The sequence below is a fragment of the Prolixibacteraceae bacterium genome (genome assembly GCA_019720755.1).
GTDB lineage: Bacteria > Bacteroidota > Bacteroidia > Bacteroidales > Prolixibacteraceae > Halosquirtibacter > Halosquirtibacter laminarini.
Map to the genome: position 1 here is coordinate 4,133,187 of CP081303.1, position 57,671 is coordinate 4,190,857.

At 36.1% G+C, this 57,671-nt stretch carries 41 protein-coding genes and 1 riboswitch (1 of these 42 only partly in view); of the genes, 15 read left to right on the forward strand and 26 right to left on the reverse strand.

The window, feature by feature from the left end:
• From radA to panC, 3 genes are all read right to left on the reverse strand, one after another.
• A protein-coding gene (gene radA / locus K4L44_16400) for a DNA repair protein RadA (GenBank protein QZE14088.1) crosses the window boundary here: on the reverse strand, positions 1-1,283 show its 5' portion. 91 nt of this gene lie to the left of the window's left edge; only the first 1,283 of its 1,374 coding nucleotides appear in the window; the start codon lies at positions 1,281-1,283; the stop codon falls past the left edge of the window.
• A 107-nt stretch (positions 1,284-1,390) separates the two neighbouring features.
• The gene (locus K4L44_16405) at positions 1,391-1,741 is read right to left on the reverse strand and encodes an aspartate 1-decarboxylase (GenBank protein ID QZE14089.1); all 351 of its coding nucleotides are present in this window, start codon (positions 1,739-1,741) and stop codon (positions 1,391-1,393) included.
• A 24-nt stretch (positions 1,742-1,765) separates the two neighbouring features.
• Positions 1,766-2,605: a pantoate--beta-alanine ligase gene (gene panC, locus K4L44_16410; protein QZE14090.1), complete on the reverse strand. Its 840-nt coding sequence runs from the start codon at positions 2,603-2,605 to the stop codon at positions 1,766-1,768.
• 213 nt (positions 2,606-2,818) lie between these two features.
• Here panC and K4L44_16415 point away from each other — a divergent pair, with 213 nt between their 5' ends.
• The 3 genes from K4L44_16415 to glmS all read left to right on the forward strand — a co-directional run bounded on the left by K4L44_16415 (position 2,819) and on the right by glmS (position 7,125).
• Positions 2,819-3,637, forward strand: coding sequence for a glycogen/starch synthase (locus K4L44_16415; protein ID QZE14091.1), 819 nt, complete (start codon positions 2,819-2,821; stop codon positions 3,635-3,637).
• Positions 3,638-3,658: 21 nt separating this feature from the next.
• Entirely contained in the window at positions 3,659-5,137 is a 1,479-nt protein-coding gene (locus K4L44_16420; GenBank protein QZE14092.1) for a DUF4270 domain-containing protein, read from the forward strand.
• A 149-nt stretch (positions 5,138-5,286) separates the two neighbouring features.
• Positions 5,287-7,125 carry a glutamine--fructose-6-phosphate transaminase (isomerizing) gene (gene glmS / locus K4L44_16425; GenBank protein QZE14093.1) on the forward strand — a complete coding sequence of 613 codons (1,839 nt, stop codon included), beginning with the start codon at positions 5,287-5,289 and terminating at the stop codon, positions 7,123-7,125.
• A gap of 52 nt (positions 7,126-7,177) precedes the next feature.
• Here glmS and K4L44_16430 read toward each other — a convergent pair whose 3' ends face one another.
• Together K4L44_16430 and K4L44_16435 are read right to left on the reverse strand one after the other, a co-directional pair.
• On the reverse strand, positions 7,178-8,260 hold the full coding sequence (locus K4L44_16430; protein QZE14094.1) for a hypothetical protein: 1,083 nt from the start codon (positions 8,258-8,260) through the stop codon (positions 7,178-7,180).
• A gap of 180 nt (positions 8,261-8,440) precedes the next feature.
• Positions 8,441-9,388, reverse strand: a complete 948-nt coding sequence (locus tag K4L44_16435) for a hypothetical protein (protein QZE14095.1) — start codon at positions 9,386-9,388, stop codon at positions 8,441-8,443.
• Between the two features lie 382 nt (positions 9,389-9,770).
• On the opposite strand from K4L44_16435, the gene K4L44_16440 reads away from it, so the two are divergent.
• On the forward strand, positions 9,771-10,700 hold the full coding sequence (locus K4L44_16440) for an ISAzo13 family transposase (GenBank protein QZE14096.1): 930 nt from the start codon (positions 9,771-9,773) through the stop codon (positions 10,698-10,700).
• A 111-nt stretch (positions 10,701-10,811) separates the two neighbouring features.
• Here the strand turns inward: K4L44_16440 and K4L44_16445 are convergent, their stop codons facing one another.
• Together K4L44_16445 and K4L44_16450 are read right to left on the reverse strand one after the other, a co-directional pair.
• Positions 10,812-11,276, reverse strand: a complete 465-nt coding sequence (locus K4L44_16445) for a DUF4249 domain-containing protein (protein ID QZE14097.1) — start codon at positions 11,274-11,276, stop codon at positions 10,812-10,814.
• 448 nt (positions 11,277-11,724) lie between these two features.
• Positions 11,725-11,934, reverse strand: a riboswitch (cobalamin riboswitch).
• A gap of 90 nt (positions 11,935-12,024) precedes the next feature.
• The gene (locus tag K4L44_16450; GenBank protein QZE14098.1) at positions 12,025-14,388 is read right to left on the reverse strand and encodes a transglycosylase domain-containing protein; all 2,364 of its coding nucleotides are present in this window, start codon (positions 14,386-14,388) and stop codon (positions 12,025-12,027) included.
• 193 nt (positions 14,389-14,581) lie between these two features.
• Here K4L44_16450 and topA point away from each other — a divergent pair, with 193 nt between their 5' ends.
• The 7 genes from topA to gldN all read left to right on the forward strand — a co-directional run bounded on the left by topA (position 14,582) and on the right by gldN (position 25,302).
• Entirely contained in the window at positions 14,582-17,038 is a 2,457-nt protein-coding gene (topA, locus tag K4L44_16455; protein ID QZE14099.1) for a type I DNA topoisomerase, read from the forward strand.
• Between the two features lie 939 nt (positions 17,039-17,977).
• Positions 17,978-19,126 (forward strand): arginase family protein, encoded by a 1,149-nt coding sequence (locus K4L44_16460; protein ID QZE14100.1) that lies wholly within the window; start codon positions 17,978-17,980, stop codon positions 19,124-19,126.
• Between the two features lie 50 nt (positions 19,127-19,176).
• A complete protein-coding gene (locus tag K4L44_16465; GenBank protein ID QZE14101.1) occupies positions 19,177-20,133 on the forward strand; it encodes a type IX secretion system membrane protein PorP/SprF in 957 nt (318 codons plus the stop codon).
• Between the two features lie 38 nt (positions 20,134-20,171).
• Positions 20,172-21,512 (forward strand): SUMF1/EgtB/PvdO family nonheme iron enzyme, encoded by a 1,341-nt coding sequence (locus tag K4L44_16470; GenBank protein QZE14102.1) that lies wholly within the window; start codon positions 20,172-20,174, stop codon positions 21,510-21,512.
• A gap of 426 nt (positions 21,513-21,938) precedes the next feature.
• Entirely contained in the window at positions 21,939-22,856 is a 918-nt protein-coding gene (gene gldL, locus K4L44_16475) for a gliding motility protein GldL (protein QZE14103.1), read from the forward strand.
• 3 nt (positions 22,857-22,859) lie between these two features.
• A complete protein-coding gene (gldM, locus tag K4L44_16480; GenBank protein QZE14104.1) occupies positions 22,860-24,404 on the forward strand; it encodes a gliding motility protein GldM in 1,545 nt (514 codons plus the stop codon).
• 91 nt (positions 24,405-24,495) lie between these two features.
• The gene (gene gldN / locus K4L44_16485; protein QZE14105.1) at positions 24,496-25,302 is read left to right on the forward strand and encodes a gliding motility protein GldN; all 807 of its coding nucleotides are present in this window, start codon (positions 24,496-24,498) and stop codon (positions 25,300-25,302) included.
• Positions 25,303-25,379: 77 nt separating this feature from the next.
• On the opposite strand, the gene K4L44_16490 is transcribed toward gldN, so the two are convergent.
• Positions 25,380-26,480 carry a mannose-1-phosphate guanylyltransferase gene (locus tag K4L44_16490; protein ID QZE14106.1) on the reverse strand — a complete coding sequence of 367 codons (1,101 nt, stop codon included), beginning with the start codon at positions 26,478-26,480 and terminating at the stop codon, positions 25,380-25,382.
• 184 nt (positions 26,481-26,664) lie between these two features.
• Here K4L44_16490 and K4L44_16495 point away from each other — a divergent pair, with 184 nt between their 5' ends.
• Positions 26,665-27,405 (forward strand): ABC transporter permease, encoded by a 741-nt coding sequence (locus K4L44_16495; protein QZE14107.1) that lies wholly within the window; start codon positions 26,665-26,667, stop codon positions 27,403-27,405.
• Positions 27,402-28,163, forward strand: a complete 762-nt coding sequence (locus tag K4L44_16500) for an ATP-binding cassette domain-containing protein (GenBank protein QZE14108.1) — start codon at positions 27,402-27,404, stop codon at positions 28,161-28,163. The genes K4L44_16495 and K4L44_16500 overlap by 4 nt, the downstream gene beginning before the upstream one ends.
• A gap of 48 nt (positions 28,164-28,211) precedes the next feature.
• Here K4L44_16500 and K4L44_16505 read toward each other — a convergent pair whose 3' ends face one another.
• From K4L44_16505 to K4L44_16540, 8 genes are all read right to left on the reverse strand, one after another.
• Positions 28,212-28,400: a hypothetical protein gene (locus tag K4L44_16505; protein ID QZE14109.1), complete on the reverse strand. Its 189-nt coding sequence runs from the start codon at positions 28,398-28,400 to the stop codon at positions 28,212-28,214.
• A 55-nt stretch (positions 28,401-28,455) separates the two neighbouring features.
• Complete coding sequence (trpA, locus tag K4L44_16510; GenBank protein QZE14110.1) at positions 28,456-29,256, reverse strand: tryptophan synthase subunit alpha; 801 nt, start codon at positions 29,254-29,256, stop codon at positions 28,456-28,458.
• Positions 29,257-29,259: 3 nt separating this feature from the next.
• On the reverse strand, positions 29,260-30,447 hold the full coding sequence (gene trpB / locus K4L44_16515; GenBank protein QZE14111.1) for a tryptophan synthase subunit beta: 1,188 nt from the start codon (positions 30,445-30,447) through the stop codon (positions 29,260-29,262).
• 246 nt (positions 30,448-30,693) lie between these two features.
• The gene (locus tag K4L44_16520; protein ID QZE14112.1) at positions 30,694-31,329 is read right to left on the reverse strand and encodes a phosphoribosylanthranilate isomerase; all 636 of its coding nucleotides are present in this window, start codon (positions 31,327-31,329) and stop codon (positions 30,694-30,696) included.
• Positions 31,330-31,334: 5 nt separating this feature from the next.
• Entirely contained in the window at positions 31,335-32,114 is a 780-nt protein-coding gene (gene trpC, locus K4L44_16525; protein ID QZE14113.1) for an indole-3-glycerol phosphate synthase TrpC, read from the reverse strand.
• A 12-nt stretch (positions 32,115-32,126) separates the two neighbouring features.
• Positions 32,127-33,116 carry an anthranilate phosphoribosyltransferase gene (gene trpD, locus K4L44_16530; protein QZE14114.1) on the reverse strand — a complete coding sequence of 330 codons (990 nt, stop codon included), beginning with the start codon at positions 33,114-33,116 and terminating at the stop codon, positions 32,127-32,129.
• A gap of 8 nt (positions 33,117-33,124) precedes the next feature.
• Positions 33,125-33,691, reverse strand: a complete 567-nt coding sequence (locus K4L44_16535; protein ID QZE14115.1) for an aminodeoxychorismate/anthranilate synthase component II — start codon at positions 33,689-33,691, stop codon at positions 33,125-33,127.
• Positions 33,688-35,094: a chorismate-binding protein gene (locus K4L44_16540; GenBank protein QZE14116.1), complete on the reverse strand. Its 1,407-nt coding sequence runs from the start codon at positions 35,092-35,094 to the stop codon at positions 33,688-33,690. The genes K4L44_16535 and K4L44_16540 overlap by 4 nt, the downstream gene beginning before the upstream one ends.
• Positions 35,095-35,476: 382 nt before the next feature.
• Here K4L44_16540 and K4L44_16545 point away from each other — a divergent pair, with 382 nt between their 5' ends.
• Positions 35,477-36,052 carry a hypothetical protein gene (locus K4L44_16545; protein ID QZE14117.1) on the forward strand — a complete coding sequence of 192 codons (576 nt, stop codon included), beginning with the start codon at positions 35,477-35,479 and terminating at the stop codon, positions 36,050-36,052.
• A 228-nt stretch (positions 36,053-36,280) separates the two neighbouring features.
• Here K4L44_16545 and K4L44_16550 read toward each other — a convergent pair whose 3' ends face one another.
• Together K4L44_16550 and gltX are read right to left on the reverse strand one after the other, a co-directional pair.
• Entirely contained in the window at positions 36,281-37,879 is a 1,599-nt protein-coding gene (locus K4L44_16550; GenBank protein ID QZE14118.1) for a metallophosphoesterase, read from the reverse strand.
• A gap of 835 nt (positions 37,880-38,714) precedes the next feature.
• On the reverse strand, positions 38,715-40,244 hold the full coding sequence (gene gltX, locus K4L44_16555; GenBank protein ID QZE14119.1) for a glutamate--tRNA ligase: 1,530 nt from the start codon (positions 40,242-40,244) through the stop codon (positions 38,715-38,717).
• Between the two features lie 448 nt (positions 40,245-40,692).
• Here gltX and kbl point away from each other — a divergent pair, with 448 nt between their 5' ends.
• On the forward strand, positions 40,693-41,883 hold the full coding sequence (gene kbl / locus K4L44_16560) for a glycine C-acetyltransferase (GenBank protein ID QZE14120.1): 1,191 nt from the start codon (positions 40,693-40,695) through the stop codon (positions 41,881-41,883).
• Between the two features lie 65 nt (positions 41,884-41,948).
• Here kbl and K4L44_16565 read toward each other — a convergent pair whose 3' ends face one another.
• From K4L44_16565 to K4L44_16600, 8 genes are all read right to left on the reverse strand, one after another.
• A complete protein-coding gene (locus K4L44_16565; GenBank protein ID QZE16025.1) occupies positions 41,949-42,629 on the reverse strand; it encodes an ABC transporter ATP-binding protein in 681 nt (226 codons plus the stop codon).
• A gap of 9 nt (positions 42,630-42,638) precedes the next feature.
• A complete protein-coding gene (locus tag K4L44_16570; protein ID QZE14121.1) occupies positions 42,639-44,123 on the reverse strand; it encodes a TolC family protein in 1,485 nt (494 codons plus the stop codon).
• Complete coding sequence (locus tag K4L44_16575) at positions 44,116-45,453, reverse strand: ABC transporter permease (GenBank protein ID QZE14122.1); 1,338 nt, start codon at positions 45,451-45,453, stop codon at positions 44,116-44,118. Before K4L44_16575 ends, K4L44_16570 begins: the two co-directional genes overlap by 8 nt.
• A gap of 24 nt (positions 45,454-45,477) precedes the next feature.
• On the reverse strand, positions 45,478-46,719 hold the full coding sequence (locus tag K4L44_16580; protein QZE14123.1) for an efflux RND transporter periplasmic adaptor subunit: 1,242 nt from the start codon (positions 46,717-46,719) through the stop codon (positions 45,478-45,480).
• Between the two features lie 121 nt (positions 46,720-46,840).
• Positions 46,841-54,157 (reverse strand): cell surface protein SprA, encoded by a 7,317-nt coding sequence (sprA, locus tag K4L44_16585; GenBank protein QZE14124.1) that lies wholly within the window; start codon positions 54,155-54,157, stop codon positions 46,841-46,843.
• Between the two features lie 143 nt (positions 54,158-54,300).
• Positions 54,301-54,882 carry a Holliday junction branch migration protein RuvA gene (ruvA, locus tag K4L44_16590; protein QZE14125.1) on the reverse strand — a complete coding sequence of 194 codons (582 nt, stop codon included), beginning with the start codon at positions 54,880-54,882 and terminating at the stop codon, positions 54,301-54,303.
• Positions 54,883-54,937: 55 nt separating this feature from the next.
• Positions 54,938-56,014, reverse strand: a complete 1,077-nt coding sequence (gene pdxA / locus K4L44_16595; GenBank protein ID QZE14126.1) for a 4-hydroxythreonine-4-phosphate dehydrogenase PdxA — start codon at positions 56,012-56,014, stop codon at positions 54,938-54,940.
• A 181-nt stretch (positions 56,015-56,195) separates the two neighbouring features.
• Positions 56,196-57,626 carry a hypothetical protein gene (locus K4L44_16600; GenBank protein QZE14127.1) on the reverse strand — a complete coding sequence of 477 codons (1,431 nt, stop codon included), beginning with the start codon at positions 57,624-57,626 and terminating at the stop codon, positions 56,196-56,198.
• Positions 57,627-57,671 lie beyond the last annotated feature (45 nt).

The following is a 57,671-nucleotide window of genomic DNA, read 5'->3' on the forward strand; positions in this document are numbered from 1 at the left end:
TTGGATACAGCAAGATATATTCGTCTAAACCCTAATTTGTCGGCTTCTATAATTCGTTGTTCTATTCGGTTCACAGGGCGAATTTCTCCTGTAAGCCCTACCTCTCCAGCAAAACAACAACGGGTGTCGATTGCAAGATCAAAATTAGAGGAAAGGATCGAGGTGATTACACCGAGATCCATTGCAGGATCTTGTATTTTAATTCCCCCTGCTATATTCAAAAAGACATCCTTTGCCATGAGACGAAAGCCAGCTCTCTTTTCTAATACAGCAAGAAGCATGTTTAATCGGCGAATATCAAAACCTGTAGACGAACGTTGCGGGGTACCATATGCTGCGGATGAAACAAGTGCTTGTACTTCAATCATAAAAGAACGCATTCCATCCTGAACACAGGATATGGAGGTGCCACTTAGTTGCATGTCATGATTAGAAAGAAGAAGTTCTGAAGGATTGATGACCTCTCTAAGACCGGTCTGTTCCATTTCGAAGATACCAAGCTCAGAAGTGGAACCGAAACGATTCTTAGAACTTCTTAGGATACGAAAAAGATGGTTTCGATCTCCTTCGAATTGAAGAACAGTGTCTACAATATGTTCTAGTATCTTTGGGCCAGCAAGGGACCCCTCTTTATTAATATGACCGATAAGAAGTGTTGGGGTCTGAAGAGGTTTTACTGTTTTGAGAATAAGATTAGCACACTCTCGGATCTGTCCTACACTTCCTGCTGCCGTTTCAAGGTGTTCGGTTACTACGGTTTGAATGGAATCAATAATTAAAAGGTCGGGTTTCTCCTTTTCTACGTGAAAAAGTATCTTTTCCATACTTGTCTCACTTAAGAAGACGCAATTTTCATTCTCTTTATTGATTCTTAAGGCGCGTAGCTTTAATTGTTGAAGGCTCTCCTCTCCTGAAACATAAAGAACTTTCTTGTCGTTTAGACTCAAGGCAACTTGTAGTACAAGTGTTGATTTCCCGATACCCGGTTCGCCACCAAGAAGTGTAATCCCTCCTGGGACAAAACCTCCGCCGAGAACCCTGTTTAGCTCTCCGTTATTCGTGTCGAGTCTATCAGACTCTTTTATACTAATTTCTGATAGCCTAAAAGGTCTTGCCTCTACATGACCGATAGAGGAAATAGAGGCATTATTCTTGGTGTCCTTACTTGAAACAACTTCTTCTACGAAAGTATTCCAATCACCACAAGAGTTACAACGTCCTACCCATTTTGCAGAGGTAACACCACAACTTTGGCAAACAAAGGTATGTTTAATCTTAGCCATAAAAGCGTCTATTTTATATATTTCAGTGAGAATAGATATAAAAATAGCGAATACTTTTGATGGTATTCGCTATGATCTGTATTAAAATATCTTTTAAACTCTAATAATTATACCAGAGCATTCGTCGTCTCATCAGGAAAAACTAAAGAAGGTTCCCATGATTTTGCCTCCTCAAAGTCCATTCGTGCATAGGAGATGATAATGATAATATCTCCCATTGCTACTTTTCTTGCAGCAGGTCCGTTTAAACATATTTCACCTGAACCTCTTTCGCCTCGGATACAGTAAGTCTCTAGACGTTCTCCATTATTGACATTTACAATTTGAACTTTCTCGTTTTCGATTAAGTTCGCTGCATCCATCAGATCTTCATCGATAGTAATACTACCAACATAATTAAGATCTGCGTTGGTTACTTTTGCTCGGTGAATTTTAGATTTACATACTTCTATTTGCATCACTATTAATACTTAAGTCTCGCGTTAGTTAAAAACAATATTATCAATCAAACGTACAGCTCCTGCTTGTACAGCAATACAACCAACAGCTCTCTCTGCATCTTCCCATTTGTTCATTGGCTGAAGTGTACGATCATTTACAATAGAGAAATACTCCACCTCTAATAAAGTGTTTTTGTTTATCTCTGCTATTGTTCTTTGAATGGTTTTTTCAACAGTCAATGCTTTGTCTAAAGCTACAGACTCTTTCAATACTTTGTATATTGTGGGGGCTGCCAATCTATGATTTTCAGTAAGAAGTAAGTTGCGACTACTTTTAGCTAATCCATCTTCTTCTCTAATAATATCACAAGGTACTATCTCCACATTCAAATTAAGTAACTCCACCAGTCTTTGGATGATTGCTACTTGTTGAAAATCTTTCATTCCGAAATAGGCATGATCTGGACGAACATAGTCGAATAGTTTGCTTACAATTTGGCCTACTCCATTAAAATGACCTGGTCGCATTTCTCCTTCCATTACTGTCTCTAGTGTGCCAAAATCAAAAGTACGATGGTCCGGTTCTGGATACATCTCCTTTACTGAAGGTGCAAAAACCATGTCACATCCAGCTTCTTTAAGTAATTCGACGTCTGCTTCGAGAGTACGTGGATAAGTGCTAAGATCTTCAGGGTTATTAAATTGTGTAGGGTTTACAAAGACTGATACCACAGTATAGTCATTTTCATTCACAGAGCGTTGCACTAGCGACAAATGTCCTTCATGCAATGCTCCCATGGTAGGAACAAATCCAATAGTTCCTTCTTGACGCTTTTCATCTAAGATAGCGTTCATGGATAGCTTGGTCTTCTCGATCCTCATTTTGTATAGTTAAAAAACGATCTTTCAAAAATCACGCTTCTTGTTTGTTGTTGATAATGAGCTTTCAAGGAGCGTGAATATTTGAGCTGACAAAGTAACAAAAATTATTACATCGAAAAAAGCATCGAACGTTTCAAATAACGATGGTTAACAAGAAAACATTGATTGCTTGTCATTTTTTGCTTATATTTGCACCATAAATTTGACATTGAAATGGAAAAGAAAAAAGTTCTATTTATCTCTCAGGAAATAACACCATACTTGCCTGAAACGGAAATATCTAAGATCGGAAGAAACTTACCTCAAGGTATCCAAGAACAAGGGAAAGAAATTCGTACTTTCATGCCACGATTTGGATGTATTAATGAAAGAAGAAATCAGTTGCATGAGGTGATTCGTCTTTCTGGAATGAACTTGGTAGTGAATGATGCAGACCATCCACTTATCATTAAAGTTGCATCGATTCAAGCAGCTAGAATGCAGGTGTATTTTATCGATAATGAGGACTATTTTCAAAGAAAAGCAACCTTGGTTGATAAAGAAGGAAATGAATATAGTGATAATGATGAAAGAGCTATTTTCTTTGCAAGAGGAGTTCTTGAAACGGTTATCAAACTAAGATGGGCACCAGATGTGATCCACTGTCAAGGTTGGTTTACTGGTCTTGTTGCAGTGTTCTTGAAGCACATGTACAAAGACAATCCACTTCTTGCTGATACTAAGATTGTATATTCTCCTTATGCTTCAGAGTTCGAAACACCTCTTGATAGTGAATTGAAGAAAAAGCTAATGGATGATGAAATTCCAGCAGACGCTTTATCACAAATTGATGAACCTACTTACGTTAATTTCAATAAGATGGTGGTTGATCATGTCGATGGTGTCATTAAAGGTAGTGAAACTATCAATGCTGAGTTAGAAAAATATATCGAAGAGTCAGGAAAGCCATTCTTACCGTTTCAAGATGAGGATAAATATGTCGAGGAGTTTAACCAATTTTATGACAAATTTTTACTAAATTCCGCCGAATAAACTTTTTAAACGGAAATAGCTTTGATGATTATAGATAAACTTAAAAGCAAAAATCAAATCCTGTTATTATTGTTTATAGCAGGATTTGCTTTTGTATCCTGTCAAGAGAAGAACAATAATCTCGGATTGGAACTTATCCCTGATGACCAAATGTTACAGGTGGTAACACTAAAGGATAATAATACTTCAGACTCATTCTATGAGCGAGATAGTCCAATTCGTGTGGATGAACCTAGTGCATGTATTTTTGGAGTATTAAACGACCCATTACTAGGTCAAACGAAAGGTTCGATTGCAACACAAATGAGACTGACTCATAAACCAGAGATTAATGCAACTTCTGTTTTGGATTCGGCAGTGATCCTTTTAAGTTATCGATCGTTTACAGGAGATACTTTAACTCCACAAAATATTGTTGTAAAAGAGCTTTCTGGAAGTCTGGATAAAGACAAAGCTTATATGTCTTCTTTCGATGTTACCTCATTGGTTTCGGACAAGGTTATTGGTAATGGAACTTTTACACCACACCAACAAATGTCTGGTGCAGATACGCTTACTCAAATTGCTCGTATAGTGGTTACAAAAGAGTATGCAAAACATATTATCTCTCTTTGGGATAAGACAGATGAGAGTGGCAACCTAATCTATGAAAATGGGGATGCTTTTGTGAAAGAGGTAAAAGGTATATATCTCGAACCTCAGAATGTTCCAAGTAATAGAACGGGTGCATTGATCACCACTAATGGTTCTTATTCTATTTCAAAAGGAATGAGTACCTATCCAGTGGATCTTCGTATCAGAATGCATATTTATACAACGACGACAGTGCCTGATGAGTCTACGGATGATGAGAACGACACAAAAGATGTTCAGAAAGTTATCTCGTTATACTCTACCAAATATTCTGCTACAGTGCCTAAAATGGAGCATAACTATACTGGTACCGCTGTTGCTGATGAATTAGGTAATGAGAGAGGCTCTTCTAAATATCTATATGTTCAGCCTAACGAAGGATTAAGATCCGTTGTTAAGCTTAATATTCTTAGTGAACTCAAAGATAGATGGACTGTTCAAAGTGACTCTATCGATGTAGATGCTCCAGATGATAATCTTTATGGAAATGATAAGATTTTTATAAACAAAGCAACTTTAAAGATTCATGTTGATACACTTGCTTCTGAATATAGGACAATGGGTGTTCCTCGAGTAATGACACTTCGTTATATTCCTAAGGATTCAGAAGATGGAGATCTACGTGATAATGAGAATGGGGCTTATATCGCAGGAAGCTTCAGTAGCTCATCGTCTTCTTATGTGTTTGATATGACCAAACATGTAATCAAATACCTTCATGATAAAGTAGAGAATTCTAAAATGTATCTTATTCCTTTTAACAGAGTCGCTAGTACACAAAGAGCGGTACTATTTAGTAATAAAAGTGAACAAGGGATAGAGTTCGAATTGATCTATGTTAAGAAAGGTATCTCTGAGAGAAATTAATGATTAATATAAGATGAAAAACCCTATGTACTCCAACTATAAGAATGAGTAATAGGGTTTTTTTTATATCATATATACACACAACTATTGATATCACCACCTCATTACGGAAGTAGAAAATTATTTACCCCAACCTAGTTTATTTGCGTATGTGTGGAATTGTTGGTTATATAGGTAAAAAGAATGCCTATAACATCTTAATTAATGGTTTAAAGAGATTAGAGTATAGAGGTTATGATTCATCTGGAATCGCCTTATCAAATGGAACAACCCGAATTTATAAGAAGCAAGGAAAGATCTCCAATCTTGAAGATTTTGTTGCTGATAAAAGGGTGGATGGAAATATTGGTATTGCTCATACCCGATGGGCTACCCATGGAGAACCTAGTGACGAGAATGCTCATCCCCATCAGTCACAGAATGGTAAAATTACGTTAGTACATAATGGCATTATCGAAAACTATGCTATCTTGAAAGAACGTCTTGAAGAGAAAGGTTATACTTTTCAGTCTCAGACAGACACAGAAGTTCTGGCGAATCTTATTGAGTATGTATATAATAAGATTGATAATCGATCTCTAGAAGAGGCTGTAAGACTCTCTTTAGAGAAGGTTGTTGGAGCCTATGGTATAATTGTAATGTGTGATGATGAGCCCAAAAGACTTGTCGCTTCTCGTAAAGGTAGTCCTCTAGTAATAGGGGTTGGTGATAATGAATACTATATTGGTTCGGATGCGACTCCTTTGGTGGAATACACCAATCAAATGATCTACCTTCAGGATTTTAATATTGCGATTATTGAAGAGAATAGTTTTACACTTAAAACTATCCAAAACAACCCTGTTACACCAGAAATAAAAAGAGTAGATATTCAAGTAGATCAACTAGACAAGGGTGGTTATGAACACTATATGTTGAAAGAGATCTACGAACAGCCTACGACTATCGAGCAATCATTCAAAGGAAGAATTGCCGTTGATGGAAAATCTATAGTACTTGGTGGTTTGATTGATGTGATGCCACAGTTGGTGAAGGCTCCAAGGATTATTATTCTTGGATGTGGTACCTCTTGGCATGCCGGATTGGTTGCCGAATATCTAATTGAAACATATTGTCGTATCCCTGTTGAGGTTGAGTATGCTTCAGAATTTCGTTATCGTACCCCAGTTATCAACAAAGGAGATGTTATTATTGCTGTTTCTCAAAGTGGAGAGACAGCCGATACTTTAGCTGCTATAAAGAAGGCAAAAGAGGATGGTGCTATTATTATTGGCGTTTGTAACGTCGTTGGTTCTAGTATTCCGAGAGAGACTCATGCAGGGGTATATACTCATGCTGGAGTAGAGATCGGTGTGGCATCTACAAAGGCATTTACTGCACAAGTAACGGTACTTACTCTAATGGCAATTCAGATAGCAAAAGAGAAGGGGTCTATAGATCAAAGTGAGTATGAGATTTTGATTCAAGAGATCCTTGAAGTACCGAATAAAGTTCGTGTTGCTCTTTCGAAAGAGGATAAAATAAAATCTATATCTGACAAATATAGCGATGCTGTTAATGCATTGTATTTAGGACGTGGATATCTATTCCCTGTTGCATTAGAGGGTGCTTTGAAGTTGAAAGAGGTCTCCTATATTCATGCAGAAGGTTATGCTGCAGGAGAGATGAAACATGGTCCTATAGCATTGGTCGATGATAATTTACCTGTAGTGGCAGTTGCTCCTAAGGATCATTATTATGAAAAAGTGGTGAGTAACATTCAAGAAGTAAAAGCTCGTAAAGGAAATGTTATTGCAGTTTTAAATGAAGGGGATCTGAATCTTAAAGAGATGGTGAATGATTTCATCGAGATACCAAGTTGTCATCCTGCAATCTCCCCATTAGTTGCTGTGATACCTTTACAGTTACTTGCATATCACATTGCTTTAAACAGAGGATGTGATGTCGATCAACCTCGTAATCTTGCGAAGTCGGTGACAGTAGAGTAATACAGTTGCATAGATATAAGAGCAGAGGATGATTCCTTTGCTCTTATATTTTTCAATTCCCTCCCAAAAATTCATTCTGTTCTTGAAATATCTTTTCCGCTTTTTCCCAAGCTAACGTAGGATCCGTTCTATCCAAACGATGTATGTTTTGATAGATGATCTCTGCGATTTCATCTGTCTCATCTCCATATCGATAGTAGTAGTTTTTCATCAGGGATCTTGAGCTATTAACCTCTTTGTACATATCGTATTTACGATCACATATAGCAATAGTGTCTCTCAGAGACGGTACTATTTCATGAAGTTTTAGGCATTCATTTTTTAGACCTTTGGTCCATTCAAAAAGATTGTCTAGAGGGAATGATTCTCCAAAGATCATCTGGTCAAAAACCTTCGTTTTATTTTCTATTATGGATAGATTGTCCAAGTGTCTTGAAGTAAATATCTTCGGACTAAGAGATTCAAGTATCTCTCTCTCATAGGGTGCGATAGATCCCACGACTCTAATCTCTACCTTTTTGTTTCTACATGGTAGAACAAAGACAGTTGCCTCTTTTAGTTGAATATATAGAGGGGAAGGCACTTCACACTTGTCTACGAATAATCTTTCGCCAATTTCTTTTGCATATGCCTCTTTTAATGACTTTTTATCCTCTTTTTCAACCGAAACTACAGCTCCTAATTCTTGAAGTTGACGTATCATTAAAATGATCATACGACTCCAATCTAATCGATATTCAGTAGAAAGTGTAGCATAAGGAAACGCATCAAAGTGGAATTGATCGTAACCTTCTAGTTTTTCAACAGGAATACTATAGGACTCTTCATCGTCTGTTTCGCTAAGAAAAACTTGAAAACTAGAAGAGGATAGTTTAGACTTGAATGCCGAATGGTGTATGGTCACAACACGTTGAGGGAGTATAAGGTGTGGTGCCAATCTTCGGTATTTACGAATCTCCTTTATTGCAGTTCTACTTGATGCAATATTACCAATAGCATGAGGAAATAGATTGCTATAGTAATAGTGTGATTCTCTAACAAGTCCATAGGGTTGAGAAATCTCTACCCTCTCTCCTTCTGCAATCTTTTGCAGTGTCTCAAGATAGTCTGTGATCCTAAAATCCGTAATATTCATCGTATAAAAAGTTCCAATTTTTGTAGTTCAAATGTACGATAAAAAAGCATGGATAGTAAATATTTCACATTGAGATCTAGGAGCCCCATTAATAGATTTGGCTCTCTCTTTTATAGATGCATAGAACAATCCTCATAGGATTATCTGTTTTATTTTTGTATAATTCAATGATGGCCTTTGTTATTTTTGATAGTCCCATCTCCATACAAAGCCTAAGTAAAAGGTTCGTAATGTATAGTAATTATTATATTTTGAGTCGAAGTCTTGATCATAGTAAAAAGAGGAGATGTTATGGTTATTTAGGAGATTGTTTACGGAAGCAAAAGCGACCAACGAATGATTCTTATATGCAATGTATTTGCTTATCATTACGTCTAATCGATTATAGTGATTGTAACGATTATTATTGTATTGGTTATCGTAAACTGGAATCTTATATTGATTAAATGTTCTTGTGCTTACAATAGGTGTATATAAAGCTCCTTGTCGTGATTGAAATGATAAAGTCGCAGAGAGACCGTTGCTATTCTTGTATTGCAGAGAACTCTTTATGAAATAGTCCATATCTCGATCACCTACGTAAGAGTGTTGGTCTATACTCATCTTACTATCTATCCATGTATTGGCAATTTCGAACATCCATTGGTCTCCAATAGCCTGTCGATACATCAATTCTACTCCCTTAACCTTTTGACTATCTATCTCTTTATTGTAGTGGACATAGTTCCCTCCTTTCTCTTGTTTCATAAAGAATGCAATCCCCAAAGATGTTTTGTATGAAGTGTAGTTGTAGTCTACTGCAAACTGTTGGCTTTGTTGAAGAGTGAAATCATGATGATAGAAATTACTTGGTAAAGTATTAAAATATTGGCCAGCACTCATGATTAAAGAACTCTTCGAGGAGAAATCAAAGTTTAATGCCGTTTGATATGCGACATAGTTCTCTTCAAAGTTTACTAGTGTTCGTACTCCGCAGCTTAAATTCATATTGTGCCTTAATGAAACATTTACGAATCCATATAGTTCTATCTTTTTATTCACAGTGGTTATCTCTGAGATCTCCGTACTATTGGTATTCCAAAGCATATCTATGATCGATCTACCATGAGAATCTTCTTTGTGAAGCAATTTCTATAAACTATACCAGTTAAGTAGACCAAAATTTGTTCATTTTATGTAATTTTACATATTATGTTGAATTAAAATAAGACTACAAATTGGCAAGACGAAAGATTTTTTACGACCCTCGAACCACGACAAATAAATTGGCTTACTATAAAAGTCTGAATGAAAAGTAGAAGCGTCATTTTTTAGCATATGAATACCTAAGTTTAGGCTATGGAAGTCAACGCTACTTAGCTGAGGTTTTTCGATGTGGTCGTCAAACGATATTGTCTGGAGTGAAGGAAGTTGAGTCTGAAGATTTTAATCCCCAACACAAAAGAATTCGAAAAACTGGAGGAGGTAGAAAAAAAAAGAAGATGAACTAGAAGGTCTTACACATAAGATTTTGTCTTATGTTGCAGATCATATGGAAGGAAGTCCAACGGACCCAAATGTAAAATGGACTCATCTTCGACCTTGTGATATTGCAACGTTTATTCTAATGAAATATGACATAACACTGTCTAATGGGCAGATTAAAAGAATATTAAAAAACAACGGTTACTGTCGCCGCAAACCTAGTAAATCGATAAGTACTGGTGAAAGTAAAAATAGAGAAGAACAATTTCATATCATACGAGTTTTAATGTTGCTGTTTACCAACATGCCACACAATCCAATCATAAGTATAGACACTAAGAAAAAAGAAGTCCTCGGGCAATTAACAAGAGATCAAGGAGTATTATGCAAAAAAGAAGGAACTCCGAAGGTTTACGATCATGACTATTCATATTTAACAACAGGTAAAGCTATTCCACATGGTATTTATGATATAAAACACAACAATGATTATATGTCTATAGGAGACTCGCATGAAACCGCGGAGTTTGTCATTGAGAATTTATTGTGGTGGTGGAACAACTTTGGAGTTTACAATTATCCTGAGGTTACACAGATATTGATACTTTGCGATTGCGGTGGAGCCAATGGATATAGGCATCACTTATTCAAAGTACTGTTGCAAGCACTTGCGGCTAAGATCGGACTGAAAATATCGATAGTGCACTATCCGCCATATTGTTCTAAATATAATCCGATTGAGAGATTGTTATTCTCACAAGTACATAGAAGTTTAAAGGACACTTTATTGACAGATGTTAATCAAGTAGCGGATTTGATTGGAAAAACAATAACGAAACAAGGACTTATAGTTCAAGTTAGAGTAGTAGTAAAACAATATCAGACAGGTAAAAGATCTTCTAAGGAAGACATAGCTGTCAAGAAGATCCTTTACAATAAAAAATTGCCTGATTTATCATATACGATTCTACCTTAAAATGGTCTTTGTTATTTTATTTCTTTCACTATGATGTTTGATGACACGAAGATCTATTTTAATAAAGGTGTTTTGGCTAAAATCCCCTTTTATTTTGATGAAGTTTTGTTTTCATGACTGTGAGTCGTTACTTTCTACAAAGAATTTTACTGTACGAATATTTCCAAAAACCTCTTCTACCTCGAATTGTTTGGGTACCGTATCTTCTACTATAACATCTGGGTTGTTTTTGCGTTTAATCACAAGTTTATAATGACTTCCTTCTTTAGGAGAGCTGTTATGAACGAAAGCATAGGCGTTTTCGTCGTAATGAAGTGGGATCTTTTTATTTCTATCCTCGATGATGTAGGCTTCCTCAATGTCTTTTGGAGGGATATGAATATTGGGAACACTTTCAGTAAATTGATAGGTGCGTCCGATACAAACATTCCAAGTTTTTTGAGGTGAGACTATACACTCTACCACTATTTGACTTGGACTGTCGGTAATATATTCACTAGTGACATCTTTTTTACATGAAAAAAAGAGTAGAAGCCATAGTATTAAGGCATAATAAGGTTTACTTCTTGAAAGCATAGAAATTAAATTATGTTATCAAGCATGCAAATATATTAAAATAAGTGTAGGTAAACAGGGAGCTTTTTAACGATAGAGTGTATTTAACATCTCATTAAGAGTGTATATACCCTTGTTCTTTTCCTTTTCAAGAAGTGAATAGAATTGATTTTGTATCAGAATGTTAAATAGAGATGTAAACAACCGACTTGCTGAAGGAGAAGATACAGAGAAGGAGTATATCGTGAGATTATCTGTTTAGATTCTGGAATAACTCTGCATGTAAAGGATCTTTTATGAAGTCCAAGAATATAAAAAGAGGGTGTTTGTCGAGTATTATAAAAGAAAAAACCGAAAGCTATGGAGGTAACTTCCGGTTCTAAACAGTATTTTCGGAAAAGAGATTATGGCAGCAATCTCTTGCTTTGTTTGGTGTAATTAAGTATCACAATATACTTCACTCTTACCCCGAAAGCATTTCCTATCAGGTCGGTCTTCTGGCTTACAATCTCTTGCAACTACTCCTTCCCATCTCACGATAAAGACAGTGGCTATTGTAGTGCAATCTCAACCCTATACAAAGGTCTTTGATCGATTACAGCTGCGGGGACAGCTTCCGATTTGAACGGAATTCCCAAACATGGTAAAATATGCTTATACCTGATACTACGCAATATAGAAAAAAAACCCAATCATTAAAAGTTTTTGAATGATTGGTTCCTATATCGTGAACTATTGTATTAAAACTGCTTAAAAAAGGCTCTTATTACTAAAAGAAATCAGAGGACTCCTCTTCTATGACAGTATTTGTTTTTTGTTCGATCGCCTTTTCAGAATCCTTATCACAGTCAAGGCTTATATTAAACTCTTCTGGTTTTTCGAATTTAGTGTCTTGTGTATATCCTAAAGAGGTGTCGTCATAAACTTGATGCATGAAATATCCATAAATAGGAAGAGCTAAGTTTGCACCTTGTCCCATTCTAATGTTGTCGAAATGGATACTACGAAGTTTTGCTCCAGTCCATATTCCAGTAACCAACTCAGGAGTAACCCCCATAAACCAACCATCGGAATGGTTTTGTGTCGTTCCCGTTTTACCTCCTAGTGCGGCCGTAAATCTACCATACTCTTTGTTCCATCTTAGGCGAGATCCCGTTCCTTTGTTGACCACACCTTGAAGTAGGTTGATCATTAGATATGCGGTGTTCTTACTGATTGCTTCGTCTCTATATGGTTCGAAGTCGGCAACAATATTTCCATTTTTGTCCTCGATGTTTGTAACAAAAATAGGTTTGGTAAAGATTCCTTTGTTTGAGAAACATCCAAAAGCTCCGACCATCTCATAGATTGAAATTTCAGTAGTACCAAGGAACATAGAAGGAACAGCATCTATTCTACTCGTGATTCCCATCTTTCTCATTACCTTCTTCATTCCTTCCGGATTATATTGTCTCATAATCCAAGCAGAGATGTTGTTTACAGAGTTCGCTAACCCCCATTTTAAAGTGACATTTTCGCCATATTTTGCTGAACCCGAGTTTTGAGGAGTCCAAGTGGAACCATCAGGAAGGGTAAAGGTATATTCAATATTGAGGGCTTTAGTACATGGAGTCAAGCCATTCTGCATGGCTAATGTATAGAGGAATGGTTTTACCGTAGATCCAACCTGACGCTTTCCATCTTTTACCATATCATACATGAAATGACGATAATTAGGTCCTCCGACATAGGCTTTGATATGCCCAGAACGTGGATCGTAAGTCATCATTGCAGATCGTAAGAAGCTCATATCATATTTAATAGAATCAAGAGGAGACATAATGGTGTCGATATCTCCTCTCCAAGAGAATACCGTCATTTGGGTTGGTTTCTTGAAGTCCTCCATTATCTGATCAAACTTTTTCCCTTTGTTTTTTAGGACACGGTAACGCTCACTCTGTTTGATGGACATCTTAAGAATCCCATTGATCTCGTCGTTAGAAAGATCGTTAGAGAAAGGCGGATGGTTATAATGCTTAAGGTTTTTGAAAAATGCAGGCTGTAGATTGACAGAAAGGTGTTTTTTTACAGCATTCTCTGCATACATCTGAATCTTAGAGTTTAGGGTTGCATGGATCTTTAGTCCATCCTTATATAGGTTGTATGGAGATCCGTCCATCTTACGGTTTTTATAACACCATCCAAAAAGAGGGTTGTTGTTCCACTCGTTAAGATCCTCTTTGAACTTTTGATCTTGCCAAGAAGCATAGTTCTTTCTCTCTGGTTTTTTGTGTTGCATGATTGTACGCAGATACTCCGTAAAATAGGTTCCAACTCCCACTTTAAAATCTTCTTTCTGATATTTTAATCCTAGATCTTTCTTTTGTAGATCCTTCTTTTGTCCTTCAGTAATATAGCCATATTTATACATTTGTTTTAGAACCACATTTCGACGCTCTTTCACCATTTTGGGTCTTCTCAATGGATTATAAAGAGCGGAGTTTTTTGCCATTCCAACTAGCATTGCCGACTGCTCTATTGTTAGTTTATCAGGAGTGGTACTAAAATAAATATGCGCTGCAGATTTGATTCCAACAGCCAAATTCAAGAAGTCGTATTTATTTAGGTACATCTTGATGATCTCTTCTTTGGTGAAGTTTCTCTCTAAACGTATGGCAATCACCCACTCTCTAAACTTACGAATTACAAGCTCTATCTTATGGTCAAATTTTTCTCTCGGGAATAGCATTTTGGCTAACTGTTGAGATAATGTACTACCTCCGCCAGCATTTTCATTCCCTGTGGCGACCCCTTTGACTACACGAAAAAGACCAATAAGGTCTATTCCTGAATGATCATAGAAACGAGAATCCTCTGTGGCAATCAGTGCATTTATGGTATTAGGACTAATATCTTGATAATCTACATTAGATCTATTTCGATAGAAAAACTTTCGTAATAGTACGCTGTCTTCGGAATAAACCTCTGATGCATAACTATTTGGAGGTGTTTCGAGTTCTTCAAGAGTTGGCATGTATCCCATCCATCCTGCAGAAATTCCATAGAAAAAGACCACAAGTCCAATAATACCACTGGCAATAATAGCCCAAAAAATTATGATGTATTTTTTAAAAGAAGAGATCTGTTCTTTCATTTTTGATTCTTTATTATCCTACTTTTCAAAGATAATTAATTATATTCAAGAAGTTGAAAATATTGAATCTTTGGAGGCTTAAAACAGATATTTTTGATATTTTGTAATAAACGCAAACGTTTTTTTGATGAACGTGTTGCTTTTTCGTTACTTTGTGAATAGTATTTTAGCTGATATTTCAAATCCGTTTCAGATGAAGGAAGAAAATCTGGTAATAGTCGAGTCACCAGCCAAAGCGAAGACCATAGAGAAATTTCTTGGTAAAGATTTCTTGGTCATGTCAAGTTTCGGACATATCCGAGACCTTGATAAAAAGGACTTTGGGATTGACTTGAAAAATAATTATATACCACGCTATGTGGTTTCAGAAGATAAAAAAAAGGTAGTTGCTGAATTAAAGAAAGCAGCGAAGAACGCGAAAACTATATGGATCGCATCCGATGAGGACCGTGAAGGGGAAGCAATTGGATGGCATCTTATGGAAGTACTTGGTCTTAGTCCTGATACGACTAAACGTATTGTATTTCATGAGATTACCAAGAGTGCGATTACCAAAGCGATAGATAATCCAAGACTATTGGATCTAAATCTGGTAGATGCCCAACAGGCTCGTCGTATTTTGGATCGATTGGTAGGTTTTGAGATCTCTCCTGTTCTTTGGAAGAAGGTAAAACCCTCTCTTTCGGCAGGTCGTGTTCAGTCTGTTGCTGTGAGACTTATTGTAGATCAAGAGCGAGAAATCCAGAAATTTCAGCCTACTTCTGCATATCGTGTCACTTCACTTTTTCATACAGAAGATGAAAAAGTGGGGAGCTCAGAGTTAAAGGCAGAACTTTCAACTCGTTTTAAAACTTTTGATGAGACGAAGCATTTCTTAGACCAATGTAATGGTGCATCGTTCCATATTGAATCAATTGTTAAAAAGCCTGCGAAGAAATCACCAACGCCACCTTTTATTACTTCTACGTTGCAGCAAGAGGCAAGTCGTAAACTTGGTTTTCCTGTAAGTATGACTATGTCCGTTGCTCAAAAGCTATATGAGGCTGGAAAAATTACTTATATGCGTACCGACTCGACAAACCTTTCACAGTTGGCTTTAGATGCTGCGAAAGAGACTATTGTGGAGAAGTATGGTGATAAGTATTATCACTTAAGAACATTTAAGACTAAGGCCAAAGGTGCACAGGAAGCTCACGAGGCAATCCGTCCTACTTATATGAATCAGGCTACTGTACCTGGTACACCGCAAGAACAAAAGCTATATGAGTTGATATGGAAAAGAACCATTGCTTCTCAAATGGCAGATGCCAAACTAGAACGAACCACCGTGAAAATCGGTGTTTCAGGAACAGATGAGCATTTTGTCGCAACAGGTGAGATCCTTGTTTTTGATGGTTTCTTAAGTGTGTATCTTGAATCTACAGACGATGAAGGGCAAGAGAATCCAATTCACAAGGGGTTATTGCCACCTTTGAATGAGGGGGAAGTGTTGGTTCCATCTGAGATCGTTGGAACGCAGCGTTTTACCCAGAAGCCTCCTCGATTTACAGAGGCAAGTTTGGTACGAAAACTTGAAGAACAGGGTATTGGACGTCCTTCTACTTATGCTCCGACCATTACAACAATACAGAATAGAAACTATATTGTAAAAGAAGATCGTGATGGGACTGAACGTGAGTATCAACGTTTATTGCTTCAAGATGGTCATCTAGATTCCGAGACTTGTACTGAGATTACTGGTGCTGAGAGAGGAAAGCTATTCCCAACTGATATTGGGTTGGTTGTAAATGATTTCTTGGTGAAGAACTTTGACTCTATTGTCGACTATAAGTTTACAGCAAAGGTTGAAAAGGAGTTTGATGAGATTGCGGAAGGTAAGCGTGTGTGGAACGAAATGATAGATGAATTCTATGTGCCATTTCATGCTAATATCGAAGATGTAATTGAAAATTCAGAACGATCTTCAGGAGAGCGTATCTTGGGTGTTGATCCGAAGACCGAAAAGCCTGTCTCTGTTCGTATTGGACGTTATGGACCAATGGCACAACTTGGTGAATCAAAAGAGGATAGCGAAGAGAAACCTCAGTTTGCAAGCTTGAGACATGGTCAAAGTATTGAAACAATTACCCTAGAGGAGGCTTTAGATCTATTTAAATTGCCTCGTCAACTTGGAGAATACGAAGAAAAGGTGGTGACTGTAAGTGTCGGAAGATTTGGTCCTTATGTGCGCCATGATAGTAAATTTGTCTCTTTAAAGAAAGACGTAGACGATCCGCTTACGATTGAATTGGATCGTGCTGTAGAGTTGATCGAGGAAAAAAGAGAGAAAGATAGAAAAGCACTATTGAAAACTTTCGAGGAAGATGTCGATTTGAGAGTAATTATGGGACGTTGGGGACCATATATTGCTTACCAAAAGTCGAACTATAAGATTCCTAAGGATACAGTAGTCGAAGATTTATCGTTCGAAGACTGTATGAAGGTTGTCGAAGAAGGACCAAAGCCTAAAAAAGCTGCTGCAAAAAAGACGGCAACGAAGAAGGCTGCTACTAAAAAGACTACCACCAAAAAGACAACGAAGACTACAGCTGCAAAAAAGACTGTAACGAAAAAGAAAACGACTACAAAGAGTAGTTCGGAAAAGAAATAGTCTCTGTTGTAAGAATATTATATAAAAGAGGATGTCCATTGTTTGTTGGACATCCTCTTTTTATGTGTCTATCTCATATTGCTTCTTCACTTTGCACTACTTCCTCTGTTTTGGAGGTGATTATTAGGTAATGCCTACGAGGATTCTAGAACCGAAGAATGGATACTACAAGGGGTTTATATCCTTAAAACTATATGATTATCTCCACAAGATTACTCATGCATAGAGTGTATGCTTGGGGATCTGTGTGTTCATCCAATGCTGTTTAAAGGTTGTTTGATAGTAACTATGTTCATGGTTGCTTAGAATCTCCTCCATGGTTTGTCTATCGATTTTCCATCAAATCGATGGAGAATCGGTGGACAAACCATGGACGAAGTATGGACAAACCATGGACAAAGTACGAATGAATCCATCTGGAAATAGCTCTTAAACCCAATTTAATGTATGAAAATATACTTTTAAAACGTCGTTTAGTGAATGTTCAACATGCAGGATGTGTTGATGAAATTGAGATCGGGTACTTTGATAATATGTTCATGACAGGTGTTTTTTTGCATTATTGGGCTAATACTTGAGAATGGATATCTGCTATTTTACTCTTTAAAATAAATAAGAGGTTTACAGAAAACAAAGTTCTTTTATGTTACTTCTTTTTGTTTGGTATCTAATTTAGTTTGAGTTTTCTGTTGATTTGAGCATTGAATTTTTTCTAATGAGAAGTATTTAGGAAAGAAGTTTGTATTGTCCTTATGATAAATAATATGTCTATTTTCACCTAACGAATAGGAGTCTGTTTTATTAATTTTAAATGAAAATGTTTCTTGATCTAAAAAAGTCCGAATTTTAAGATATTTCATTAAATTTATGTAGAGCTATAAATCATTGTAGTTTTAACGGTTGTACTGCGTGATTGAAGTATTGAATTAATTGAATGATATGGATTTTTTAGACTTGATTGAGGAGGTTGATTTTGAGGTGATCTCGTCTTCTTCTTTTATGGATGGCAAACTTGGAAGAAGAATAAGAAGATTTACGGAAAATTCTGAAGTAGGAGTTTTTAGCACTGGAGCTGTAGTTTTGCTAAGTGTTCTAGATCTAGAAGAGGCAGATCAAGGTCGAGAAAATTATGATACACTGCGTAAGTCTATCTATGATCTATATGACCATTTTCCATCGTTGACAATTTGTGATGTTGGACATGTTAGAAGTGGTCGGAAAATGATGGATACTTATGTTGCTTTTAATGAGGTGATCAATAGTATTATGTCTCAGGGTGCCTTCCCAATTGTTTTGGGCTCCCAAACTTCATTATTCGCTCCTTTTTTGAATAGAGAGCCTCAAAAAGGGAATGTCATTTGGTTTGATTCTAGATTTCCAAGTCTTACTAATGGGGAGATAAAAGAGTGGAATTATTCGATGAAAAGAACCGATAAAAAGATGTTGATGGTTTTAGGTAGTCAAAAGTATCTTAATTCTTTACAGAAAATGGATCGCTTTATAGCTGATGGAGGATGCCATTATGGAGTAGGGCAAATTCGTGATAATATTCAAGCATTAGAGCCAGAACTTCGTGATGCGACTTCTGTTGGTATTCATATTGATGTGATGAAATCAATAGATACCCCTGGAGGTGTTATACCACATCCTAATGGATTGACATCCACTGAAATGTGTCAAATGATGTGGTATTATGGTATGGGTAACCGTGCTTCGATGCTTTCCTTTTGGGGGTATCATGTAGATTTTGATCCTACCTTTTTAGGTGCATGCTCTATTTCTCAAATGTTGTGGCATTTTCTCTTAGGGCTAGAGAAACGAGAAAATGATTTCTTTTTGGAGCAAGAAGATGAATCCATGGAACATTTTGTTGTAACACTTGAATCATATGGGGTTGTTCTCTATTTTATGAAGAATAAAACATCTGAACGATGGTGGTTTGCAGTAGAGTACAATAATCTACGCTCTGACTACGTTTCTTGTTTAGAGGATGATTATAAACTGTCCCGTAAAGGTGAAATATCTGATCGATTGTGGCGTTTTATTATACATAAAAGAATGTGTGTGGCTCATACAGATGACGATTAAATCACTTGAAAATATGTAGAATTCGTTTTTAAAAATTTCTTTGCGCTAGAATGAGCAGTAACAAACACAAAGTTTTAGTTTACATTAATTATAGTTTATGTTTTTTAGTTTTAAATATAATAACTATTTTCGTTGCTAAAGCCCAACAAGATCCGCAATATAGTCAATATATGTTTAATATGTTGACAATCAATCCTGCAGCGGCAGGAGAAGATCGCTTTATTGATGCTTATATGTTAAATAGAATACAATGGTCTGGGTTTGAAGGAGCCCCAAGATCAACTGATGCCGGAATTAGTACCCAATTACCATTATTGGGTCAAAAGGATGGTGTTGGGTTGAATTTTAATAGCGACAAAATAGGTTATTATCAAAATGTTACAGTGAAGATGAGCTACTCTTATGGGGTCGTTTTGGGGGGCGGAGATTTACGTTTTGGATTGTCTTTGGGGATTTTAAATAAGCAGTTCTCACCTGAGTGGAAAGACCCAAATTTTGGAGATGATCCAGCGATACCTACCGAAGATATAGCAAGTGTAGCATTCGATTTTGGTAGTGGTGTTTATTATAAACATAAATATTACTATTTTGCAGCATCTGTTTCGCATATTAATCAAGCAAAATTTGAAACACAAGGAAATAGTCTTTTTGTAAACCGAAATTACTATTTGTCTGGAGGAGGTTTTTTTGGGTCTCCATGGAAGGACGTTACATTGCAACCATCATTTTTGTATAAGTATGATGGGGTTGTTGGACAATTAGATCTATCCGTATTGGCGACTTATAAGGGACGTTATTGGGGTGGAATTACATATAGACCAGACGACGCAGTTGTTGTTTTGGGAGGAATTAGATTAAGAAGTGGTTTGCGTATAGGTTATTCGTATGATATTACAACATCTTCCTTGGGATCTTATAGCTCTGGCTCTCATGAAGTGTTTTTATCCTATCGTATTACGATGGCACAAAAGCGAACCCATCATTATAAGAGCGTAAGATATTTGTAATAAAAAAGGAAACTATAGTGCCATATTCAGCGAAAGTTATGAAAAAATTTTTCTTATTTGGAATCATTGGTTCTCTCGTACTCTTTTTTGCAAGTTGTAGCCAGACGATGGATGGTGAGCTTGTTGGGGTAAATAGAACAGGTCGATATTTTGAGCCAATTCCTTATGGAATGACTTATATTTCTAGGGGATCTTTTAACATGGGGCCAAGTGATCAAGATATCACTTCTGCTTTGTCTCCAAACCGTACTGTAACAGTAGAAAGTTTTTGGATGGATGAGACAGAGATTACAAACAACGAATATCGTCAGTTTGTATACTGGGTTAGAGACTCTTTAGCAAGAAGATTGTTGGGTGAGTCTGATGCTGATAGTTATCTTGTTTCAGAGGACGAAAGTGGGAATCCTATTGACCCTCCTCGTCTGAATTGGGATACTAAAATAGATTGGTCTGAACCTGATAATCAGGTTGCATTAGAGGACCTTTATTATAAAGAGAGTGATCGTATTTTTGGTAAAAAAGCTTTAGATCCACATAAATTGGTTTTTGAGTTCTTTTGGGTAGACCTTAAGCAGGCTGCGAAAAGAGAAAATTCATATAATCCTACTGCAAAAAAGTACGAAGGAACGGTATATGACTTGGAAGGAAAACAGGTTCCTATTGAAGGTCGTTCGAGTTTTATCATGAATAATAAGGTTTTGGTATATCCAGATACACTTTGTTGGATTCGTGATTATACTTATTCATATAATGAGCCACGTGCAACTACCTATTTTTATCATCCGGGTTTTGATGATTACCCTGTTGTTGGTGTTACATGGAAACAAGCGAGAGCCTTCTGTGCTTGGCGTACTCATTTTAAGAATGAATCTTTACAAAATGATGGACAAGAGTCTGTTCAGGCTTATCGTCTGCCTTCTGAAGCAGAGTGGGAATTTGCTGCTCGTGGAGGTCTAGAACACTCTATGTATCCTTGGGGTGGGGTTTATACTCGTAATGATGAGGGGTGTTTTTTAGCAAACTTCAAGCCAGTACGAGGGAATTATACGGATGATAATGGGATGACCACCACGAAAGTTGCAAAATATGATCCTAATGGATATGGTCTTTATGATATGGCAGGTAATGTAGCTGAGTGGACTATTTCTGCTTATGATGAGGCTACTTATAATTTTATGCACGATGCCAATCCAAATTATGAATACAATGCGTTGCCAGATGATCCTCCAGCATTGAAACGTAAAGTGATTCGTGGAGGTTCATGGAAAGATATCGCATATTTCCTTCAAGTAGGTACGCGAACTTTCGAATATCAAGATACTGCAAAAAGTTATATTGGTTTCCGTTGCGTCCGTTCTTCTTTTGGAGATGAATTTTAAATAAATGATAATGAATTAAAATATTAAACATAAAAAAGAGGTTTTTCCTCTTTTTTATGTTTAATTTAAAATATTCATTCTAATGATAGTTTAGAGTGATGAAAAGTGGGTAGTTGATAAGATATATTGTATTTTTTACAACATGTTATTATCATATTGTAAATTTTAATTTACTATTTTCATGTTGGAATCTTACATTTATCGTTGATTTCTAAGAGTTGTTAAAAGTGATTCGGTCTGATTCATGAGATTAGTGAATGGAGTTAATGTTGTAGAGTAATGGGAATTGAGATAAAGGGTGAATCATCAATGTTACAACCTGTGATTTATTGCATATAAGTTCATATAGGCTAAGTCTTCACACTGATTGAAAGAAGGGACGTGAAATTTAAATAAAACAGAATAAATAAATTAAAAAATCAGAAAATGGGTGTAGGTGATTTTTTGCATTCGAACAAGGGAAAGAAGATTGTTGGTTTTTGTTATAGCTTCTTCTCTGCTGTCGTATTATTAGGAGCATTGTTTAAACTTCAACACTGGCCAGGTGGTGCTATGATGCTTACCATTGGTATGGGTGCTGAGGTATTTTTATTCCTTCTTGGTGTATTTGATAAGCCAGTGGATATTCCTGATTGGAAACGAGTTTTTCCTGAGTTAGGATCTGAAGAAGATCGCCTAATAGAAGAGCAGGCGGGTATCGTGCGTCATAACTTTTATGACCAATTTAATAAAATTGCTTCTGGAGCTGTACCAAGTAATGGTGGCGGATCTTCGGTGAGTAGTTTGCCTGGTGTTTCGGAGGATGTTCTAAAGAATTTGGAGAAGAGTTTGACAAACTTATCTAATACAGCAAATAACTTTGCTGATATTTCTAATGCAACTGTTGCTACGAAAGATTATTTAAACAATATGAAATCGGCTTCGTCTGCAATGGATAAATTTGCTCAAGCAAATGAGACCGCATCAGATAATATGCAAAAATCTGTAGGTGCAGTATTAGAATCTTATAAAGGAGCCTCTACTGTATTGGAAAATACGCATAAAGCTTTGGGTACGGCTATTGAAAAAGAGTCAGCACAATTTGGAACCAATATGTCAAAAGTGAATCAACAGTTATCTGCATTGAATTCATCTTATGAAGCACAACTAACTTCTGCAAATCAATATGCAACAGTTGCTAATTCGATGACAGGAAAGATGGGCGAAATGGAGAGTGTATTTGCTGGATCTGTAGAAGAAGCTAAGAAATATCAATCACAAGCACAACAATTAAATAATAATATTTCTGCTTTAAACTCAGTATATGGAAATATGTTGGGTGCGATGAACGTAAATATCAAGTAATATATGGGAGCTAAGTTTTGTGCCGAAGCACCGAGGCAAAAGCTAATCGGTGTAATGTATTTGGTATACACAGCCATGCTTGCATTGAATGTTGATAAGAACGTATTGAACGCATTTACGACGGTGGATCATGGTTTAGAGATGACCATTCAGAACTTTAATGCGAAAAACATGCAGACTTATGCAAGGTTTGATCAAGCAGCTGCAGTAAATCCAAAAAAGGCTGGAAAATACAAAGTAAAAGCAGACTCTATTAAGAGTCAAACAGATCGTCTTGTGAATCACATTCAATCTCTAAAAGAAGAGATTGTTTGTCGTGCAGACAAGAAAGAGAAGGCTGACTTTGATCATATTGAGAAGAAGGATGATACCCATATGGCAGCTGAGATAATGTTGCTTGAGAAGAAAGGTACTGTTCTAAAAGATATGCTTACAGACTATCGTGAAAACCTTGTTCAATTGGTTCAAAAAGATAGTGCGTTGGTAAGCTCTTTAAATAAGATCTTGGATACAAGCAAACCGAAACGAATAGAAGGGGAATTGCCTCAAACATGGGAATCTTCTCGTTTTGATGGATATCCTTTGATTGCTGTGGTTACATTGATGACTAAGATGCAGTCGGATCTTCGCAATGCCGAAGCCGATGTAATTAATTATCTATTTAAACAGATCGATGCAAAATCGTTTAAGGTAAATAAACTTTTGGCTCAGGTGATTCCAACTTCGACTTATGTGTTGGAAGGTGGTACTTATGAGTCACAAATTTTCCTTGCTGCAGTGGATACCACTGACTACCCAACGATCGCTGTGAATGGAAAGCGTCTGCCTGTAAATGATAATGGAAAGGCAATCTTTAAAGCCCAAGCAAATAAGCCTGGGGACTTTTCATATAATGGAAAGATCCGATTTAAGATGCCTGATGGAACTTATAAGAACTTCCCTTTTAAAGGAGCTTATCAAGTAGCAAGGCCTACTTTGACGATTTCTCCAACAAAGATGAATGTTTTCTATAAAGGAGTTCCAAACCCAGTTAGTATCTCTGTTCCTGGTGTATTGCCAGACCAGTTGGAGGCAAAAGTAACGAATGGAACGATCAAGAAGGGTTCTAATGGTTTTGAGGTTTATCCTAAAACTGCTGGTTCTAAATCGGTTGTTTCTGTTTATGCGAACCTTCCAGCAGGGAAGAAACTGATGGGTAAAATGGATTTTCGCGTGAAACGTGTTCCTGATCCAATTGCAGAGTTCTTAGGTAAGAGCAATGGGATTATTGCAACCAAAGGAACATTAAAGTCTGGTTTGCGTATCAATGCAGTATTGAAAGACTTTGATTTTGACTTGAAATTTAAAGTGACTTCTTTTGTTGTTTCGACAAGCAAACAGGGTTTCGTAGTAGAAAAGAGATCAAATTCAGATAGACTAACTGCAGACCAGTTGAAGTTGATGAAAGGGGTAACTCGAGGAAATCGTGTTTATATTGAGAATATCATGGCTCATGGTGATGATGGAACAGATAGACGTCTTCCAAGTCTAAGTGTGCGTATTCGCTAATAGAATTATAATTAATTGAAATATAATAGAGGAGACTTACTTTCTTAGTAGGACTCCTCTTAGGACGTGTTTTATCAAAAGAATTTGCTTTATGAAAAAAGTATTTTTCCTACTAGTGGCACTAATGTGTCTTGGTAGTACTCTCGTTCGAGCACAATATGTACCTCATATAACCTCTGAAAGAAAACCTGCTCCTCTTCCTAAAGTTCGTGAAGCGGATATATTATGGAAGAAGACTGTTTGGCGTATTATTGATCTTAGGGAGAGAATGAATCAACCTCTTTATTATCCTACAAAGGAAGTAAACGGAAAGAAGAATTTGATGACTATTCTATTTACTGGAATAGAGAAAGGACAATTTCTAGCTTACGATCCTGAGGATGGAAAAACTGAGTTTGATATTCCGTTAGATTGGGATCAAGTAGCAGATAAGCTTTGGACTTATTCCACAGAACCTTATCAAAAACCATTTACTTTAGACCAGGTAAACCTTGGAGACATCAAACAGATGATGATTAAAGAGGTTTGGTTTTTTGATAAACAAGCATCTTATATGCAGGTTCGAATTCTTGGTTTATGCCCTATCTTGATTTATCCAAAGGATCCTTTAGATGAAAAGTCTCCGATATTGAAACGTAGAGTATGTTGGATCTATTTCCCAAATACTAGAAACGTTCTAAGTCAAAGTGAGGTATTCAACTCATTTAACGATGCACGTAATTTGAGTTTTTACGATGTGTTCTTGAATCGTAAATTTGATGGGTATATTTACCAAGAGTCAAATATGTACAATAACCGCCCAATTTTGTCTTATGCAAAAGGAGATAAAGCAAGTGAAGAGGCTATTCGAATTGAGAATGAGATCTTCAATTGGGAACAAGATGTTTGGGAGTATTAGGTAGATATTTCGATAAAACACTTTGGTCCTAGTAAAAACGGACTGCTCTTTTTAAATGAGTAGTCCGTTTTTTTTATCTAAAAAATCTCTTCTTTTTGTTCTTCAAGTAGTTTTAGGTCTGTATTGAACTGTCTTATTAAATGTTCATTATCTTTTTTACATACTAGAAGAATATCCTTTGTCTCCACTACAATGTAGTTGTCGAGCCCTTGAATAATAGCTCTACGATTTTTTGGTAGATGTATGATTGAATCACTTGTTTTATATGTTAGTGTCATCTCACCATTTAGAACATTATCGTATTCATCCTTCTCAAAGTTTTCATGGAATGAGTTCCAAGATCCAAGATCTGACCAACCTATATCAGAGATTAAAGTGTAAACATTATTGGCCTTCTCCATTATACCATAATCAATAGAGATGTTTGGGCATTCGGCATAGACCTTACGAATAAAATATGGTTCGTTTTCAGTACACATGTTGTGTCTGCCAGAAAGAAAGAGGTTGTGAATATCTGGTAGATATTTAGAAAAACCTTCTAGTATTGACTTCGTATTGGTAATATAGATTCCACTATTCCAATAAAATTCGCCTGATTCTACAAATACTTGTGCCATCTCTTTTGATGGTTTTTCTGTAAATGTTTTTACTTGAAAGAGGTTAGAGATTGTTTTATACTTGATAGCGTGATCTACTTGGACATAACCATATTCGGTTTCGGATCTTGTTGGTTTTACCCCGATCGTTAGAATCACATCATTTTGAGTGACAAAATCTAGTGCATTGTGTAGTTCATCGTGGAATCTAAATTCATCCGTGATCATATGATCTGAAGGAGTGAATACAATATTAGCTTCTCCAGTCGTATGATATATTTTGTGTGAAGCATATGCGATACTTGATGCCGTATTACGCTGGAAAGGTTCTGTTAGTATATTCTCTTCTGGAAGTGTTGGTAGCTGCTCTTGGGTAAGGTCTTTGTATTTGTTTAGTGTGACTATCCAAATATTTTCTTTGGGGAATATCCTACTAGCTCTTTGATATGCAAGTTGGATTAATGTCTTTCCTATATCTAATAGGTCCAAAAATTGTTTTGGCTTTTGTGTCGTGCTAATAGGCCAAAGACGAGCTCCAGTTCCTCCAGCAAGTATTACACAGTGGTTGTTCTTGGTTTCCAATTTTTAGTGGTTTTAATTCAACGTTTCTTTAATATCCACACAGTAATTAAACAAAACTACCATAAAGATAGTTTGTTTTGTCTATAAGTACCTTGATTAATTGTTTATTTGAGAAAAATTAAAACTTTCATGTAGACGATAAAGAATTGATTAATTTTATCGAGAAATCATTAAATTATAAGGGATGAAGTTTTTTGAATCAATCGGAGACTACTGTGTTTTGATGACTAAAGTGTTAAAGAAACCCCAGAAAATGTCCATGTTTTGGAGTGATCTATTACGTGAAATGGATAAGTTAGGTGTTGGCTCCATGCGTATTGTAATGGTTATTTCTCTATTTATGGGTGGAATCCTTACATTGCAGGTATCCTATAATTTGTCGAATCCATTTATGCCAAAATATCTTATTGGTCTAGGGAATAGGGACACTTTAATTCTTGAGTTCTCCTCTACTATTTTGGGGTTAATCCTTGCAGGAAAAGTTGGATCTAATATAGCAACTGAAATTGGAAGTATGCGTGTGAGTGAACAGATAGACTCTTTAGATATTATGGGTGTTAACTCTGCAAATTATCTGATCTTACCAAAGCTTATAGCATGTGTTCTATTTAATCCAATTCTATATGTGTTAAGTGTGGCTACTGGTATTATAGGGGGTGCTATTGTAGGCCCTGTAACTGGAGTCGTTTCTATGGGAGATTATGTCGAGGGTTTGGTGCACACTTTTAATCCTTTTTATGTTACATTTTCTTTTATAAAAACACTTGTGTTTGGGTTTATTATCGCATCCATACCAGCATACTATGGTTATAATGTGCGTGGAGGTGCATTAGAAGTAGGAAAAGCAAGTACGGATTCTGTCGTATTGTCGAGTATTTTAATATTATGTGCAGATCTAGTTATTACTCAACTCTTTTTTAAATGATCGAGGTAAAGAATATACGAAAATCATTTCAAGGTCGAGAGGTTTTGAAAGGAATTGATACAACATTTATGCCTGGCCAAACCAATCTAATCATTGGTCAAAGTGGATCGGGAAAAACGGTCATGTTGAAGTCTATTGTAGGAATTCATGATGTAGACAGTGGTAGCATCTTGTTTAATGGGTTAGAGGTCTCTAAAATGAAGTTTAATGAGCGACAGAAGTTGCGTCAAGAGATCGGAATGGTATTCCAAGGTGGTGCATTGTTTGATTCTATTACTGTGGCAGATAATATCCGTTTTCCAATGGATATGTTTACAAAACTATCTCGTAAAGAGAAGCAAATACAGGTAGATCGATGTATCGAGATGGTGGAATTGAAAGATGCTCATGACTTATTTCCTTCGGAGATAAGTGGAGGGATGCAGAAGCGTGTTGCTATTGCTAGAGCCATTTCTTTAGGCCCCAAATATCTTTTTTGTGATGAGCCGAATAGTGGTCTAGATCCCATGACTTCTATTGTAATAGATAAATTGATTCAACGTATTACTTATGATCTTAAGATAACTACTGTAATCAATACTCATGATATGAACTCTGTAATGGAAATTGGAGAGAAGATATTGTTTCTTCACCAAGGGGAAAAATGTTGGGAAGGAAACTCGTCCGAGATCCTTAATGTTGATAATGAAGAGTTGAATCGTTTTGTATTTGCCTCAGACATTTTAAAGAAGGTTAAAGAGGTCGAGAGCAGAGGTTAAATATGAAGATAAAAAAGAGTCGACAATTGCCGACTCTTTTTATTTTATCTAATGGAATACTTTTTGAATAATAGTACCATGTTCAATACCAAAATTATCTTGGCAAAATTGAAACAGTTCGTTAAGGTTTTCAGGGCCAACCCATTCAATACACTTTAGTAACTCTTTTTCGAATAACTCTTCCGAAAAGCTCACTTTTGGAAGAATAATACGTGCATAGTCAAGCATAATAATCATCTATTGAAAATTAATATCACTTCAAATTTATAGTATATTTTTCTATATATGGTTTTTATTTGGTTAATTTTTCTGTTAATGTATTCTTATTGTTCTTAACTATCTTATCTATAAATGATTTGATGTTTTCATAGGAGTGATCCAATGCAATCTCTTTAACAAATGCACTCCCAATAATCGCTCCATAAGAGTATTTACATGCATTTCTAAATGATTGATTATCATTGATTCCAAAGCCAATTAATTGTGGCGTTTTAAGCTTCATGCTATTAATATGTTCAAAATAATTGTCATGGATAATTGCATTTTTATCTCCTGTGGTTCCGTTTGAAGAAACGACATAGATAAAGCCTTTGCTTTTGTTGTCGATATCTCGTATTCTAGCCTCGCTTGTTTGTGGCGTTATTAGTAATGTGTTGATTATATGGTGTTTGTCGAAAGTGTCTTGATAAAGTCTTTCGTATATGTTAAGAGGAAGATCTGGAATTATTACTCCATCTACACCTACTTCAGCACAACTCTTACAAAATGATTCAATACCGTATTGTAGTATTGGATTTAGATATCCCATTAACAAAACAGGGATCTTTGCCTTTTTACGTAGTTCTTTTAATTCTGTAAAAAGTTGTTTTAATGTCATCCCATTTTTGATTGCCACTTCGCTGCTTTTTTGAATGGTTGGACCATCCGCAACAGGGTCAGAGAAAGGAATCCCTATTTCCACCATATCTACTCCAGCAGACTCTAGTGAAGAGATTATTTCTACGGTTTTATTTAATCCTTTCTGTCCTGCAGTAAAGTATATAGACAATATGTTTGATTCTTTCTCTTGAAATGTATTTTGTATGCGATTCATGTTTTAGCAGTTCTTTGAATTAAAGTAGTTTAAATAGGTCTCCATATCTTTGTCTCCTCTTCCTGATAAGTTGAGTATGACCACTTCTTCATCTGCAATTTCGATCTTATTTAATGCTGCAAGAGCATGTGATGATTCTAGTGCAGGAATGATTCCCTCTAAGTTTGTTAGTTCGAGAGCGGCATCTAATGCTTCGTTGTCAGTTACATTTATAAATGAAGCTCGGTTGCTATCAAATAGATGTGAATGGAGTGGCCCGATTCCAGGATAGTCTAATCCTGCTGAGACTGAATATGGTTCTACTATTTGACCATCTTCTGTCTGCATCAAAAGAGTCATCGCACCATGAAGAACTCCTGTGTTTCCTAGTGCTGTGGTTGCTGCTGATTCTCCTGTATCTACGCCTTTTCCTGCAGCTTCTACAGCAATTAATTCAACCTGTTTTTGATCTAAAAAGTGATAGAATGCACCCGCAGCATTACTTCCTCCACCGACACATGCAATTACTTTAGAAGGGTTTTCATTTCCAGTCTTTTCTAGTAGTTGGACTTTAATCTCTTCGCTAATTACCGATTGAAATCTTGCTACCATATCTGGATATGGGTGTGGCCCTACTACTGATCCTATAATGTAATGAGTGTCTTCTGGGTTTGAAATCCAATCTCTGATTGCTTCATTTGTCGCATCTTTTAGTGTTTTATTTCCAGAAGTAACAGGAACTACCTTTGCTCCTAAAAAGTTCATCTTTTCAACATTTGGTTGCTGTCTCTGCACGTCTGTAGCCCCCATATAAACGATACATTCTAGTCCTGCTTTTGCGCAAACAGTAGCAGTGGCTACTCCATGTTGTCCAGCTCCTGTTTCGGCAATTATACGTTTTTTGCCTAGGTGTTTAGCCAATAGTATTTGTCCAATCGTATTGTTTATCTTATGAGATCCAGTATGGTTTAGATCTTCTCTTTTAAGATAAATTCTCCCTCCATATTTATTAGATAGAGCTTCCGAGAAATATAGTGGTGAAGGTCGGCCTACATAGTCTCTTAGAAGCCCTCTGAAGTTTTCTTGGAACTCTTTTGTTTGGATAATTTGAAGGTATTCATTTTGTAAATATTCTATATTCTTATGCATCATTTCTGGAATAAATGCACCTCCAAATTTGCCATAAAATCCGTTGTTATCTACTTTATACATGATGTTTTTTTCTTCTTTGTTAATAGTGTATTCTATGGTTTTATCAACCTTTATTCACACTGTGAATAAGGTTGTTTATAACCATAGTCTTGAGTGTTGATATTAGACTCATTTTATGTTTTTCAACATATTAACAACCCTGTTAATTATAGAAGGGATGTGTTGAGATCTACTGTATATTTAGTGTTACTCCCTTCTAAATAAGAGAGAATAGCTGTGTCGTTCATTGTGTGAATAACTTTTGTACTAGTTTGTATTGTGAAAATCTTTGATCTTCTCAACTAGAGTATTCACATTGTGAATATTCTTACGACCAGGACTATCTTCGAAGCGGCTATTAACATCTACCCCGTATAGTTTTTTATGTGCTATATTCATAATTGTTGATAAGTCATCTAGCTCGATTCCACCACTTAAAAAGAATGGTGTTTGATAAGGGTAGTCCTTTAATATTTCCCAATCAAACTTCTTCCCTGTTCCTCCATATTTTGGTGTCTTGGTGTCGAGCAATATAAGATCGATATATGGGGTGTATTCCTCACAAATGCTCCAAGAGAAATAGGCGTCGATACCAAATGCTTTGATAACTTTGTAGCCCATCTCTTTGAGTTCAATACATGTTCGAATAGGCTCTTCTCCATGTAGCTGAATTGTTTTTATCGGCGTATCCTTGACTGTCTCTAATATTTGTTTAGAACTACAGTTTACGAACACAGCAATAGGCTCTATATCGTATCTTTTTATTACGCTCCAGTCTACATTGTTTAATGGACAATATCTAGGAGATTTGGGATATTGTATTAGCCCAATATAGTCTATTTCTAGTTTTAGAAGTGCGCTGATATTGTCAGGATATTTCATCCCACATACTTTAATATTCATCCGTTCTATTTGAGTTTTCTAGTAAATTGAATACATGCCTCTCCAGGGTCTTCTTCTTTCATAAACTTCTCTCCCATCAAAAAACCTTTAAATCCTGCTTGGTATAGATCGTTCACAATACTACTGCAGCTAAGACCACTTTCTGATATAGGAATAAATGTATTATCAATTTTATCAAGAAGTCTAAGAGATCTGTCGTAGTCAATAGTAAAGCTTTTTAAATCTCGATTGTTAATTCCTAAAAGATCAATCTCACTACATGCTTTTTGTAATTCGATTTCATCATGCACTTCAAGAAGAACATTTAACCCAATAGTTTTCGCATGCATTGTAAAATCGAACACCTCCTTTTCTGTAAGAATCGAAGCAATAAGTAGTATGATATCTGCTCCTGATGCTGCTGCCTCATCAATTTGCAGCTTATCAATTATAAAATCTTTTCGAAGAATAGGGAGGTTGGTATGTGGGCGAACTTGTGTAAGATCTGAAATACTTCCTCCAAAAAAACGATGATCCGTTAATACCGAAGTGGCTATAGCTCCTGCTTTCTCATACTTTTGTATTACATCGATAGGATTGGATTGGCTATTGATAACTCCTTTGCTTGGGGATTGACGTTTAAACTCAGCAATCACACCTGGCTTATGAATATTTTCTATATGTTGTACAATAGACCTATCAAAGCTTCTTTCCTGAATAGCCTTCTCAAAATGAGGATTCGATCTGTAAAGTTCTGCAACCTCTCTCTTTTTATTATTTACAATGTTGTCTAATATTGTTTTCATGAGGATGCCATATTATTTTGAAATTATCTTTTTAAACACATCGAATGCTGCGCCTTTTTGAAGACTTTCGATTGCTCTTTGTTTGGCCTCTTCAAGAGAGCAATGCGCATCTATAGTTTGAATGGCAAAAGCTGCGTTACAGACCACGACCTCTTGTTGTGCTCTCGTTGCTTTGTTCTGTAAAACATCCGTAAATATCTTTGCAGTTCCTTTGATATCTCCTGAAGAAGCGAGTTCACTCCCCTGAAGTTTTGTAAACCCTAATTCTATTGGATTAATTGTTCTCTCGCAATCGTTTTGTATGAGTTTAAAAGGTGAGGTAAGAGAGATCTCATCATAACCATCAAGAGAATGTACTATGGTATATCGTTTGTTACTTTTTTGAAAAAGATATTGATACATTCGAGCCAATTCTAGATTAAACACCCCAACCATCTGGTTATTTGGTTGCGCAGGATTCACAAGTGGTCCAAGCATATTAAAGAATGTTTTGAGACCTAAAGCACGACGTACTGGTGCAACATGCTTCATCGCAGGGTTGAAAAGAGGGGCATGAAGAAAAGTGATACCTGTCTCTTCAATTTCTTGTTGGATCTCTTTTTTGTTTTTCTTAAAACGATACCCTAAATATTCCATTACATTAGATGAGCCGCAAGATGAAGAGGCTCCATAATTACCATGTTTTGCTACATGATATCCGGCTCCAGCCACTACAAAAGCTGTTAAGGTCGAGATATTGAATGTATCTTTTCCATCCCCACCTGTCCCACAAAGATCAATCGCATTGTAATCGCTTAGATCAATAGGGACAGATAGTTTCAATAATGCATTTCTAAACCCATCTAATTCATCAATAGAAATCTGTCTCATATTAAAGACTGTAAGAAAAGAAGAGATCTCTGAATCAGTGAATTTTCCTTCTGCAATTTCCATAAGGATCTCTTCAGCCTGAGAGGATGATAGTTGGTGATAGCCAAAAAGGTATGATAATATTTCTTTCATGTTGTTACTTATTTTTTTACCCATTGACGTATCATCGTCTCTCCCTCTGGAGTAAGAACTGATTCAGGGTGAAATTGTACTCCTATAATATCTAACTCTTTGTGTTGTATTGCCATAATCTGTTCATTCTCGTCTTTGGCGATTATCTCAAGACATTCAGGCAATTCTATATTTGAGATTGCCCATGAATGGTATCTACCCACTTTAATAAGTTTGTCCAACCCCTGAAATATAGGAGATTTAGGATCTATCATAATCTCACTTTGAATTCCGTGGTACACTGTGGATAAGTTTTCTAGAGTAGCTCCAAAATACTCTCCAATAGCTTGGTGTCCAAGGCATATTCCTAGAATTGGTTTTTTATCTGAGTATGCTTTGATAGTCTCCATTAATAGTCCTGCTTCGGAGGGAATACCCGGTCCTGGAGAAAGCAATATCTTATCGTAAGATTCTAAGTCTTCTAACTCGAACTTGTCGTTACGTAGTACAGAAATTTCAACCTCCTCAATCTCCTTGAGTAAGTGAACTAAATTGTAGGTAAACGAGTCGTAGTTATCTATTATTACTATTTTCATGCTTCGATAGTTTGTGCGATTTCTATTGCTTTCTTCAGTGCTGCTAGCTTATTATTTACCTCTTGTAGTTCATTCTCTTCAGAAGAGTTTGCGACGATTCCAGCTCCTGCTTGATAGTATAATGTTTGATCTTTGCTTAAGAAAGAGCGAATCATTATTGCTTGGTTAAAATCACCTTGAAAAGATAAAAATCCTATACTCCCTCCGTAATATCCACGACGTTGATTCTCGTAATGATCAATAAGTTGCATTGCTTTGTATTTGGGTGCCCCTGATAATGTGCCTGCAGGAAAAGTGTCTCCAAATACCTTAAATGGATTATGTGTTTCTTCAAGTGTCCCTGTCACCTTCGAAACAAGATGAAGCACATGTGAGTAGTATTGAACTTCTCTAAATGTCTCTACATGTACACTTTTTGCATGTATGCTAAGATCATTTCGAGCTAGGTCGACAAGCATCACGTGTTCTGCATTCTCTTTTTCATCCGTCGACAGTTTCTGCGCAAGTTCCTGATCTTTTTGATCGTTTCCTGTTCTTCTGAATGTTCCTGCGATTGGATGAATGGATGCCGTATTATCTTTTATCTGTATCTGTGCTTCTGGAGAGGATCCAAAGATTTTGTAATTACCATAGTCAAAATAGAAGAGATATGGGGAGGGGTTAATGCTTCTTAAAGACCTATACACATTAAATTCGTCTCCAATAAACTTCTGACTAAATTGACGAGACAAGACCATCTGAAAAACATCTCCCCTGTAACAATGAGACTTTGCTTTACGAACCATCTCTTTGAATGTGTCGTTGTCAATATTTGATTTTTCTGAATCTAAAGACTTAAATGGAAATGTTGAAAACGGAGATTTCAATATCATCTGTTCGTAGAATTCAATATTCGAAGCCTCATTATCTCTGCGGTTTTCGATGATCTGAATGGTGTTTTTATGGTGATTAACCACCACGATTACCTGATAGAAATCGTAGCGTATTTCAGGTGTCTGGTGTGAAACCTCCCGTACATTATTAAATTTTATATCTTCAAAGAGAGGGATGGCATCGTAACCTACATAACCAAAGATTCCATTCATTGGGATTTCTTTTCTTTTATCTACTGCAAACTTTTTATAGAATGCTTCTAGTGCTTCTGGTACGTTATTTTTCTGGCTGATCTCTTGTTGTGACGATTCTCCAAAGTAGGATTGTTTGATCACATTATCTTCCACAATAAAAGTCGCGAGGGGATTGAAGGCGATAAACGAATGACTGTCTTCGTTACCATGATAGTCGGAACTTTCTAAAAGAATTGCATTAGGAAAGGAGTCCCTAATTTTTAGATAGATACTAACAGGGGTTATGGTATCAGCCAAAATCTGTTTGGTATTTGTTTTGATTAATATTTTGTTCATGGTGAATGATGGTTTTTATTTTTTGGATCAAAAAAAAAGCGTTTTATCGTGATCCGATAAAACGCTTTTTTTATATCTTGTATAGGTACATGAAGCTATATCTCGTCACGGAAATGCGATAAGATAAGCCACCAAGAAATATTTTGAATAATATATATCATAATAAATTTCTAAAAACAAATATGGCTTTAAATAACTCTCTTTATCAGAGCGCCCCACCAAGCCATATTGCTAAAAATAATATCTCATATTAGACATCTTGTCCCTATGAGTTTTTCAAAGTAATGGAATATTTGTTACAATTCAAAACTTTTTCTTTGTCAAATAGTGTGAGATATCTATTTTTAAGAAAGATATAACGTTGAATTAAAATGTCTTAAGAATGCAAGTTAGTAGAATCACGTCCTCTATCTTATATGATGACCATAAAGAAATAATTCCTCCAATAGAGGAGTCGATGACGAAATCAAAAGAGGATATTCTCCACTGGATGGCATGTATGAAACGTTCGCACCGCTATGTTCATAGTCTTGTTTTAAGGTGTGCTGCCCCTCAAAACTACCCAAATATAAGGCTCTATTGGTTGCTCGATCACTTTTTAGATGACAACCCTTTTTATATTGAATATTTTGCCAATTCTATTGGTTCGATATTTCTTCGTTGTGACAACCCCAGTACCCTGCGATCTGTGAGTCGTATTATTTTGCGAAGCCCAGCTCCTTTTATACATCGTGAAGGAGTATTAGATCGGTGCGCGATGTTTTGTTTAAATGCAAACTATCCATACGCAATAAGGTGTAATTCTTTGGAGATATTTACGATAGCAGTCTCAACATTTTCAGACCTACATCATGAGTTAGATTGGATTTTTGAATATATGTCAAGGGAAAATATCCCTTCCATTATTGCTAGACTAAAGCGTTGTAAGAAGATTTCGAATCAATACAAGAAGTCATGATATAGGTGAGGATTTTGTGTTATTTCACGGGAGTTATTCTTTCGTATTTTATAGTAAAATAACCTTGTGTGTAGAAATAAAAACTCCATCACAAGCTTACTTATGATGGAGTAAAAACCAAAATTTGCCTAATCATCTATCCTACAATTTATTTGAGGATGAAGGCAAAGATAAGAAATTGTTATCAATAATTTAAATTAATGTTATTAATTGTATAAAAGTATTTCATTAATTCCATTCTCCAATATGTGGTACTGAGAACTGCACATCACTGGTTGGGAACTTATCTTTAACCATATTATTTAACATGATTCCTGCATCATGAATTTGCCCTGCTCCTTCCTTCAATGTGTTGATACTGATCTGACTATTTTGATCAAGTTCAGTCATATCTTCGTCTCCATATGTGTGCATCAGTCCTACTTGAGTTGCCGCTTCAGTACCGATGCTTAATTGGTATCCTGAAAGGTTAAATAACTCGATTAATTTAGAATTGATATAAACGGAATAATGTTTTCTAAATTCATCTTTTGCTTTGGTTAGATGTTGTGCTCCTTGAGTTCCTTCGTAGAATTCACTAAATAATTTTGTTTTTATCGAAAGATTATGATTTGTCTTGAGTTCCACTATACGAAATGGATTTGGATATGCCATTAATGAACCCGTTTGTACTTGAGTCAATCTATTGCCATTATCAGAAGTGAACTCTGTAATGTCTTGTATATGATTATGTGAAGTGAAAACAACTTTTATTCCTAAGTCAGCCAAAGTATTTGCAATGCTATTAGCATTTTCCATCAAATTATTCGGAAAATATTTTGACTCATCTTGGAAGCTATCTACAAGTGAACCATGCATGAAAGTTATAACCGTTTTTCTCTCGTCTTTTGCTTGGGCTACAATGGATTTAATCCAATCCAATGTCTCTGATTTAATTCTACTTTTATCGTTGTATGGTTTAGATGCGTTGTTACCCTCAAAGCTGTTTGAGTCTATCATGATCATATAAACTCCTTTCTGGGGTTCACAAGCATAACTCAAAGAGTTGAGATCTTGACTGAAAGTAATGTCTCCATCATTATATCCAAAATTGTGATATAAGGTTTTATATTTCTCCATAACGACATTTGGTACAGAAACTTTATTGTCTCCACTATATCTCGATGCATTGAAGTTGTTGATATCTCGACACCCTGGTACAACAAACACTTGCATTCCTAGGCTCGCTGCTGCTTCTAAATGTGCAACAACACTTTGGTGAGAAACTAAAGAACCATCTTTGGTAAGATCTCCATTGATAATTAACACTTGTGGATGATAATATGTGTTAATCATATCGATAGTTTGAGGAAATATAATGTTGCTCTCCTCAAACATAAGAGGGTTCTTATTTTTTTCTGATTGAAGTGCTGAACTAGGTGTATTGATCAACGTTTGATCTAAATAATGAGGGTCAGAGATAATTGCAAATCGAAGATATGGAGGTTTTACATCTACTCCAAATTTGGTCTCTGTGTAGTCGCCCACACTATCAGTGGCACGAAGAGTAATCTTCGTTTTACCGTTTCCTTTTTCTGTGATAATTAAATTGGATCCCTCAATCTCAGTATCTACAACTTCAATGGCATTGGAGAAAGCGGTGATTTGAAGAGTCTCTCCATCTTTGTCATCAAAGATTCCCTCAAGGCTAATATTCTTCTTAACAAATCCCTGATTTAGTTGAATATTTTCAGGTGGTCCAATGACTTCAGGAATGTAGTTTAATTCATTCTTTTTGCATGAAATGAATAAACAGGTAATTATTATACAAAAAAGAAACGACTTCATGCTAGTATATGATTTTGAGAAATTTAAACATTAAGAGAACTGCTCCACACTTCGTGCTATAATTTACAAAAAAAATATATAAAAACATACAATACAAATGTTATGTTGGGTTTTTATGTTAATAAAATTGTATTGCGTTTATTCTTTATTTTTGATCGCTGTAAATGGAATAAAAATGGGGCTTGTAATAGTTCTATTATTCCTTATATGGCTAATATAGAATGAACTTTGTGTGGATAGTTATTTGGATCATTTTTTCATGATACTCTTGATCTGTATAACATGATAAAGGAATACTCTTTTTCTGCGTGAATCTCTCTCAAAATTAGATTTAATTTATGATTAGCATATTGAGTCGTGGATAAAATGATTGTAATATTAGTAAGAAAGGCAATTTGGAATTAGAAAATATTGCTGAAATAGGAATTCAATCGCTGGTTTACATAGAGTTATTCGTTGATGGTGGTTCATTAATAATTAGTGTATAAGAAGAGGTTGCACCGTATTTCGTTTACGATTCAATCACACTTTGGTTACGGTTTGGTTACTACTAGAGTAACTGAAGGGTAACTGAAGGGTAACCAATGGGTAAAGAAACTAGCCTTGAAAACATGTTAGACCCTATTTTAGGTAGAGTGATGACATCGGTAAAATGATCTTATTTAGAAAGAAATAAAACTTTTGAGAATATACGATTCAATAGTGGGTATAGGCAGGAATTCGATATTCTTATGCCTATCCTTATTATTCGTAAACAAGATAATTTGGCATAAAGCAAAAAAGAGAGAATACAACATAATGTATTCTCTCTTTAGTTCTAATATTGTGTCGAATGTTAACGCTGAATATTATTTACAGCATTTTCAAGACGACGTAGGGTGGCATCTTTCCCAATCATTTCGCATATTTCGAATAGATCTGGACCAAATCCTCCACCTACAATAGCTAGACGAAGGGCATTCATAATTAAGCCAAATCCCCACTCTTTGCTATTTACTAAATCAGAAACAGTCGATTTTATCTCCAATGCATTCCAATCATTCACATTCGTGATAGTCTCTTTAATCTCTGTAATATATCCTGGAACTGCTTCTTTCCATCTTTTCTTCACTACTTTCGGATCGTAGTTAGAAGGGTCTTGAAAGAAGAAAGAGGTTTGATCCCAAAGTTCGTTCACAAAGCTTACTCTCTCTTTTACCATTCCAACGATTTTTGCAATATCTATCCCTTCTGTTGAAACCTGTTTCTCTTCTAGAATAGGCATAAATAATGCAACCAATTTTTCATTCTCAAGCGATGAGATATATTGGTGGTTGAACCATTTTGTTTTTTCTGGATCAAAACGAGCCCCTGACTTAGTAACTCTTTCTAGAGAGAACTGTTGACAAAGCTCTTCAATAGAGAAAATCTCTTGCTCTGTACCGGGATTCCAGCCCAAGAGTGCAAGCATGTTTACAAAGGCATCAGGAAGGTATCCTTCTTCTCTGTACCCTTTTGAGATGTCTCCCGTTTTTGGATCTTTCCACTCAAGCGGGAAAACAGGGAATCCTAGTTTATCTCCATCACGCTTACTCAGTTTTCCTTTACCTACTGGTTTAAGGATAAGAGGAAGGTGTGCAAATTGCGGACGTTCGGCTGACCAACCCAATTTTTCGTATAGAAGAATATGTAGAGGTAAAGATGGCAACCACTCCTCACCACGGATTACATGAGAGATGTTCATATGATAGTCGTCCACGACATTGGCAAGATGATAAGTTGGCATACCATCCGCTTTGTATAGAACTTTATCATCAAGAAGTGCTGCTTGGAATTTTACATCTCCTCTGATCAAATCGGTATCTTTTACCTCTTGATCGGTTGGCATCTTAAAACGAACGACACATGGTGTATTCGAAGCAAGAAGTGTATCTACCTCTTCTTTAGTTAAAGAAAGCGAATTTCTCATATTTAAACGAGTCGCTGCGTTGTAGGTAAAAGTTTCTTTCTTTTCCTCATATTCAGCTCTCACAGCATCTAACTCTTCAGGAGTATCGAATGCATAGTATGCATCTTCACTTTCAACAAGTTGTAATGCATATTGTCGATAGGTATCTTTGCGTTCACTTTGACGATAAGGGCCGCATTCACCTGGATTCTCGGGTCCTTCATCAATATGAATACCACACCATTTTAATCCTTCGATGATATAGTTCTCTGCACCTGGAACATATCTCGTTTGGTCTGTATCTTCTATACGAAGAAGAAAATCTCCTCCATGCTTCTTTGCAAAGAGATAGTTAAATAATGCCGTACGAACTCCTCCCATATGTAGAGGACCTGTAGGACTTGGTGCAAAACGGACTCTTACTTTTCTTTCAGTCATGACAATAAAGTACTTTGCTATGTATTTTTATACTACAAAGATAGGAAATTGAATTTATCTGACGTAGTCATTGTTATCAACAAAAGGGAAACTAGTAGGGCTTTAATAAAAGTGGGCGTTTCATGTGTAAAAAAATTCGATTATATTGCCTTTAAGTATATTTTAAATTAGAGCTAAAATTACCTCGATATACTGTTCTTTCGTATGCCTTTTTTTATACAAAAAATAAAAGTATGTATCTTGTACAATTGCGTCAATTGGACTAAATTCCTTACTATTTTTGTGCTCTTTAAAATGGTTAGTCTTATTCAACATGATTGGTATAAAATAATTATGTAATTGCTTAATTGAGATAAAAGAATTTACTATTTTGTGTGGAGTGTATGTATAGAGGATTGATATTCTATATTTTTCATTTACACATTAATCCAATAATCAATATAAAGTTATGTACGGTAAAATTAAAGAACATCTTCAAGGTGAACTAGCTGCAATTAAAGAGGCTGGTTTGTTCAAAAGTGAGCGTGTCATCGTAACACCTCAGAATGCTGAAATTGCTTTAGATAATGGTCAGGACGTATTGAACTTCTGTGCAAATAATTATCTAGGTCTTTCAGATCACCCAGAGCTTATTAAAGCTGCGAAAGATGTACTTGATAGTAGAGGTTTTGGAATGTCTTCTGTTCGTTTTATTTGTGGAACACAAGATGTGCATATAACATTAGAGAAGAAGATTGCAGAATTCTTCGGAACAGAAGATACTATTCTTTATGCAGCTTGTTTTGATGCAAATGGTGGTGTCTTTGAACCTCTGCTTACTGCAGAAGATGCTATTATATCAGACTCTCTAAATCATGCATCGATAATTGATGGTGTTCGCTTATGTAAAGCACAAAGATACAGATATAAAAATGCGGACATGGAGGATCTTGAGCAACAATTAATTAAAGCGCAAGAGCAGCGTTTTAGAATTATTGTTACTGATGGCGTCTTCTCTATGGATGGAAATGTTGCACCGATGGATAAAATCATCAAATTAGCCGAGAAATACGATGCTATGGTGATGGTTGACGAATGTCACTCAGCTGGTGTTGTTGGTGAAACAGGACGTGGTGTTACTGAAAAGTTTAACTGTAGAGGTGAGGTGGATATTATCACGGGAACACTAGGAAAAGCTTTTGGAGGTGCTATCGGTGGTTTTACTACAGGTAAGAAAGAGATTATTGAGATCTTAAGACAACGTTCGCGCCCTTATCTATTTTCTAACTCTATTCCTCCTGCAATTGCAGCAGCAGGTAGTAGAATGTTTGACTTGATCAGCGATAACAATGAACTTCAAGATCGTCTTCATGCTAATACAAAGTATTTTAACCAAAGTATGAAAGAGGCTGGGTTCGATATTAAACCGACTGCTTCGGCTATCTGTGCAGTGATGTTATATGATGCAAAATTATCTCAAGATTTTGCTTCGAAGTTATCCGAAGAGGGAATCTATGTTACTGGATTCTATTACCCTGTAGTTCCAAAAGGAGAAGCACGTATACGTGTTCAGCTTTCAGCGGCACATACTCGTGAACATTTAGATAAAGCGATACAGGCATTTATTAAAGTAGGAAAAGAGTTAGATGTGTTGAAATAAGACACCAAATTATATAGAATGAAAAGGGGGCATATGTTACTCACATAGCCCCCTTATTATTTATCTTATATTGAGTTCATTTTATCGGATTCAATCTTACCATCTCTCATGCGAATAACTCTTTTTGCATATTCAGCAATCTCCTCTTCATGGGTTACCATGATAATACTGTGTCCTTTCTCATGTAGGCTCTCGAAGAGATCCATGATTTCATAAGATGTTTTGGTATCTAGAGCACCAGTGGGTTCGTCGGCTAAGATTAGTGATGGATTGTTTACTAATGCTCTTGCGATCGCTACACGTTGTTGCTGTCCACCAGATAACTCTGAAGGTTTGTGATCTATTCTGTTGCCAAGTCCGACTCTTTCTAAAGACTGTTTGGCTCTTTCTAAGCGATCTTCTTTACTTATTCCAGCATACACCAAGGGAAGTGCCACATTCTCTAGTGCAGTGTTTCGAGGGAGCAAATTAAAGGATTGGAAGACGAATCCAATTTCATGATTTCTTATCGCTGCCATCTCATCCGCATCAATATTAAAAATACTTTTACCATTAAGATGGTAGCCTCCTTCTGTGGGTAGATCTAGGCATCCTATGATATTCATCAAAGTAGTTTTTCCAGAGCCAGATGGCCCCATGAAACTAACATATTCTCCTTTATGAATATTTAATGAGATGTGATCTAGTGCTCTAACCGACGACATACCCATTTGGTAATCCTTGATCAAACCACTTATTTCGATTATCGTTTTCATTTACATCGTTGTTTCGGTAGAGTTCACTATTGGATTATTATCTTCGAAGTTATACATCGTTAACATTCTCAATTGATAATAAGAAGTCCAGAAATCTTGAAGTGCTCTAAGGTATGAACTACTTGCATTATCTTTTGATTTAAGCGCAAGGTTTAGATCTGTAATGCTAATATTCGATACCATATATCTTTGTCTTGATATCTCATACTGTTTCTTTGCAATTTTGTTTGCAATCTTAGTCGACTTAACACGATCATAAATGATAGGTATTTTTTGTGTTAGTACGAGAATCTCTTGTTCAAAAAGTTGCATCTCTTGGGTAATCGTATTTTCAGTCAACCTCTGTTGAGCTTCTGCCATCAAAAGCTTCGATTTTCTCTGCTTCCAATCTACTAATGGAATATTAAATCCGATCTTAAATCGTTGCTGGTTTTGTAGATCTTGATAAGATGAGTGAATATCTTCTGCTGATTGAGATAAACCATAACTACCTATCACATTTACATTTAGAGAAGAACGACCTTTGGCCTCCGCAACTTGTTGCTCCGCTTGAATACGACGTCTTTTAAACGCTAGATACTGCTGTCGATTCTCTTTCGCTTGTTCTAAAGCTATCTCGGGATCAATATGGAATATTGGTAAGTTCGATGGACTAATTAGCTCAAAATCTTCCCCTTTGGGACGCCCTATATATGCATTCAGGTTAAGTCTTGCAGTTTCCAATGATATCTTGGAAGTCGCAACATCTCTACTCGAAGAGAGGGTGTTTAATTGAAGCTGAAGAAGCTCATTCTCGGCTATTTTACCTAAGTTATATCTACCCTTACCAATATTATAGATCGTATCGTTATTTGCTTTATTTGTCATCGCAATAGTATAATCTACCTGTGCCAATAAAAGTTGAAAGAAGTATTGTGTTGCTCTAAAGCTGATGTTTTCAAACTTCTCTTGGTACTCTTTTTTGGACTCGTCGAAAAGGATGGGTTCTATTTTTTTGTTCCATTTAAACGCATTGTAGGTAAAAATCGGCTGTTCAATCGTTACTGAGATGGGATTGGTTGCATACGATACTCCTTCATCACTTCCTTCTAATACATCAATACGTTGAAGTCCACTTCCTAATGAAATTTTAGCTCCTGTTATTGGAATATATTGCGAGAGTCTAAGGTTAAGATCTGATCGGGCTTGACTCCTACTACGGAAAGCAGTCGAGCCATCATTCTGAACGACAGGATCGATACTTCTATTGTAATCAGGAAGATTTCCAGACAAACTTAAGTTCGGAAGCGTCGTCGCAATGTAGTTACGATATTTCCAATATTTATTGTCTCTAGTATTCACGGCTTTTTGTGCTTCAAGAGAGTGTTCTTTAGCAAGAGAAATAACCTCGTCTAAAGTTAATTGTTTCAATTGACCATAACTGCCTAGCGTCGATAAAAAAGCTAAGAGTAGTGTAAAGGAAAGTTTTATATAATGTTTATTCATGTCTTAGTGAAGTTATTGGGTTTTGGTTTGCAGCTTTTTTCGCAGGAGTGATTCCAAATACAATACCAATAAATGAAGAGACCCCAAAAGATGTTACTATAGATGCAAAGGAGATCACTGTTTCAATATCCGCAAATTTAGAGATGATAAAGGAGCCCAATACACCGAGTGTAATTCCAATAATTCCCCCTACAAGGCTAATAAGCATTGCCTCAAATAGGAACTGCTGTATAATATCCCTTTTTTGGGCCCCCAAAGCAATTCTTAACCCAATCTCTTTAATTCTCTCCATCACCGATGCAAGCATGATATTCATAATACCAATACCTCCTACAAGAAGTGAAATACCAGCAATTGCACCTAAGACCATATTAAAAATTTCTTTGGTCTTTTGTTGCTGTTTGAGGAGTAGTTCAGGGACTTTAATCTCAAAGTCTACATTGTCATTATGCCTACGTTTAAGTATACGATGGATTATCTTGGCTGTGGCACCAAGTTCCTCGGTCTGTGATACCTGAACAACAATGCGATCAAGTTGATTCTCTACCTCTTTTGCTTTTCCAGTTCCATCAGTACGTTTCTCGATCTCATTTTTTCTATTTGCGATAAGGATTGATTGCTTTGTAACCATTCCTCTATTCATATATCTAATGAGCATCGTCTGCAGAGGAATATAAATATCTAAACTTGAGTTTCTAATACCCAAATCTTTTGACTCTTCTGTGACAAATCCTCTATCTTTAAGTACTCCAACAACAGTCAACCATTGTTGTCCACACTTAATTGTTTTACCAATGGGGGGCTGGTTATTAAAGAATCTTTTTACTGTTTGTTCTCCAATAATACACACAGGAAATCCCTTTCGTTCTTGTTTATTAACAAAAGCATTCCCTGCCATAAAATCAAAATTAAACATCTTGAAATATGGGTTATTGACCCCAATAAGTTTGATAGATTTTCGCCTCCCATTGTGAATCATATAACTATTGAGCACTACTTCTCCACTTATTTTTTTAATATTTGAGAGTGTTTGTGTAATATTATTGAGATCCTGTAGGTTTAAACCAGGCGAAAATCGATCATTCGATTCAGCCTGTTCTTCTGCAACTTTTTGATCTTTTTGTTTGACTATTGGAGTAACAATGATATTATTTACCCCGACTAGTTTCATCTGATTGAGAATTTCTTGTTGTGCTCCGGCTCCAATTGCCATCATAGAGATCACAGCACTCACACCAAAGATAATTCCTAATGCAGTTAAAAAAGATCGCAGTTTATTTGATTTTATCGCCTCAAGAGCGATATGAAAGTTAAATATAAATCGATCCATGAATGTAAAGTTTGATGATGTGAATTACTCCTCAATTCTATTCAATGAAACGACATCATTGGCTTCGAGACCATTGGTTATCGATATATTTTGATCGTTACTTTCACCAATTTTTACAAATTGTTTTTTGAATCCAAACCCAGCTTTTCTGTATACAAAGAATGTGGAGTCATTATCTGTAAATAAGGCTTCTATTGGGATTAGTTTTTGATCTTCTATAACCTTTGTAATGATTCGGTTCGAAGTAGTCATTGCTGGTCGGAAGATAGAGTCTGATTCATTGATTGTAATCTCTACTTCAAATACTTTTGCATCAGAATTAGGCTTCTGCTCCCCTACATTCGCTATTTTGGTAACCACACCAGTATAGTGCTTGTCTGGGAAAGCATCCAATCCAATCTCTACTTGTTGATTTTTCTTTATCTTTCGGATATCTACTTCGTTGATATAAGTCTTAGATACCATCTTGCTAAGATCAGGAAGGGTTGCAACGGTTGCATCGTATGCATTAATTGTAGATCCTTCTTTCACCTTTTGTCCTGACCAATTGTCTTTTTTATAAATGACCATTCCATCTTCAGGAGCTATAATGGTGAAATCTGATTGAAGTGAAATTAAGAAATCTAATTGACGTTTTTTCTTCGAGTATTTTGTTGCTAATTGAGTCATTCTTACACTCATCTGCTTCTGCTTCACTTCATAGCTCATCTTGCTTTGATCAAGAGATCTCTTACTCTTTTGAACATTCATCTTAGCCTGTTTTATGGTTGCAGGTGGCTCAAAAGCAGATTGCTCTAACTTAATTTCAGCTTCTTTTACTTGATATTCTAAGTTCAGTATATTGTCTCGTGCTTGCCTAAGAGAAAGGGTTGTATCTAAACGTTGTTGAATCATATTCGATTCTACTAAGATAACATCATCACTTGAGTTTTTTATTTGGTCACTTAGTGTCGATTTATCTAATTCTGCAATGAATTCGCCTTTTTTTACTCTCTTACCTTCTTCTACTATTTTGTTAATTTTAACCTGCCATAAGCGTGCTTTTCGTAGTCCTTCAGGAGCTTGTATCTTAACAGAATTTAGTGCGTCGAGTTCTCCTGTTGTATTAACATCGATAATAAGGTCTTGAGATTCGACATTTGCAGTGATAATATTTTTCTTCTCCTCTCCTTTATTAAAGATTAGAAATAGAGTTAAGATAACAGCAGATACCGTTACAAAGATCCATCTTTTCTTAGTAAGTCCTTTTTTTAATATGTGTTTCATTCCATTTATTAAGTTAAGTATATTTAGTCACATGAAAGTAATTAAAAATAAGTTAGTGAAACATATTAAAACACAAATAGTAGAACTTTAAATAAACTTTAACTAATTATGTTTTAATATTTTAAGGCTGTAGGTTAAATCGTATACTAAAACCAAAGTTGGTGTTTGCAGTTGGATAAGAAAGAGATACATAGGGTGTATTGACAATTCGATCATAAAACATTCTCAAGGTTAACTCTCTACTTAGAGTATAATCTGCAGTAAATTTCATTGTCAATGCTTTTTGTCCTGCCGTCAATTGATTGTCTAGTTCAGCAATCTTACGAATGACTGTTTTGTTCTCTCTAACACCTAGATCAAAACGCATATTAAGATCATTAGATATTGCTTTTTGTCCTTTATTGTTATTGTAGAATATCTGTAGATTTTCAATTCTATAACCTAATCCTGCACTATACTCATCACTGTGTACTTCTGTCATTTGATTGTTTGCAGTACTCAATGTAACGGTTCTTGTTTTGCGAACCTCTATTCTTGATGATATATTATTTTTCCACATAATATCCACATTAATTAGTGGGCTAAACGATTCGTTTATACTCACTGCAGAGATATCAAAGGCAGGGATATAATTTTGGTCGGCAAGTGTTTTCTCATAAAGTGTATATTGCACATCTGAATATTGACTATTCGAAATATAAGATCCTACGTTATATGTTGATCTATATGAATGTGAGATATTGACTGTTCTAACGAAGGATTTTAGTGATTTTATTTGATCTGTTAATCCATTATACTCTACTCTCCAGTTTGGTCTGATATATTTTGCAGAAGGAAATGCTGTTAGCTCTATTTTTGATGGATCCTGTCCGGTATAAGCTGATATAAAGGCTGGAATTAATACCTCTTGTTGGTTTAATCCAAATCTTTCTGGTTGTGCAGCATTTTTATTCGATGCCATTCTTTTTTGAATCACGTTTCTGTTTTCAAGGAATTTGTCATATACATCACTCTGTGGAACTCCTTGCCCAGAAGTACTCTCAAAAGCACTTTGTAGAGTGATCACACTCATTGAGAAGCTTCCTGTCTCCATATGATTTTGAGGATTTAGGTTCCAACTTTCTCCTTGATGATTGTATAAATAGTATTCACTTTCAGCCTTACTTTTAGTTCGAGTACCAGTAAGATTTATCTTTAACCCTTTAATTGGTTCGATGTTAGTACGAAGATTTAAAGAGGTATTTGCTGTCCTTTGTACTGGTTGGTTTAACAGGGAGTCTGTTGTAATCCATCCATTCTGAATTGCTTTTTGTGGAAACTCAGGATCTTGCCATCCAAAAACGAAGTCCCATCCTGGAGCTACTCCATTGGTTGTGCTATTTCCAAACCAACTTGGTGTTGGCATGAACCCAGACATGCGAGTCCCTTTATTTTCTGTGTATGATGCATTAAAGTTTCTGACAGACATCAACAATCGACTAAACCCATCAATGATAGTCGGTTGATTTCTTTTGTCTTCTACCTCTACAGTTCCTTCGATATTTACCGTTGCATTTGTAAAGGATCGAGATGGATATATTGCAATCTTGTCTTTATCAATAAATTTAGTTTTCGCACGAATTGTTTCCCCTTTATTATCTTTAAAAGAGATCTGTAGTTTCTTTGTGTTTAGTTTATGTTTTATGATATTCTTTTTCTTCCCTTTTAGATTTATTGTGTCTTGGAAAACGACTTGTTTTGTTTTAACACGACTTCTTTGACGACTACTTGATCTTGCAAATTTTCTATTTACTTTCTTGAAATATGGCACTTTATTGTATAGACTAACAAAGTTTAGTCCTGCGGATCCTTGTATAGAATAACCATTACTGATAGTGTTACCTAGATTGATGTTAGACTTGTCGTTCAATACAGGATCTGCTTTCCAATCGTATGTTCCTTGATATCTTACAGTAGAAGAGGTCCAATTTAATAAAGGTATTTTGTTAATAGGCAAAGTATAGCTTGCATTAATCGTTTGATTGTATGCTGTGTTTCGACCTCCCGTATAAAGGCTATCTAAAATCGACTGTTTATATGCTTCATATGGATCCATCTCTTTACGCTGCTTGTCCTGCTCTTCAAGATAAAGAGGAACATCAATTCTAGATCTATTTTGGGCAGCAAAGTCTAACTTTATTGACTTTGTAAGATCATACCTTAAATTGTAATATCTATACCAATTGAAATCTTGTACATATGATGAAGGCAGTTTGAAGTCGGGTTGTGATAAGTTTCTATATTGTAGCACACTGTAATAACTTTGCATATCCGATCTGAATGAAAGTTGTGATGGTGATAGGTAGAAATTAAAATCACGAATAAGTCTAAACATAGGACTTCTTAAGAACTTAACTTTCTTAAAAGGTTCCACAGCTTTAGGACGCTTATTGTAGTTATAACTGAATAAGAATTTTGATTCTTTCTCATCATTCTGTTGCGTATTAATATCTTTATGTGTCGTTTGGTTATGTGCTAATGTTACAGAAAAATTAGAGATATCATAAAAATGATTCTTCTGAGACTTATTTTCTGGTTCGATACGAACATTCGAGAAATTAATACTTTTCTTTACTGTTTTATCTTGAACTTGATTCTTTAGGTCATTTCTTAATGCTTCTGTTTCAAGTGCATTTAAAGCATCTGACATCTTAATGTCAGGGTTCAGAGGATTGTATTTAGGTGTTTTTACATTTTGTGAAATCCCATAATACATCGGAATCTTTACTCCCCATTTTTTAGGGAAGAATTTTCCTAATGAGACTGTTGAACTAAAATCATAAAGGGTGTTGTCATCCATTGATCTCTGAACAGAACTTTGTTCGATACTACCAAAACCAGAAGTCATATGGCTACCGGAGAAAGAGAATGTTGCTAAATCAGCAAGGTTACCTCTAATGCGTGTGGAAGCAGCCCATCCTCCTTCGTTGTCTACATCTGTAAGCCTTAATTCGTCAAACCACACCTCTGTTGATTCAAGCCCTCCATCATTCGATTTTGGGTTACGAACACCAAGCATCATAATACGAACATCTCCAAAGTTTGGATTTCCCTTGATTCGAATAATACGAGGGTGTCCATTATAATCAATTTGGGTTTCATAAATATCACTCATCTGAAGAGTACTCCCCTCTTGTCTCATGCTGCGATTACGTGATAACTTAAGATCCGTAAGATCCTTTAGACGTATGTCCATTCTGTTTTGTTCTGGCCATACAGCTTTACGGTCGTTCTCTAAATCATTATTATAGTGACCTGCAGGTGTCATCTTCAATGGCACCTCATATTCATAATAGTTATCTTGATAGTCAGATCCCACACGAATAAATGCCCTTACTTCATTATCTTGCGTTTGAAGGTCTTCGAGTTGTTCCGCATGTACTTCAACCTTTAATCGTTTATACATACGCATATCAGTAGTGATATTTTTGTATGTGGCACGTGCATCACCATCTTCTAAGTCTTTTATTTTAATAAGAAGTGATTGCTCATTAAGTTCTCTTAGTTGAGGATTTGCTGGATCGATTACGCGATCAATACCAGGAGGCAATACGTAGTTTACGGGCTGTTTCTCATAATTCTCTTCAATATTTACTGCAGCCACCTCAAAACCTGTATATTCATTATTAGGTTGTGTTATATCATTTAGGTTTTGGTTATATTTTCTCCAATCTGCTCTCACCAAATCTAGTGTTGCAAAACGAAGAACTACAGGTATTTCCCAATCTTTCATCATCATACGAATGAAGCGGATTGATCGATAGTCAGATATAGTACCAACCGTTTTACTACTTTTTGCAATAGGAATTTTAAACTGATACCATTTTACTTCACGAACTTCTGAATTTTTCAGTTTTACTTTAGCTAGACGTTTGTCTGTGATGAAATTGCTTCCAACTACAAAATCATTTGGACGCATACTAACTTTATACTCATAATAACTTTCGTTCTCAGAAAGAGTATTATCTAAGTTAATATCCTCACCATCAGGGATACTAGTGGATGAGGTATTATAGGATTCGGGAGATTGTGAATCCGTAGGTGAGTTTCCATCAACACCATTAAAGGATTTATATCTTTCAAGAATTCCTTGGCTCTCTTGATCGTAATCGCTTCCTCTGAAGTAGTGATAGTTATCCCCAGCAGGGTCATTTTTAATTTTATTCAAATTTTCCCCTTGAACAATTTTGCTCACTTCTGCTATATAATTATTGAAAAAAACTCTCTCATCCTTATCTGCTAGTCCATCTAATCCGACATCTTGGTAAACTCTCGCAGATGGATTATTATCAAATGCATTTACTGTTGCTTGGTTTCTCGAAACTCTACCCCAGTTGGTTTTATCCGTAATATCATCAAAGTTTCCATCCACAGGTAAACCGTTTTCAAAAGATTTTCTAGAGTCACGAAGAATATCCTCTGAGATATTACCTAAATGGAAATATAGATCTCCTCCCGCTTTAGCACGTTCTGTATCAGTCATCTCTGCATAAGGATCCATCACCCAAAATTCGATATACTCAATATTCGCATTTTCGAAGTCAGGCGTCTCAATTTTACGCATAATTCCTCCCCACCTAGACATAGGATTTATCAAAGTACCATCTTTATTTACCCCTGCAGAATACTTCGTAGATTGTGTGTCAAAGTTATATTGTCCTCTCTCACTAGGATAGTAAGCTAAGTCAAGCGTCGGAATATTAGTAGGCTGTCCAATAGCATTATTAGTCTTTGGAAATATCTCATTTTGATAGACCTCTCTTGTACTGTTTTTTGACTGTTCTTCGTTGTTTCCTTTGATGTTCGGAGGAGTATTAGGACTATTTCTTTGCATTAAAGGATCTATAATATACCATGCTAGTTTTGCCCTATTGAATCCGGATATAATATTATTGTTTAAATCTCCCTCTTCCATATCATCCAATCCTTGAGGCACACTCGCTAGTTTCCATAAATATTGAGTCTTCATAGAGATACTTGTTTGAGTCCCTTCGAAGTCATCTAGATATGCTGCACCAGATTCATTAATTGTATTAGAAGTTCCTGGATATAGTTTTGCAAACTCTCCTTCAATTGAGATATTTGAGACCTCTTTTGTGTCAATAAGTGGAATCTTATCGACGAGTGACGTTATAAATTGAGATTCCGTTTTGTATGCCCCATTGAATCCAATCATAAGGTTTGATATAGGCTCTCGTCCATAATTAACCTTACTAGTCATAGGCTTCTCTTGAAGGTACATGACAGTGGTTCCAAGATTGAAATTGTCATTGAATTGATAGTTCAACTGTGTTCCTATAAGCGTTTTTCGCTGCATACTGAACATCTGCTCACTTTCGGTAGAGATAGAGATTGGTTGTCCTGATTCAATGAGTGCTTGATTTAGAATCTTGACACGACCTAAAGTATAATCTACCACGTAATCAACATTCTCTATTAGGGTTCTTCCTCCTGCTGTCACTTTAACTGACCCTGGAGTTAGATTTATCGTATTTAAGGGTATATCAGAGTTAGAACTTCCTTTGTAGCTACCCATGATAGCAAACTTATTCTTCTCGGCTTGTTCTTGTGCTATCGTTTTGGTATTGTCATATAGTGCGTGGAAAACATACTTATTGATCGCTTGTTGATTTCCTTCTAATTTCTTTTCAAGATAATCACCAAAAGGTTCCACGGAAGGGAATATAATTTTTCCTTTTTCAGCATTAATAGTATATCCTTGAATAAAGTCAAACTGACCATCTGATTGCTGATCCCCTTGTCTATTGACATTGTCTAAGTTCATTACATTCAAAAGAACCTGTCCTTCGATAGGTCCATCAGGAAGGTAGTTTAAGTTAGAACCTGTTTTGTTATCTTGATAGACTACATCTAATCTAAAATCATCGTTATTTACTTGATAAGCGTTTAGATTATAAATATTCTTCATCATCAATTTCCAAAGTTTAAACTTCGGATTGACGTTCGTTGCTTTCAATAATTTCACATACAAAGTATTAGGTGCTTCAATACCATTGGTAGAGAAGTCCCCTACTCGTAATGTTTTGCCATTTACAGTGTATTCATATGCAACAGCTAGAACCTCCTCAGGGCTCAAGGAGCGATTCAGGGAGATGTACCCTAATTTGGCATTGAAACTATACTCGCTAGTTGTCAGCATTCTAGCATTTTCAATCTTCTCGTAATCTTGTGATGGCACAAAACCATAATTACTTTTTAGGGGAGAAAGTGTGGAAGTTGCTTTCGCTATATCTCTAATCTCTCCATAAGTAGTATTCATCTTATTATAGAGCTCATTACTCCCATTCCATGGGTATGTATTTTCAGGGTAGCTTAATACACCTGTATCTTCTGTAAGTGACGTGTTGTTCTGTTTGTCATTCCCTCGTTCTCCAAGATCGGTAAATGCGATAATATTTCTAGATTGTGAATAGTTCCCATTTTTATTTGTGATCCATACCTCCAATTTGGTAATATTAACACCAGAAGAGATAATGGGGAGATTGGACATCGATGCATCATATTTATCATGGAACACCTGACCTAGAAAGAAGTGTTTATTCGCCTCATAATCCAATACTTGAATATTGAACTTTGTTTTTGTTGCTCCTCCTTCAGTATTAATTACTTTAGACTCCCCTTTCTGTTGTGAGAGAACAGTAGAGACGCTTAGTTTCCCAAACTGTAGGTCAGTCTTTACACCAAAAAGGTTTACACCACCTTTGATTAGAGAGTTGTCTGATGACATGGACACATTACCCGTTTCAATATTTTTGATAATGTCATCTTCCTCCCCTTTATAATTGAGGTTCATTCTGTTCTCAAAATTAAAGGTTGCTTTGGTGTTATAGTTAACCCCCATGGTCATTCTATTTCCAATAGAACCTTTGACACTTAGGTTAATCTTTTCATCAAAATTGAAGGTTGTATTTTTTCTTAATCTTTCTGATAATGCTGGATTATCTATGAAATTTGTTTTTGTGCCAAAAGACAACTCTACATATCCTTGGGGCTTAATAGATATTGTACTAGAGCCAAATATTTTGCTAAATGCTTCTCCTCCAATGTTGATCGCAGGAATAAGAGACTTTTGACGTTGTTCGTTTGTCTTTGATGTCTTCTCCTGCCAGTATTGTTGAATTGCTCTGTCGAAGTCAAAATGAACATAATCATACAAACTGAATGATTGAGATGGCTCGTAGAAGATCTCTCCCACCTTGTGGTCAATAACGAAACGTTTGGTGTTTGGATCGTAATGCTCCTCCTTTTTCATATTATCAGGAAGGGGTAGTAATAGCTCTGTCGAGTCAGGAGCTCCTACATCCGAAACGATATTTCTGATTGGAGTAAAAGACTCTTTCTCAAAAGAATCAAAAATGCGTTCTGAGTTATTCGACACATTGTTGTGTCCGAATGCAATGTTCGTTTTATTGATTGTGATCCCTATACATATCAGAATGCATATAGGGATCCATATTTTACCTATTTGTCTCAACCTGTCTCTTAGGGCTTGAATGGTTACACACTAGATGGTGGGTAGGACTACAAGCTTTTCAGTGCCAGTTTGATAATGGGTTCAACTGCGAGCCCAGGATTTTCTTTAATAATTTTATCAATAACTTTCTCTGTAGCCTTCTTATTAAATCCTAACATCACCATAGCAGATAACGCTTCATTTTTATTCGTATTGTTCTGAGAGGCTACAATATGAGTATCTCCTTCGATTTTTCCTACTTTATCTTTTAAATCGATCAAAATACGTTGGGCTGTTTTTGCCCCAATGCCCTTAATACTTTTCAATGTATTGACATCATCTGTTTGAATTGCTTGCGTTAATTCCATCGTTGGGAAAGTGGACAACATGACCATTGCGGTGTTTGATCCGACCCCATTGACGGAGATTAGATGACGAAAAAGGGTCCTCTCTTCTTTGTCGTAGAAACCATAAAGAGATCGTGCATCCTCTCTAATAACAAAATGAGTCCACAAAAGCACTTCGGAAATAGTTTGAATCTTTTGATAGCTGTTTAGTGAAATAAAAACTTGATAACCAATATTTGAAGCTTCGACCACTGCATATGTCGGAGTTACTTCAATCAGTTGCCCTTTAATATATTCGTACATTATTTTCTATGTGTTAAAAAAGGCACTGTAAAAAGTGCCTTTAAATTTTTGTAATTTATATCGATCTATCTCCCATGGATTGTCGATCTTCAAGGTCATACTTCTGTAAAGGTGATTTGGAAATATCTTTATAGATCTCTCTATTTCGATAAAGATCTATTGCAAGATACATGGCTTTTCGGAACGAGTTTTCCGAGGCCTTATTTTTTCCAGCAATATCAAAAGCAGTACCGTGTCCAGGGGAAGTTCTTATGATTGGTAGGCCTGCTGTAAAGTTTACTCCATCATCAAAGGCAAGTGCTTTAAAAGGAACAAGTCCTTGATCATGGTACATCGCCAAAATCACATCAAAATTGCTGTAGGTTCCATTCCCAAAAAAACCATCTGCAGGATATGGACCCATTGCCATAATTCCCTCTTCTTGGGCCTTTTTAAGTGCAGGAATAATAATATTTTCCTCTTCATCACCCAATAGTCCATTGTCTCCAGCATGTGGATTAAGTCCCAATACGGCAATTCTTGGTCCATCCACACCAAAATCTTGTTTCATGGTCTGGTGCATCACACGGATCTTACTTAGAACAAGCTCCTCTGTGATCACTTCAGTGACTTTTGCAATTGGAATATGTCCAGCAACTACACCAATTTTCATCTGTTCGCTCACCATCAGCATTAAATGGTCTTTCGAATCAAATTGTTCCGCAAGAAACTCTGTATGCCCTGGAAAGTTAAAATCTTCTGATTGGATATTGTCTTTACAGATAGGAGCAGTGATCAATACATCAATTTTGCCCTCTTTAAGATCTGCACAGGCTTTTTCTAAGGCCATATAAGAAGACTCCCCTGCAATAGCTGTAGATTTTCCCAATTCAACACGAGTGTTGTCAGAAATACAGTTTAGGATATTTGCCTTTCCCTCGTGAGCCTCCGATGCATCTACAATTTGGTTGAATGAAACTTTATTGTGATCAATCGCCTTCTTGTGATAAGCTGCCACCTTTGGAGAACCGTAAACAATGGGAGTACAAGAGTCAAAAATTCTATCGTCTTCAAGAGATTTGATGATTACTTCATACCCCACACCATTGATATCACCATGTGTGATTCCTATTTTGATTTTTTGAAAATTCATAATGGTATATGATTGTTAAGAGTCTCTTTATAAAGATGATATTTTAATGTTAAGTGTTTTCCGAAGAAATACTATCTATAGCTATAAAGCGACCACTTACTGTTCAATTTTTTAATAAATCAAATTTAATCAATTTTTAGATTCTATTTTACTCCCAAAGTCATCTTTTAGAAAAACAGGACTATTGTGCACTATTTTTTATCCATTCAAAAATAAGACGAACACCAAAACCACTGCCTCCTTTTTTGATATAGCCCTTCTCAGCATGAAGAAAAGCAGGCCCTGCAATATCCAAATGAATAAAAGGACTTTCTGTAAAATTCTCTAAGAATTTTCCTGCAGTGATTGCTCCTGCTTCACGTCCTCCAAGATTTTTTAGGTCTGCAATATCGCTCTCAAGCATTTTGTTATACTCTTGCCAGAAAGGAAAACGAACAGTTCGTTCATAACTACTCATTCCAGCTTGCTGAATCTCTTCGAAATATTTTTCATCTGCATTACCCATGATTACAGCACCTTCTGTTCCGATAGCAATTGCCGCTGCCCCAGTTAGTGTCGCTACATCCATGACTACTTCAGGAGTGTATTGATCAGCATAGGATAGTGCATCCGCAAGGATTAAACGTCCTTCGGCATCTGTATTTAAAACCTCTACCGTCTTTCCATTAAACATGTTTAGAACATCACCAGGAGCATATGCTTCTCCAGAAGGGCGGTTGTCAGTAGCAGGTACCAGTGTAATGATGTGATATGGGAGTTTCGCGAGAGCGATGGCGTAAGTTGCACAAGATACTGCAGCAGCTCCCCCCATATCAGACTTCATGTAGTCCATACTTGATGGGGTTGGTTTTAAGCTTAACCCACCTGTGTCATATACGACTCCTTTTCCTACAAGAACAATAGGCTTGGTATTTTTTGCATTATCAGGTTTATACTCCATGATTGTAAAAGTTGGTGGTGCTACACTTCCTTTGTTTACACCAAGAAGTCCACCCATACCTAAGGATGTTATTTTCTCTTTGTCTAGGATTGTAACATGGATATCCGCTTCTAATCCCATCTCTTCAATCTCTTTTGATAGCTGGGTTGCACTAAGAAAAGATTGAGGTTCATTTACTAGATCTCGTGCTTTAAAAGTTGCCTTGATAACAGCATTTAGATGTGAAATATGCTCGGTTGTAACTTCATCCTCCACTACAATAGAAGTAATACGATATTCCTCTTTCTTGGAAAGATATTTGTCAAATTTATAGTTTGATAGAGCAAAACCTTCCACAAAAGGAAGAGAGATTCGTTTCATGTTGGACCTGTTTACAACTCCAACCTCTGTGACTCTTTGAGCTTTTACTAATGGGATCACTTTCGCAGCACACTGTCTTAGTGTCTCTGCCATTTTTATACAATCATCCTCTTTTTCTACTGCAACAACCCACTGAAAAGAACCATCACATGAAGGGATTTGTATGACTGTAAGCTCTTTGTCTAGTTGGTTTTGGATATATGCTAACTGATTTTCATCCAGGTGAGTAAGAGTCTCTTTAGATGCTTTGTTAAAAAGGAAAATTCGATCTTTAGGCATTGCTTCATTAGAAGCTAAATGTATCTGTTTCATAATACTTTTGGTGTTAAATCAATTCCTGAGGATCTTTATCGATAA

Coding starts and splice junctions, on each gene's coding strand:
- K4L44_16495 (QZE14107.1), top strand. CDS start 26,665: ATGAAGTTTTTTGAATCAATCGGAGACTACTGTGTTTTGATGACTAAA.
- K4L44_16445 (QZE14097.1), bottom strand. CDS start 11,276: ATGCTTTCAAGAAGTAAACCTTATTATGCCTTAATACTATGGCTTCTA.
- ruvA (QZE14125.1), bottom strand. CDS start 54,882: ATGTACGAATATATTAAAGGGCAACTGATTGAAGTAACTCCGACATAT.
- K4L44_16520 (QZE14112.1), bottom strand. CDS start 31,329: ATGAATATTAAAGTATGTGGGATGAAATATCCTGACAATATCAGCGCA.
- trpD (QZE14114.1), bottom strand. CDS start 33,116: ATGAAAGAAATATTATCATACCTTTTTGGCTATCACCAACTATCATCC.
- gldL (QZE14103.1), top strand. CDS start 21,939: ATGGGTGTAGGTGATTTTTTGCATTCGAACAAGGGAAAGAAGATTGTT.
- K4L44_16570 (QZE14121.1), bottom strand. CDS start 44,123: ATGAATAAACATTATATAAAACTTTCCTTTACACTACTCTTAGCTTTT.
- K4L44_16500 (QZE14108.1), top strand. CDS start 27,402: ATGATCGAGGTAAAGAATATACGAAAATCATTTCAAGGTCGAGAGGTT.
- K4L44_16545 (QZE14117.1), top strand. CDS start 35,477: ATGCAAGTTAGTAGAATCACGTCCTCTATCTTATATGATGACCATAAA.
- K4L44_16470 (QZE14102.1), top strand. CDS start 20,172: ATGAAAAAATTTTTCTTATTTGGAATCATTGGTTCTCTCGTACTCTTT.
- K4L44_16540 (QZE14116.1), bottom strand. CDS start 35,094: ATGAACAAAATATTAATCAAAACAAATACCAAACAGATTTTGGCTGAT.
- K4L44_16415 (QZE14091.1), top strand. CDS start 2,819: ATGGAAAAGAAAAAAGTTCTATTTATCTCTCAGGAAATAACACCATAC.
- trpB (QZE14111.1), bottom strand. CDS start 30,447: ATGTATAAAGTAGATAACAACGGATTTTATGGCAAATTTGGAGGTGCA.
- trpA (QZE14110.1), bottom strand. CDS start 29,256: ATGAATCGCATACAAAATACATTTCAAGAGAAAGAATCAAACATATTG.
- glmS (QZE14093.1), top strand. CDS start 5,287: ATGTGTGGAATTGTTGGTTATATAGGTAAAAAGAATGCCTATAACATC.
- gldN (QZE14105.1), top strand. CDS start 24,496: ATGAAAAAAGTATTTTTCCTACTAGTGGCACTAATGTGTCTTGGTAGT.
- K4L44_16450 (QZE14098.1), bottom strand. CDS start 14,388: ATGAAAGAACAGATCTCTTCTTTTAAAAAATACATCATAATTTTTTGG.
- K4L44_16465 (QZE14101.1), top strand. CDS start 19,177: ATGAGCAGTAACAAACACAAAGTTTTAGTTTACATTAATTATAGTTTA.
- K4L44_16580 (QZE14123.1), bottom strand. CDS start 46,719: ATGAAACACATATTAAAAAAAGGACTTACTAAGAAAAGATGGATCTTT.
- trpC (QZE14113.1), bottom strand. CDS start 32,114: ATGAAAACAATATTAGACAACATTGTAAATAATAAAAAGAGAGAGGTT.
- K4L44_16550 (QZE14118.1), bottom strand. CDS start 37,879: ATGAAGTCGTTTCTTTTTTGTATAATAATTACCTGTTTATTCATTTCA.
- pdxA (QZE14126.1), bottom strand. CDS start 56,014: ATGAATTTTCAAAAAATCAAAATAGGAATCACACATGGTGATATCAAT.
- K4L44_16575 (QZE14122.1), bottom strand. CDS start 45,453: ATGGATCGATTTATATTTAACTTTCATATCGCTCTTGAGGCGATAAAA.
- K4L44_16600 (QZE14127.1), bottom strand. CDS start 57,626: ATGAAACAGATACATTTAGCTTCTAATGAAGCAATGCCTAAAGATCGA.
- gldM (QZE14104.1), top strand. CDS start 22,860: ATGGGAGCTAAGTTTTGTGCCGAAGCACCGAGGCAAAAGCTAATCGGT.
- K4L44_16505 (QZE14109.1), bottom strand. CDS start 28,400: ATGATTATTATGCTTGACTATGCACGTATTATTCTTCCAAAAGTGAGC.
- gltX (QZE14119.1), bottom strand. CDS start 40,244: ATGACTGAAAGAAAAGTAAGAGTCCGTTTTGCACCAAGTCCTACAGGT.
- kbl (QZE14120.1), top strand. CDS start 40,693: ATGTACGGTAAAATTAAAGAACATCTTCAAGGTGAACTAGCTGCAATT.
- K4L44_16405 (QZE14089.1), bottom strand. CDS start 1,741: ATGCAAATAGAAGTATGTAAATCTAAAATTCACCGAGCAAAAGTAACC.
- panC (QZE14090.1), bottom strand. CDS start 2,605: ATGAGGATCGAGAAGACCAAGCTATCCATGAACGCTATCTTAGATGAA.
- topA (QZE14099.1), top strand. CDS start 14,582: ATGAAGGAAGAAAATCTGGTAATAGTCGAGTCACCAGCCAAAGCGAAG.
- K4L44_16430 (QZE14094.1), bottom strand. CDS start 8,260: ATGAATATTACGGATTTTAGGATCACAGACTATCTTGAGACACTGCAA.
- K4L44_16460 (QZE14100.1), top strand. CDS start 17,978: ATGGATTTTTTAGACTTGATTGAGGAGGTTGATTTTGAGGTGATCTCG.
- K4L44_16535 (QZE14115.1), bottom strand. CDS start 33,691: ATGAAAATAGTAATAATAGATAACTACGACTCGTTTACCTACAATTTA.